Source organism: Paenibacillus sp. Y859 (genome assembly GCF_056786405.1).
In genome coordinates this window covers 1-54,795 of record NZ_JBXCIZ010000019.1, presented here as the reverse complement: position 1 = coordinate 54,795, position 54,795 = coordinate 1, and the positions used below count along the sequence as shown (strand labels likewise).

At 42.2% G+C, this 54,795-nt stretch carries 36 protein-coding genes, 5 tRNA genes, 1 rRNA gene and 4 pseudogenes; 10 read left to right on the top strand and 36 right to left on the bottom strand.

What is annotated here, in order from left to right:
* Positions 1–390 precede the first annotated feature (390 nt).
* The 11 genes from AC1TO8_RS22545 to AC1TO8_RS22495 form a co-directional block, all read right to left on the bottom strand.
* Positions 391–897, bottom strand: coding sequence for a tyrosine-type recombinase/integrase (locus tag AC1TO8_RS22545; RefSeq protein WP_482057837.1), 507 nt, complete (start codon positions 895–897; stop codon positions 391–393).
* A 67-nt stretch (positions 898–964) separates the two neighbouring features.
* Entirely contained in the window at positions 965–1,264 is a 300-nt protein-coding gene (locus tag AC1TO8_RS22540; protein ID WP_482057836.1) for a hypothetical protein, read from the bottom strand.
* Positions 1,265–1,542: 278 nt separating this feature from the next.
* Positions 1,543–1,893, bottom strand: coding sequence for a hypothetical protein (locus AC1TO8_RS22535; RefSeq protein ID WP_482057835.1), 351 nt, complete (start codon positions 1,891–1,893; stop codon positions 1,543–1,545).
* Between the two features lie 235 nt (positions 1,894–2,128).
* Positions 2,129–2,647, bottom strand: a complete 519-nt coding sequence (gene msrA, locus AC1TO8_RS22530) for a peptide-methionine (S)-S-oxide reductase MsrA (RefSeq protein ID WP_482057834.1) — start codon at positions 2,645–2,647, stop codon at positions 2,129–2,131.
* Between the two features lie 167 nt (positions 2,648–2,814).
* On the bottom strand, positions 2,815–5,985 hold the full coding sequence (locus AC1TO8_RS22525) for a GAP1-N2 domain-containing protein (protein WP_482057833.1): 3,171 nt from the start codon (positions 5,983–5,985) through the stop codon (positions 2,815–2,817).
* Entirely contained in the window at positions 5,985–7,244 is a 1,260-nt protein-coding gene (locus tag AC1TO8_RS22520) for a TRAFAC clade GTPase domain-containing protein (RefSeq protein ID WP_482057832.1), read from the bottom strand. Before AC1TO8_RS22520 ends, AC1TO8_RS22525 begins: the two co-directional genes overlap by 1 nt.
* Positions 7,245–7,971: 727 nt before the next feature.
* Entirely contained in the window at positions 7,972–8,607 is a 636-nt protein-coding gene (locus tag AC1TO8_RS22515) for a beta-mannanase (RefSeq protein ID WP_482057831.1), read from the bottom strand.
* 21 nt (positions 8,608–8,628) lie between these two features.
* Positions 8,629–9,906, bottom strand: coding sequence for a vWA domain-containing protein (locus tag AC1TO8_RS22510; RefSeq protein ID WP_482057830.1), 1,278 nt, complete (start codon positions 9,904–9,906; stop codon positions 8,629–8,631).
* Between the two features lie 180 nt (positions 9,907–10,086).
* Positions 10,087–12,498 carry a transcription initiation factor TFIID gene (locus AC1TO8_RS22505; RefSeq protein ID WP_482057829.1) on the bottom strand — a complete coding sequence of 804 codons (2,412 nt, stop codon included), beginning with the start codon at positions 12,496–12,498 and terminating at the stop codon, positions 10,087–10,089.
* Between the two features lie 2 nt (positions 12,499–12,500).
* Positions 12,501–15,890 (bottom strand): tubulin-like doman-containing protein, encoded by a 3,390-nt coding sequence (locus AC1TO8_RS22500; RefSeq protein WP_482057828.1) that lies wholly within the window; start codon positions 15,888–15,890, stop codon positions 12,501–12,503.
* Positions 15,891–16,128: 238 nt separating this feature from the next.
* Positions 16,129–17,922 (bottom strand): vWA domain-containing protein, encoded by a 1,794-nt coding sequence (locus AC1TO8_RS22495; protein WP_482057827.1) that lies wholly within the window; start codon positions 17,920–17,922, stop codon positions 16,129–16,131.
* A 395-nt stretch (positions 17,923–18,317) separates the two neighbouring features.
* Between AC1TO8_RS22495 and AC1TO8_RS22490 the strand changes: the two genes are divergently transcribed.
* Both AC1TO8_RS22490 and AC1TO8_RS22485 read left to right on the top strand, forming a co-directional pair.
* Positions 18,318–19,244, top strand: coding sequence for a hypothetical protein (locus AC1TO8_RS22490; RefSeq protein ID WP_482057826.1), 927 nt, complete (start codon positions 18,318–18,320; stop codon positions 19,242–19,244).
* A 24-nt stretch (positions 19,245–19,268) separates the two neighbouring features.
* Entirely contained in the window at positions 19,269–21,011 is a 1,743-nt protein-coding gene (locus AC1TO8_RS22485) for a hypothetical protein (RefSeq protein WP_482057825.1), read from the top strand.
* 102 nt (positions 21,012–21,113) lie between these two features.
* Here the strand turns inward: AC1TO8_RS22485 and AC1TO8_RS22480 are convergent, their stop codons facing one another.
* The 9 genes from AC1TO8_RS22480 to AC1TO8_RS22440 all read right to left on the bottom strand — a co-directional run bounded on the left by AC1TO8_RS22480 (position 21,114) and on the right by AC1TO8_RS22440 (position 33,995).
* Complete coding sequence (locus AC1TO8_RS22480) at positions 21,114–23,474, bottom strand: Ig-like domain-containing protein (protein ID WP_482057824.1); 2,361 nt, start codon at positions 23,472–23,474, stop codon at positions 21,114–21,116.
* A 267-nt stretch (positions 23,475–23,741) separates the two neighbouring features.
* Positions 23,742–24,905, bottom strand: a complete 1,164-nt coding sequence (gene mmsB, locus AC1TO8_RS22475) for a multiple monosaccharide ABC transporter permease (protein ID WP_482057823.1) — start codon at positions 24,903–24,905, stop codon at positions 23,742–23,744.
* A gap of 6 nt (positions 24,906–24,911) precedes the next feature.
* Positions 24,912–26,441 carry a multiple monosaccharide ABC transporter ATP-binding protein gene (gene mmsA / locus AC1TO8_RS22470; protein ID WP_482057822.1) on the bottom strand — a complete coding sequence of 510 codons (1,530 nt, stop codon included), beginning with the start codon at positions 26,439–26,441 and terminating at the stop codon, positions 24,912–24,914.
* A 107-nt stretch (positions 26,442–26,548) separates the two neighbouring features.
* Positions 26,549–27,637: a multiple monosaccharide ABC transporter substrate-binding protein gene (gene chvE, locus AC1TO8_RS22465; protein WP_482057821.1), complete on the bottom strand. Its 1,089-nt coding sequence runs from the start codon at positions 27,635–27,637 to the stop codon at positions 26,549–26,551.
* 178 nt (positions 27,638–27,815) lie between these two features.
* Entirely contained in the window at positions 27,816–29,033 is a 1,218-nt protein-coding gene (locus AC1TO8_RS22460; protein WP_482057820.1) for a response regulator transcription factor, read from the bottom strand.
* A gap of 29 nt (positions 29,034–29,062) precedes the next feature.
* Complete coding sequence (locus AC1TO8_RS22455; protein WP_482057819.1) at positions 29,063–30,934, bottom strand: cache domain-containing sensor histidine kinase; 1,872 nt, start codon at positions 30,932–30,934, stop codon at positions 29,063–29,065.
* A 24-nt stretch (positions 30,935–30,958) separates the two neighbouring features.
* A complete protein-coding gene (locus tag AC1TO8_RS22450) occupies positions 30,959–31,972 on the bottom strand; it encodes a substrate-binding domain-containing protein (RefSeq protein ID WP_482057818.1) in 1,014 nt (337 codons plus the stop codon).
* Positions 31,973–31,991: 19 nt separating this feature from the next.
* A complete protein-coding gene (locus tag AC1TO8_RS22445) occupies positions 31,992–33,170 on the bottom strand; it encodes an acyl-CoA dehydrogenase family protein (RefSeq protein WP_482057817.1) in 1,179 nt (392 codons plus the stop codon).
* Positions 33,171–33,185: 15 nt separating this feature from the next.
* A complete protein-coding gene (locus AC1TO8_RS22440) occupies positions 33,186–33,995 on the bottom strand; it encodes an HAD-IIA family hydrolase (protein WP_482057816.1) in 810 nt (269 codons plus the stop codon).
* 321 nt (positions 33,996–34,316) lie between these two features.
* Here AC1TO8_RS22440 and AC1TO8_RS22435 point away from each other — a divergent pair.
* Positions 34,317–34,967 (top strand): annotated as a pseudogene (locus AC1TO8_RS22435) (3-keto-alpha-glucoside-1,2-lyase-like domain-containing protein); the annotation flags it as partial.
* 84 nt (positions 34,968–35,051) lie between these two features.
* Positions 35,052–36,215 (top strand): annotated as a pseudogene (locus tag AC1TO8_RS22430) (right-handed parallel beta-helix repeat-containing protein); the annotation flags it as partial.
* Between the two features lie 165 nt (positions 36,216–36,380).
* Here the strand turns inward: AC1TO8_RS22430 and AC1TO8_RS22425 are convergent.
* Positions 36,381–37,004 carry a class I SAM-dependent methyltransferase gene (locus tag AC1TO8_RS22425; RefSeq protein ID WP_482057815.1) on the bottom strand — a complete coding sequence of 208 codons (624 nt, stop codon included), beginning with the start codon at positions 37,002–37,004 and terminating at the stop codon, positions 36,381–36,383.
* Positions 37,005–37,319: 315 nt separating this feature from the next.
* Here AC1TO8_RS22425 and AC1TO8_RS22420 point away from each other — a divergent pair, with 315 nt between their 5' ends.
* Entirely contained in the window at positions 37,320–38,135 is an 816-nt protein-coding gene (locus AC1TO8_RS22420; RefSeq protein ID WP_482057814.1) for a hypothetical protein, read from the top strand.
* Positions 38,136–38,202: 67 nt separating this feature from the next.
* On the opposite strand, the gene AC1TO8_RS22415 is transcribed toward AC1TO8_RS22420, so the two are convergent.
* On the bottom strand, positions 38,203–40,911 hold the full coding sequence (locus AC1TO8_RS22415; RefSeq protein ID WP_482057813.1) for a WD40/YVTN/BNR-like repeat-containing protein: 2,709 nt from the start codon (positions 40,909–40,911) through the stop codon (positions 38,203–38,205).
* Positions 40,912–41,387: 476 nt separating this feature from the next.
* On the opposite strand from AC1TO8_RS22415, the gene AC1TO8_RS22410 reads away from it, so the two are divergent.
* Positions 41,388–42,074, top strand: a complete 687-nt coding sequence (locus AC1TO8_RS22410) for a response regulator transcription factor (RefSeq protein WP_482057812.1) — start codon at positions 41,388–41,390, stop codon at positions 42,072–42,074.
* Positions 42,071–43,588, top strand: coding sequence for a sensor histidine kinase (locus AC1TO8_RS22405; protein WP_482057811.1), 1,518 nt, complete (start codon positions 42,071–42,073; stop codon positions 43,586–43,588). The genes AC1TO8_RS22410 and AC1TO8_RS22405 overlap by 4 nt, the downstream gene beginning before the upstream one ends.
* Before the next feature lie 188 nt (positions 43,589–43,776).
* Here AC1TO8_RS22405 and AC1TO8_RS22400 read toward each other — a convergent pair whose 3' ends face one another.
* The 7 genes and pseudogenes from AC1TO8_RS22400 to AC1TO8_RS22370 form a co-directional block, all read right to left on the bottom strand.
* Positions 43,777–46,092 (bottom strand): copper amine oxidase N-terminal domain-containing protein, encoded by a 2,316-nt coding sequence (locus AC1TO8_RS22400; RefSeq protein WP_482057810.1) that lies wholly within the window; start codon positions 46,090–46,092, stop codon positions 43,777–43,779.
* Positions 46,093–46,234: 142 nt separating this feature from the next.
* The gene (locus AC1TO8_RS22395; RefSeq protein ID WP_482057809.1) at positions 46,235–46,462 is read right to left on the bottom strand and encodes a DNA-binding protein; all 228 of its coding nucleotides are present in this window, start codon (positions 46,460–46,462) and stop codon (positions 46,235–46,237) included.
* Positions 46,463–46,675: 213 nt separating this feature from the next.
* Positions 46,676–46,969, bottom strand: coding sequence for a TFIIB-type zinc ribbon-containing protein (locus tag AC1TO8_RS22390; RefSeq protein ID WP_482057808.1), 294 nt, complete (start codon positions 46,967–46,969; stop codon positions 46,676–46,678).
* 72 nt (positions 46,970–47,041) lie between these two features.
* Positions 47,042–47,176 (bottom strand): lipocalin-like domain-containing protein, encoded by a 135-nt coding sequence (locus AC1TO8_RS22385; protein WP_482057807.1) that lies wholly within the window; start codon positions 47,174–47,176, stop codon positions 47,042–47,044.
* A gap of 46 nt (positions 47,177–47,222) precedes the next feature.
* Positions 47,223–48,620: pseudogene (locus tag AC1TO8_RS22380) on the bottom strand (RNA-guided endonuclease InsQ/TnpB family protein).
* 175 nt (positions 48,621–48,795) lie between these two features.
* Positions 48,796–49,176 (bottom strand): annotated as a pseudogene (locus AC1TO8_RS22375) (family 43 glycosylhydrolase); the annotation flags it as partial.
* A gap of 309 nt (positions 49,177–49,485) precedes the next feature.
* Positions 49,486–50,286, bottom strand: coding sequence for a YheC/YheD family protein (locus AC1TO8_RS22370; protein WP_482057806.1), 801 nt, complete (start codon positions 50,284–50,286; stop codon positions 49,486–49,488).
* A gap of 157 nt (positions 50,287–50,443) precedes the next feature.
* On the opposite strand from AC1TO8_RS22370, the gene AC1TO8_RS22365 reads away from it, so the two are divergent.
* From AC1TO8_RS22365 to AC1TO8_RS22355, 3 genes are read left to right on the top strand one after another with little or no spacing between them, the layout of a single operon-like run.
* Positions 50,444–51,685: a phenylacetate--CoA ligase family protein gene (locus AC1TO8_RS22365; RefSeq protein WP_482057805.1), complete on the top strand. Its 1,242-nt coding sequence runs from the start codon at positions 50,444–50,446 to the stop codon at positions 51,683–51,685.
* On the top strand, positions 51,685–52,668 hold the full coding sequence (sbnA, locus tag AC1TO8_RS22360; RefSeq protein ID WP_482057838.1) for a 2,3-diaminopropionate biosynthesis protein SbnA: 984 nt from the start codon (positions 51,685–51,687) through the stop codon (positions 52,666–52,668). The genes AC1TO8_RS22365 and sbnA overlap by 1 nt, the downstream gene beginning before the upstream one ends.
* A complete protein-coding gene (locus AC1TO8_RS22355; RefSeq protein ID WP_482057804.1) occupies positions 52,665–53,627 on the top strand; it encodes a 2,3-diaminopropionate biosynthesis protein SbnB in 963 nt (320 codons plus the stop codon). Before sbnA ends, AC1TO8_RS22355 begins: the two co-directional genes overlap by 4 nt.
* Positions 53,628–53,682: 55 nt before the next feature.
* Here the strand turns inward: AC1TO8_RS22355 and AC1TO8_RS22350 are convergent, their stop codons facing one another.
* From AC1TO8_RS22350 to rrf, 7 genes are all read right to left on the bottom strand, one after another.
* Positions 53,683–53,805, bottom strand: a complete 123-nt coding sequence (locus tag AC1TO8_RS22350) for a hypothetical protein (RefSeq protein WP_482057803.1) — start codon at positions 53,803–53,805, stop codon at positions 53,683–53,685.
* Between the two features lie 282 nt (positions 53,806–54,087).
* Positions 54,088–54,160, bottom strand: a tRNA-Lys gene (locus AC1TO8_RS22345).
* A gap of 30 nt (positions 54,161–54,190) precedes the next feature.
* Positions 54,191–54,263: transfer RNA gene (locus tag AC1TO8_RS22340), tRNA-Thr, on the bottom strand.
* 31 nt (positions 54,264–54,294) lie between these two features.
* A tRNA-Phe gene (locus AC1TO8_RS22335) sits at positions 54,295–54,370 on the bottom strand.
* A gap of 28 nt (positions 54,371–54,398) precedes the next feature.
* Positions 54,399–54,475, bottom strand: a tRNA-Met gene (locus AC1TO8_RS22330).
* Positions 54,476–54,494: 19 nt separating this feature from the next.
* Positions 54,495–54,569: transfer RNA gene (locus tag AC1TO8_RS22325), tRNA-Glu, on the bottom strand.
* Between the two features lie 118 nt (positions 54,570–54,687).
* Positions 54,688–54,795: ribosomal RNA gene (gene rrf, locus AC1TO8_RS22320) — 5S ribosomal RNA — on the bottom strand; the annotation flags it as partial.

Below are 54,795 nucleotides of genomic sequence, written 5' to 3'. Positions count from 1 at the left end.
TGAAAATGCAGCACATTCATAATTATGCTGAATATCCATCCTGTTCGAAGTTTTAATACAATATGAATTGGGCAGATCACTAACATCGATTGAATCTCTTTTTGGAAATTTATAATAGTGTGAAATTAGTACGAAAATAAATACTATGACTAGTAGCGAATTAATAATAATCCCCATTGTTCCTCCTGCGACTATGCTTTTCAATTTTTAAATAATAATGAAAGAAATGGCTGCCTTCCATAATTGGTTTTCAACTAAGCGGAATGGAATAAATAAAATCTTATTCGCATGAATGTCGTCTAACTGCTAATCTACGAACTCGTTTATCACCCTCTATATGGCTGGATAGACGAGTTCGTTTATAACCCCTCTCGAGGGTGATAGACGAAGCTAATCCTCAAGGTCAGTCATTCGATCCAGTGGACTCTGGATGCGACGAATATCTTTGATGCTGACATGGGTGTAGATCTCGGTTGTCTTGGAACTTTCGTGACCTAGTAGTTCTTGAATGTAACGAAGATCCGTACCGTTCTCCAATAAGTGTGTCGCAAAAGAGTGCCGAAGCGTGTGTACGGTGGCTGGCTTAGATATTCCTGCTTTACGTATAGCCCTCTCAAACACATGTTGCACAGATCGCTCCGTGAGATGATGATCAAGGCCCTTTCCTCCTGGGAACAAGTATTTAACTATAGGTTGTTTCTCCAAATATTTCTGTAGCAGGGTGTACGCTGCGATGGAGAGAACGGTGAATCGATCCTTCCCTCCCTTTCCCTGACGTATATGAATGGTTTTTCGCTCAGGATCGATATCCTGCTTGGTTAAACGTACAGCTTCACCTACCCGTATACCAGAGGAATAGATCAATGCTAGTATAGTACGGTGTTTAACATGTTGCACGGACTTTAGTATCCTAGCCACCTCACCTGCAGAAAGAACTACGGGAAGCTTTTTTTGTCGCTTTGGCCTAATCCATTGTCTCAAATTCAGCATCTCTTAACGGAATCGAGAGCGTTCGTAAGTAGCGTTCAGCATGACCCATATAAGCCTGCTGAGTCTTGATACTATACCCCTTCAACTTCAAGCAATCTCTCAGCTTTTGCAATGCTAACTTCTCATCACCCGTTTGAAGCTCTAATAGACCAGGAACACTTCTAATTGCCTTAATCCACTCTTCTTTATAAGGCGTCTTTACAACCACATCGCCATTCTCTGCACAATCTAGCATAATAAATTGACTTGATAAGTATACATTCGCTTTCACCATTCCATTCTCCTCCCAAAATATAGAATACACACCGACAAATTCAGACAAGAAGAAACGGTTTTACCGTCCTTTAAGGACGGTATCTGTCTCTACGAGATATATAAGAATAGAGTATTAAGTGAAGCTTATACCCTCTTATATTTCAAAAAAAGACAGACCGCTCATTAGAGCAATCTGTCTTCCGGTTCTTCCATAAGCTACTGAAATATTCCCCCTAATTGGTCACCAAGGGATAAATATATGAATCGGATGATGCGAAAAAAGAGTTAGGCGATTGATTAACGATAAAAATTACCAGTTTCCTCGATTATACTATTTGAATCCTTTAAGAATTCACGTTCATTGCTCTTTTCAATTATTTTAAGTTCTAAACCACCGAATTTTTTTGCGAGTTTGTTATACACAAGAGCAACTAACATACTTAATAATCCATACAAGAACAACAAGACAATTGGCATTATAATATACGGAACACCCAGAAAGAGTAATTCGGTTTGGCTTGCAAGAATTCCAATTATGGTCACAATTATACCTAAAACAACCATAATAGATAATGGAATAATCATAAGATAGATCGTAGCCTTAAAGATACTTTTCTTTTTAATTTCAAGTATTTCAATGTGTTTCATGTTTGAATTTCCCCTTATTCTTTATAGTCTTTGAAAGGATACAAGGTGTTTACACTATCATCTCCATTCTCTGCCCTATCCTTCTTAACATATTGAACTTGAGAGTATATATTCGCTAGTGACATTCCATTATCCTCCAAACCATACAATTTCATTCTTCAAATTTAGACAAAAAAAGACAGACTGCTCATTAGAGTAATCTGTCATCCTATACGTGCCTATCCAATTAACAACCCTAATTGTCCCAATGCCTCGCAATAAAGGGATCTCTCCCTGATTGCTCCCGATCTTCCTTATAATGCTTCGGATTCTTATGATGATAGTCTTGATGATACTCCTCTGCTTTGTAGAACGCCTCAGCTGGAATAATCTCAGTCACAATCAGTCCAGTAAATCTACCACTTCCAGCTACTTGCTCCTTAGAGATCAGTGCGGCAGCTTGTTGCGATTCATTATGATAAAAGATCGCCGTCCGATACTGTGGGCCTCTATCCTGAAACTGTCCGCCCGCATCCGTCGGATCGATTTGTGGCCAGTATAGTTCAAGCAACTTTTCATATGGAAATATAGTCGGGTCAAATGTAATCTGTACCGCTTCATAGTGACCTGTCGTTCCGGTTTTGATCTCTTCATAAGTCGGATTTTCCGTTGTTCCTCCGGTATAACCCGATACAATGCCATGAATCCCCGGTAATTCCTCAAAAGGTGTCACCATACACCAAAAGCACCCTCCAGCGAATGTTGCCTTCTCCATCTTCCTCATCCTCTCCTTTATTGTCGAATCTATGTGAGTCATTATTTCTTAGAGAGGTTGTTCAAGATCATGAAGTATACCGTGGAGCTTATTCGACATCGAATATTGAATTCAGCCGGTCCTTACGCACAATTCCACAATCTCTGCACTTAACCTGATATCGTCTTTTACAACTTAGGTTTCTCGCTCAATTCAAAAGTCTCTGTACCGACCTTAATGATGCTACCAACCAACATTTCTGTAGTAATTTTAGGTAGTTTCACAGTAACAGAGCTCTTGTAATCCGCCAGGTTTATAGGAGGGCTAGGCTTCTGCTCCTCAGTGCCTAATCCTGCTCCAGGTTCCCCTGCATCTCCCGGTTCAGTTCCTGCCCCTGCTGCATTTCCAGTTGCATTCCCCGTTCCAGCTCCAGCATCTGCTCCTGCAACACCCTCGCCTTTCCCTGCTGTTCCAGGTTCTTTGCCTTGATCTTCAGGTGTCGTCTTACCATCAAGTGTATCATCCTCAGGCTTACCCGCATTCTCAGAATCCTTACCTACAATGCCAGAATCCTTGCTTGCTTCCCCGGAATCCCCACTCATATTCTCAGAATCCTTACTTCCACTAGCATCCTTGCTAGCCGTATCCGTTCCTGCAGAAGGCACATCGCTAGTATTCGTCTTATCCTTATTCTCAGCATCAGCATTAGCATCTGGCTCAACCACAGCTTCACACTTCACATCAGGTTTCAACTCAGACAGGGTCTTGGGGTCTGTTCCATCTGCTAATTCCAGCGTCATACTACTCGCATCAAAAGCTTCACAAGTACCAGCATCTTTAAACAGAAAGACTAGCTGTGCTTCTGCAGCTTCACCATCTACAGCTTCCGCTTGTTCCGCATATACGACTACATCCGGAGTAACCTCGAGCGCAGGGTCCGCCGTTGCTGGTGGTGTTGGCGTTTGGACAAACTCTGGTTTCTTATCAAAGATACCCGTAGCTTTGAGCCCATAGAATCCGCCAATCAGAACAATGAGCAGCACTCCCACAAACATCGAAAGGATGGCCAATTGTCTACGATTACGACGCAGAAATTTAACGAATGGCGTAGATAACTCTATCTCCACTTTCGCATAGACGGGTTTAAGTTTCGGACTCGGTGATGCGAAGTATTTCTTCACCAAATCTTTCTTCTTAAATGCGTCTCGATCCATATTTTTAAAATAAGAAACGATCGCTGTAGCATACGCCGGAATAAGCCCCCGCTCTCCCACGAACATTCGCTGAGATGCAGACCATTGAATGAATTGATAGACAACTTCCTGCTCCTTACCATGTCTTCGTATGAAATTCAGTAGCCCCGAATAATTGACACCAGCTTGTCCACCTTGATAGAAAGCTAACGCCAATCTACCAAATTGCTCTGGCACCAGCTGATCCTGCAACCACTGACAACCCAACTGCTGTACACGATCTAGCTCCATCGGGCTCAAACCATCGAATAGACTCTGATCCGGTTGATCCTCATTAAACCAAGCATACAGAGCCAACATCACCGCTGCCTGTGAGCGAATTCGAGTATCGAACTTAGCTGCCCACGTCTTCACTTCACTTCGTTCTTTCAGAAATTTAATTTTCAAAAGCTGATCTTGCGCTAATCTATCCAAGTCTAGTTCTGTTAACAAAAATAGATTCGCCGCATAAGCGAGCTGGTCCATTAATGTAAAGTCAGCTATTACCGTATCTTGTCCTTGCTTCTCCCAATCCTTCTCAAGCTTACGCTGTTGCTCCAATAGTGCATTCACAGCAGTTACAGGTTCTGACTCCTTACGGAGCTTCGCGAACAACTGCGACTTCGCCTGTTCAACGAAATACACATCTCGAGTCACGATAGGATGATGCTTACCCCATATCCCAACCAATTGCATAACGTCCTTGGCTTTCGGCGCTAGAGTGAACTTCTCCAGAATATACGGTTCGAACAATGCTTTAGAGAGGCCACTACTCAATACCATATCGAAGAATGCTTTACTAAGCTCAGGACTACTCTCGATCACCTTATAAAAAGAAGTAACAACCTCTTTACGCTTCTTAGATGAAGCATGACTAATAGCAACCATAAGATATTTAACGATTTTACCCTCATTGTTCTTACCACAAATACGATAGTAGTCCTTGAAAGCTTCCACGATCGCTAGATCCGGCACCTGTCCTTGCTTAATGAGATCGAATTCCTGGTCAAACCGAGCGAGAAAAATATCATTCAACCGTACTTTGCTCAACATCGCACCTGGCAGTGATAAGTAATCCAACAAACCACGTAGTAGCGTGCTTTTACTGTCTTCAAACAGGGCATCATTGCCTTCCTCTATCTGAAAAAATACCGCCAGCTCATGGTAGCTTGAAATAGACGTCTTCCGTATATGATCCATATCCGCTAACATCACTTCAGCGAACTGGTAGAAGTCCTCTGCATGCTCTGGACGATCCAGATTACTCCATGCGAAATCGAAATAGGACTGTTTCGAGAGATCCACATCTACATTCGTAACCCGCTTGGCTACTAGATCAAAGGTAAAGTCCTTCTCAATATTCCGATCCCCTGGGCGCAGACTACCTCTCTCTACGAACATGACATGAATCCCTTTTTTACTCTGTGGCTCTTTCGAATACGTCAAGAATCCAAGTGATTTGCGAAAAGCATACGGCAAACTACCATACAGCACTTCAATTAGTTGCTTAGCAACTATTGATATCTGTTCAGCAGGTACATCTAGAGAAATATACACCTTTTTCTTGCTCGTCACTGCCGTCATCACGGCAAATAACAGTTGCTTGAACATCTTCTCATCCATATTCAGACTTGCTAGGAAAGTAGCCGTAGCCGTTCTACTAGAATTGCCCTCAACACCCACAGGTAACGAATTTAGTTCTGGTAGATCCAAACCCTGTTCAATGTCATAAGTAGCGACGAAATCTGCATGAAGCCATGAAGCATAATTCGCAACAACCTCTTCTGAACGCTCGCTAGGAATGACATAATTATGTGTGAAAAAGGCACTACGAAGGCCCGTGAAATCTGCCGATTGATATACACTACGTCCAATAATCGTCTGATCGTTATCCGTATGATAGAGATGCAGCGCTTCGGGATACATCGCCGTATCCTTCTCCCCACGTGCGGACAATTCAGCTGGGGCATCGTAGAAACAGAAGGGATGGAGCGTTTTTTTGATAAAAGAGTGATCTAGCCCCTTCGATCTTGCGATCGTATCAAACCCTTCCGTTGATCGAAAAATCCCGCGCCGTTCGCGTGTGTATAGCTGTTGCTGAATAAGTTGGGGAGTTGTGTTCTCCACTATTCCTCTCTCCCCTCAATGTACATTAATTGATAAAGTAACCAAATGAACGGTTCATCCACCCGAATCGGACTAGCGACACCTTGAAGTTTCTGATTAACCGGATTGCTGCCCAGTGCTGACACCGCGAAATAAGCTGTATTCGAGAAATACACATCCATCGTTCCCTTGAACGGTCGATCCACCTTCTCAATAAAGCGGCGAATTTCCCCGTCGATGTTCTCGAATTCCGTCAAGTTAAGCGTATTACGATGCACCATATTGTTAAAAACATTACTATTCGACTTAATATACTCGCCATCTTCATCCTTCAACGAATGGAGCATATCACTCTTTGTCAGAACTACCGCTGTCGGAATATCTGTTTTGCCCTTCTCTTCATAAGCAATAAAATCACCGAACATTGTCAAGACAACATCGCGTGGTTCATCATATTGTGACACCCATCCACCTTCGGAATCGCCAAATTTAATACGAATCTTCTCACGAATCGAGCGAATCTGCAGTGGATCAACCATGAATAGAATACCTGATGAATTCTTAATATGCTGACCATGAAGGCCTAGATAATCCTGATCCACCATACCTTCACCCGCTACATCAAAGAACACGAGCGTAAGTGGCGGCTTCGATTCATCTTTAAATACAAATTGAAAAATAAACGGTTCTTGCATTTTCTCCTTCTGTGTCGAAGCTAGCAAATCTCCCCGTTCAAATAGCGGTTCTTCGTATAATGTGCGGAACTTTCGACTAATCTCCGCATTCAGCGGCATACAAGCGGCATCGAAATTGTCCGCTGTCGTATTTTGTAGCGTATGGATGAGAGATGTCATATACACAGACTTCCCTACTTGAGATGCACCAACGATCGAAATAATATTGCTCGGCACTTTACCTGAAGTAACCGGCAACTCATTATGACATTTCGGGCACAGTCTTCTACGGGTAAGTACACCATAGCGATCATTCAGTCCGATGAGCACATTGTCTGAATAGATCTGATGTTCTTCTGGTATATCATGAGGATGGATAATGGCTTCTATATCATCAACGGAATCTAGCCCGAAGCGCTCACGGTATCTATTCAGCTCATCATCTTCACCCAATGCGTAGTTCTCATCATCATCACGATGGTGGGCCGCTCGAAACACGACCTCAGCAGGCGTGAATTTCTCGAAACAAAACGGACATACAATATCATAGAATAAAGGCTTGGGTGCTGCCTGTGGTTTCTTTTTGAACATATCGAAAATGGCCATAGTATCCTCCTTAAATATTACAGTTCTATCTATTAGCCTAGGGTGACCGCTACGGTGACAGATTGTTCTTCCGATCGCTGTTGACATCAGATTTCCTGAATATATACCCCTTTCAGAGGTAGAAATCTGATGTCAAAGGCGAACGCTGACGCTTCTACAGTACAATTCTGTCCCCTTCGCTAGGTTCATCCATTACCTTCAGCTAGCACTTAGACAGTTAACTCGTCTCGTAAGCATAATCTAGGTGTAGGGTGATCCGCTACGTTCCTACTCTAGTCTTTATTCTCAGCAAACACTCTTTCTCAAAACCTACGTCGTCAATATCTAAACAGAAACGGCTACGCCGTCCTTTTACAAAAAGGTTCCTACGGTAAATGGCTGGGGAAGCGGAAGAGAACCTAGGCTTGCTATCCAAGGCGGTATTCCTTGTTTAGTTGTAAAAAGCACATCTAAATTCCTGCCTATCCATCCATTGGCTATTTTAAATGCAGAACATACATCTAATTACTCTCAAACCTCTACTTTTCGCCGTTTCCCCATTTTTAGATGTAGCTTCTGCAGCTATTTCACTCTATCACGCCTTTACCCACTAATTAACTGCAGTTTCTGCAACTACGAGAGCAGACGGTGGGATGGCTCACATTTGAGATGAGATACGCTACTACTACTTCGGAATTATATACGTTCTTAAAAAGTTAAAAAATCAGATCCCCCCGGGGCGATCAGCTTACTCCGGCATTAGCTCGTATAGTTGGCCGTATTTGGGGCCGTCGGTAAAGAATAGTCGGATGTAGTCGTTCTTGCCTACCTCTATCTCTGGCAGGACGTTTCTACCTGGGTTGAAATGCTGTACGAATGGATAGACCGTACCATCTGATTTGTTGGATGGGTAGCTTCCCTGTTTCTTAACGTAGCATATAACGTCTTTGGAAATGGGGACTTCTGTTGTTACCCTCATTTGGATCGTTTTATATTTTTGAAATAAACGTTGTTTCTGCTTGATGGAGTATATGATCCGTGCTCTGCCCGTGCTGACTACCTTGCGGTTCTGTCCATCCTCTTGGAGAATGAGAACCGACTCATCGTTATGTAGCCAACAAGCAAACACCGTATACTCCCATCCACCAATACCCTGAGTTCGTTCATGATACCCATTGTTAGCTTTATACTCATCTCGCGTGTAAAGCTTCAGGCTATTTATTGCTGGCTGCTCGAGTACCTCTTGATCTGATGCTGCTCGGTGTATGTAGACCGCTTGAATACCCTCTGGCCACATCCAACGTAGGGTACAATGATCTTCATCTACTTGATGCACCAACTCACGAATGACTGGAGTCGATGAGTCCGCATGATAATATTGCAACTCTTACACACCTCCGTAAGACTAGAATCCCTTACTACTGTTCTTGTTCCGATTATTAGAACCATCTGTGATGACACCTGCATGCCCTGGTCTTTGTCTACCTTCTTGCAATAGACCATTCTCCTTAATCGGCACGATCCATGTGAAGAGTGCCATAACACCTGCCAAGATAAGACAAGCCAACAGTCGGATCATACTATCTTCCGGCGATTGTCCTGACAATCCTAATTCCAGCACGAACCCCGCGATCAATCCTCCAACACTACCTCCAATGCCGAAACTCTTGGCAAGATGACGGTTATCGAATATGAGGCCAAGTGATAATCCTATCGCTGTTCCTATCAGAATAAATGAAATAATGCGTAACGCCATATAATAACTGCTATCTTGCGTCGGACCTGTTCGCTCTGTCAGCAGTGTGCGATCACCGATTCTGTCATAGATATGTCGGAATACGAAAGAAAGATCATCTACATTATCTACGTCGGTATACTGTCCATTCGTTCGATTCGCAATCTGCTGTAGCAATACAGAGCCCTGTGAATTGCTCACACTCATACCGACCGTATTAATAACAATCTCTTGCTGTTCATAATCAGCTAACGCCGTATTCATATCCATCTCACTGAATCCGTCGGATAGTAGAATAACCATCGTCCCTCGTTTAGCTTGCGTCTGATCCTTAATATGTTCCATCGCTTCCTGGAGTGCCAAAGCAATTTCTGTTCCACCATCGGTAGCCGTAAGTTGATCTATCTTAGCATACACCTCTTGTTTCACCGCCGCGTCTTTCACTGAGACAAAAGGTTGAATCAGTCTAGCTTCATGAGTGAATTCAATTACGGCTACGCGCTTATCATTATCCATGATGCCAATCAGGCTCTTAGCAGCTTCGTAGCGTCCATCATTCGGATCCGTCTCGAGCATACTACCCGAATTGTCGATCACGAGCACGATATCTTTAACTGGCTTCACGCGTCCTATATTCAGTCCGTATACGAATTCAAGTAGTAGGCCCAATGTGAATAGCATAATTAGCGTAGCAGGCACAAGTAACTTCCATGAAGAACCTACATACCGTTGTCTCCAAGAAGGGCCGCTCAAGCGAGGATTAATCATCTCCGCAATAAGGCAGAACAGACCGATAAAGAAGGCTAGTATCCCACAATATAAACCTACAATGACAATCCTCGGTAGTTCTCCCTCTAAGTTGCCCAATATAATTTCTCCGGCTACAAAACCAACTGCGCCACCGATCAGGCTAAATAATAGCATAAGCATACTTATCTTTCGTTGCATCTTTACAAGCACCCTTTCCACAATGGGAATTCACATCACATATAGAGGTAGTCAAGTAGAAACGGCTTCGCCGTCCTTTTTCAAGGACGGAACCCGTTTCAGCGGAAATATAAGGATTAGAGTATCAAGTGAAACCTATACTCCCTTATATTTTCAAAAAGTCATCTTTTGATCTCAAACTTATTGAAGTTCTGGAAGCACGCTAGGATCTAGACCATGGAACTCGTACCCATTCTTCAGATAGGCTTCATAGTACATTTTACCATTGCGATAATACATTAAATCTTCGATGTGGAAACCACCCATTAAGTTCAACTTCTCCACACCGCTGCTCCGATTCTCATGAACATAACCCAATTTGTAGATCCGTGATGTCTCATCAGCACTAAGGGAATAGCGAATAAATTCACTATTTGAATCCCCGAAGAAGTACTTCTCCTCGTAACGATGCTCCTGCGTATAATCCAACAATCGTACATTGATTGCCGCATGATCTTCCAATGTATGATACAACTTTTTGAACAAATCGTCCTTAGTTAATACTTGTTTATTACTATAATCGATAGTCACATTTGCACGATGTAGTATTTCTTCTTCAAACGTCTGTGCAAATGGCTCTGCTGTGAGTATGTTATTGCGACAGATATGAATAAGTTTCGCTACCAATTGATCCATTCCAGCCTCTAAGAGCTCTGTCACATCACCTAAATAACGATCTTCGAAAAAGACTGCCGTACCCCGCTTCGCCTCAATATCACGCACAACGTCTTCAGTCACTATTTCATAATATTCTAGAATATTCTGTCCAATATAATCGTCTGCTGTCCGAATACTATCCAATGCCGCTACACGTAGAGTTCCCTCTAACCGATCCATCTGCTCCACTTGTCGTTTATAATGCTGATGTATTCGACTCAATTCATCCTCAACCCGCTGATGAAGCATCAGTTCTGATTCAAGCTGCAAAATATGACGTTTTCTCCGATACACTGTATCTACCAAATATCGAATAAAACTGCGTAAATTATGCTTATCCATCATAGGCAGACGCGAGAAGGATTGTTCATCCACAATACTTTGGTAACATTGCTCAAGCTCGGATTTAGCTGATTCTAGTTCCCTCGCCGTTTCCCGAATCGTGCCACGTATATCTTCTAGCAAACTTCCTGATTGGCCTAACTCATCGCTCCACGCTGCTATTTGGTAGAATCCAATCTGCGGGTTAGCAAGCATTTGCTTCTTAACCGCTTGAGATATCTCATCGCCTATGTGAATATGATCTAAGCGTGCTTGAATTTCCTTAACGTAATTATCTCGGAAATAAGTCTCGCATCCCTCACCATAAAGCGCATGCTCTGCTTCCCGAAGTGATAACCGTTTCAATGAATGATAACTCATCTTATGCATCATAATGCCTGTCATCTCATCCAGCTTATCCTCATCCGGCATCGTTGATTTCACCCGATTGGATATAGCCTGTGTATCGATACCGAAGAAAGCTAGCTTCTCTTTGCTATTCCACTGTACGCCATTCTTCATACGGATAACCATCTGATTATAGAAGTGGTATAGAACCGTTAACGCAATCGACTCATTGGGGCGTTTTACTTTCGAGAAGCCCGCAGATACGAAGCCTTCCCGACCTGAATCCGATTTAATATTACTTTTAAAAGACATATTGTTATAGTTATGGTTACTCGATTGATGCTCCGCATCCTTCTGCTTGCGGTTCTTCAACAGATTGACGTGACAGATAATCTCGTAGTTATCCTGCATATCATCGAACGAAGAAATCCCTCGTTCATTCTTGTCAGAAAGTAAATACACAAGCTCAAATAGTGGAGCCGGTGAATGTGTCACAGGAATAGATAAGCCATCCTCTGTTACATGAAGATTCGCCGAGAAAGTATAATCACTCTGCTGCATATACTCAAGCTCACGAAGAAAAGCTACACCTACAGAATGGCTATATCCGAAGGATTCAACCTCCTTCTCACTAATCAACCCATATAAATCCATCTGTACAGACTTGAAGGACTGACTGAAGATGGATTTAGATAAGAGTGATAATTCTGGTAAGAACACATTAAGCGGGTCATCGACACGCGTAATGAAAGAAAGATGGATCCGATCGAATGAAGAATATATTCGACCGAAATCCGATATGTTATAGCTTACCTTTCTCAGAGTACGATTCAGCTCAATTAAATGCTGCTCATTCTCGTAGAAGCTTGTATACAAATCTTTACGCAAGCTTGTGGTACCACTTGATGTTGATTCTGCAGGACCAGGTAGTTCGTACCGTAGAAGTCGAGGATGAGTAGTCTTGTGCTCGACGTTAGCTCCTGTGCTCGATTCCGATTCCGAGCTGGCTCGGGCTTGGGATGCGATATGGATGTACATAACACCTGCGCTGTTATCCCATTTCTTATCATGAATTTCCATGATCGGTTCAATCGCCTCGGACACCTTATCCCCAATGAATACAAACACCGCTGGATAATGAATACTGCTCTGATCATCATCTTGTCCGTTCATCTTCTCTTCGGCGATCGCATACTCCGTAGCGAATTTCTCTAGCATTTCCTTCATGATTATTTCAACTTTCTACGAATATCGTTTAATTTAGACAGCATCTGCTTGTAGAATTGATACATTTCTTCTCCATTCGCCAGTTCAATCTTCTCATATTCCAATTGATCACGGCCGTTAAGAAACAGTTCATACAGCTCATCTAATTTCGTTATCAGTAATGAGATATCTTCGGATGCGGTCAGGTCCGTACCACGACGAGTTGCTTTACGTAGCAATGTGCTCTTGCTCTTCTCATCCAATCTACGGAAATGTTCGAACACTTCCGATTCAACATACTTCTGACTCTTCATCAGATTAGCAAAAGGCTCCCATGCTTCTTCCTCTGGGTCACGGTCATAGACATAAAGCGCACCTTTCTTCGTGATCGTGTTCGTGTATAGTGCTTCAATGAATTGATCGATCCATTTCTCGTCATCCTGATGTTGGCTCATCAATTGTTCCAGTTCAGTAGCCTTTGTACTAATCATCTCGTACTTAGCTAATTCCTCCCGAACACGTTGAATCAGTTCAGGTGAACGAATCAAGTTTTCATTCGCCATATCTTCAGAAATACTACCAAAGATATCTTTACTAGATACCTTCTCAAGACCATGTGCGAGCAGATGTCTCAACTCGTTCAATACACGCTTCACTTCCCCAAGATTCGGTTTAGCTGAATCTAACTGCATATCGTATCCGCGAAGGTATTCTGACAAATCGAACGGCTTCGTCATCACCACAGCAAATCGATTGCTTGTGTTCTGATTGATGTCCTTCTCCACGATAACCTTCAGCGTGAGTGCCTTCACAAATTCAGCCCGCACACGAGCGTTATAGGACTGAACACGCGTATTCATATAAGTATCTCCCCAGGACTTCTCTGGAATTGGCGAAGGGAGGTACGTCCAGTTCTCACTTTCCGTCTGCACCAAGTGGCGCCCAATGCCCTCTTTATCCAGAATCGTTCGTTCATAGCTTTCCTCATACACTTTGAGAGGTGTATATACGAATAAGGGTACCCCGTTCTTCGTGTTCAACCAGAAAATCCGATTCTTCACTTGACTCTCTTTGACCGTGAAATGAGATCTCCCCACGGAATTATTCTGATAATTACGGATTCCTTTAAGAATGCTCGGAGCCCCAACAGGGACGGACACAAATCCCCATGAAGGGAAATACAAGTTACCTGAGCTATTACTCAAATGGAATACAGGCACCGCTTCCTCATCCAGCTTACTTGCAATATTGCGCTCAACAAGCTTCTCAATAGACTCATCATTACCGAATTTCATAACTAAGAAGTCTTCCATCGATTGTGTAATCAAATCACCAAATTTATCCCCTAAGAAATCCGAAATAGAGCTAACGATATCCACTTCTTGCTCTCTAATCCATTGATTTGAACGATTTAAAAGCTCCAGCGTGAAGTCACGAATAAGATCATCCACATCTTTACTCTCCATCATTTTACCAATGACCTTAGCAATGTCTGGCACACTCACAAGGTTCCAATAATACGTCTTGTTCCCCTTATGATCGGCCTGCTCATCACCATGAATCAGAATTTCCCCATTCTTAGCAAAAATAGCATTCAATGCGTTCAATATTTCTGTATATACGTTATAAATGCGCGTATTCTCGCTATTCAACAATTCGTATAGATCTTCATAGAACTCAATCATCTGCTCTGTACGCTCTATATCCGCTTTAAGCCAGTATTCATTAATTTTAGCTTCGATATAAATATTCTTCTTCTTATCTCTGGAGACGAATGCACTCTTGGCATCCCCAAGTCTCTCGTTGGCTTGCTCGCTTGCTGCCTCAATATCCCTCGGAATGCGATGTAGGTTCTCACGTAGTGTCTCAATATACGAAAGCAACATTTTGAGTAGACTGAAGCCTTTCTCCGTATAAATCAACCGTGACACATAGAATGGCCCTTGTTCCGGATGTAAGAAAATACGACGGATCTGATCGGTGAACTGTCCTACGATCTCTCCTGGCAACTGCTTCTTAGCCTTAATATACTCTTCTCGAGCACGAGCCAAGAAATTCTGTTCCAGCTCCGTATCCATATTGATAACCTGATTCTTCACAACATTGCTGTAGCTCAGACGCTCACTGTTCTCAAACCCTGGAAGCGGCTCAGGCACACGAGATTCAAAAGTCTTCATCATCGTTTCCAGATCAATACCCAGCTTACGAGCGAATGTCTCTACATCGTCCTGACTTGGTGCCTTCTCGAACATCTTATCCATCTTGCCAAATAACCGAAATGCCAAGTACGTCGTCATCTCTTCAATCGGTAACACGGCGGATGATGCACCAATAATATTATATTCATAATTCGCTGGGTACATTTTATTCATCTGGGCAATGTTCGTACGAATATTACTGATATAGTCATGAATGGCGAATTCTTCACCTGATGCTTTCTCTTCACTTGCCATAAAGTTCGTAATGTTCTCAGCCGTCACATTCATACAGTAGTCATAAGCATTCTCAAGCAGCTTACCTTCGGTATTCGTTGCTGAGATCAGATGACATAGATTGAACGGCGGTAGTGGCGAATTAACCGTCAGAATATTCCCATAACGCTGCTGGAATCGTTCACCGCGACTGTCCACATTCATCCAATAATCAAGTTCTTTGAGTGCGGCATACCCATTCTTTTTAATATATTCACGGGTGTGTTCACTCAAGCTCTTATTGGATAAGTTGATATCTGGAGTAAACAAATAACCGAGTGTATTCACACGGTCAATCCCTGCTGAACCATGATCGCGTTCAATAATGCCTCGTACGATATAGGCGATATCCAAGAAGCATCCACTTCCCGTACCCCCTGATAATCCCGTAAGCATGAACACCATAAGCTTCTTATTCGTTCCGACTGATAGTGTCTTGATCTTCTTATCGATCGCTTGCACGACTTGATTGATCTTGGTGAATAACAGTAATCTACCCGCTTGACGAACACCTGCAGCGCCGTTCATACCATCCGTAATACTCATCTCAGGGGATAACCAATCGGTAATATACGGTTCAAGCACACTGCGATTCTGTAACAACCCACCGATCTCCGCATTGGAGAGGAGCACGAACTCATTGATCGGATCAAGCCCGATTCCTTTATATTTCTTACCACGATCCTGTTCATTCGTCTCAAAAGCTAGAAACTCTACATTGTCCGGCTTATCGCGCTTTCTCTTAGAAGATGGATCTTCCGGCAACTTAAATCTGCGATTAATTTGGTATTTCAGGCGCAGTAATGCATCAATACCGGTACCCCCAAGTCCAATAATAAGGATGGGATTATCAATCGTATCGACACGAATCTTATCGCTGACAATCCCTCCACCTAACGAAACATCCAATTGCTGAATATGTTCTCTAACTACTGGTTTCATTCATTTTCCTCCTGAAAGCTTTACGAAGTACAGTTGACTTCATAAGCATTAATTCTATTGGAGAGTCGCTACGGTGCTGGATTGTCCTTCCGATCGCTGTTGCCCTCTGATTTCTTGATTATATACCGCTTATAGCGGTAGAAATCAAAGGGCAAAGGCGAACGCATCCGCTTCTTCAGGACAATTCCATCCCCTTCGCTATACCTCCGATGACATTAATTCAGTTCATAAATTTACACTACACTAGGTACTCGATCATAATGGTCTTATCTACGCTTTGTAAGGAAAGGCTGATTCGATCGCCGTCTTTAATGTCTAGTCCTTTGCTGGCATCCATTACACGACCTGACTTCTCGATGTTCATGGTTGAACCATTCTTCAACAACAACCAGTCATTCTTACTCGGTTCGAAGATGATCTTATCCGTTTCCTTCAGTTCAGGTGCAAGCTGTAGCAACTGATGCAGATTCACTTTCCCTTTAAATCCATTCAATTTCTTATATTGTGGATACGTCTTCTCTCCAGTATTCTCATCACGAATTTCAATAACCATCTGTCCAACAAATCCACGGTTTGCCTTCTTCACAGCAGCTAGAATAAAGTAAGCTGCCGCAAGGATTGCAGCGAGTGCTATGACACCACCTACGACCGCTAGGATCGGAAATGGCTTCTCATCTTTGCCCGCTTCCGGTGTTGGTGTTGCTGCTGGCTTACTTGGAGTGGCTCCACTAGGCTTGGCACTAATCTTCACAACAGGCGTTTCGCGATAAAGGCTCTTATCCTCTGCGATAACCATCATTTCATAATCATGCTGATCCGCTACCTGATACGTCCCCTCAAAGCCATCACCTGTATTAGACATCTCAATCTCTTTCGTATCTCCACTATCGATGTCCTTAACAACTAGCTTAGCATTCATATTCTGATAAAGTGTGCTATTTTGTAACTTTTGCCCATTACTTGTTAAATAAGAGATGATATCGATCTTATCACCCTTCTTATACGTAGTGCTTGCAAGAGGATCCATCCCAAGCTCAACATCGTAGTTGAATACTAGATTAATATCGATCTTATCCTTGGCCACACCTTTCACTTGAAGCTTCCAATCGCCATTCATTGGGGTTAGTAACTTCAATAAAGAGTAGCTTTTGGACTTAGAATATAAAATATCATTCGCTGGAATCGTCTTGCTTGCTCCTGTAGGATCCGTTATTTTGACCTCTACCGGTAGAGCTGACATGATAGAAATATTAGCTTCTAATACATTATTATTCGGCACATTAATTATGACATCTTGAAAGCTTCCATTCCCTGTCATAGACTGTACGGGGACAATCTTTAATTTCAAATGACTCGCGAATATTTCACTTAATATTTGCGGTAGATCATCAGCCGTATTGGTAGAGAATGGCTTACCACCGGTTTTGTTGGATATGTCAGCTAAAGCTTCCTTGTTCAGCTTGCCATCGGCGTTAAGCCCAATCGTATATACTGGAATGCCATTCTTATTCGCATCAGCAATCGCTTGTTCTAATTCCTGTGCAGACTGTTGCTCCGTTCGACTCTTAGCCTTATCGAAATCGTTATTACCATCAGCCAGTAGTACAATCATCGGTTCATGAGTGGGATCTGCCCCCTGCAGCAATATTTTTACGGCCTCCTTAATACCTACAGCGACGTCGGTGTAAGGACCTCGATCTAACTCGTCAATGAACTGCTTCAAATCTTCCTTATCAGCGGCTGACTTAATCTCGAGCAATGCCTTCTCTCGTTGTATTTTATTCGTATACGAAATAATTCCAACTTTATCTCCCTGAACGGATAGCATATCAATAAACATCTTCATAGCTTCATTACCTATTTTATCTGGGTCACTCTTCTTCATCGAGTTACTTGCGTCTACAACGAGCATAGCGTCAATCTGTGAAGACGATTGGGCCGCTGAAGCTTCCTGTATACTAACTGAATACGGAAGCAGTAATAACGATAAGACAATCATTATACGGAGTGAGAGTTGTTTTTTACGAAACATAGTTATACCCCTTTATTATGAGATCATTGTGAGAACTGACTTCTCATCTATTTTAACTCTAGGTGATAAATCTTAAATAGCTGTTAAGAAACCCTTAAGTTTCGCTAAAAAAGTTATCTGTTACCATAATATCATGCTTCTTGACAGAGTACTTCCTATCATTACCATGACATTATGATATAATTAAACCCACCAAAGTTCAATCAATATAGGCTAAATGCCTCAGATCCACATATGAAAGGAATCCAATATGATTGTATACGTTTGTTTAAGTGTTTTGATTCTTTATGTTGCTACTAAATCAGTTATTTACTTTAAACACCGTAAATACACGCCTTCTTACGACGAAATCGACCAAAGGCTACTTTCCCTAATCAATCATAAGGGGGAGCATCATGACTAAGAAGAGACCTGTTACTTTAAGACCCTATATACAGACGCGTTACGCCTATGAAAAGTTGAGAATATGCACCCATTGCCATCATTTCACTGCACTATGGGAAGAACAATGTAGTGTGTGTGGCAAAGCTAAACTGATATCCGTTACTCAAAAGGCTACATCCATTGTAAAAAAGAAGATGCGAAATGAACAACTGATTGCGCTCCTCATTGGTTTAACTGGCATCTTCTTCAGCCAGAACTTTGGGCAAATGATTCTATGTGCTGGGGCCGTTATCCTATTGATCGCTCTGCTGTGGATCATACAGAAGAAGATGCTTCCTAGTGAAGTCCCTTTCGCACTAGACAAATTATTCGAACGAGAGCAGCTTCACATTCTTGAAGATATGAAGAGCAATCGTAAGACAGCCGTTGCCGCGTTGAAAGATGATGAACTACTGACTTATGAACTGTTACGGGAGATCAGTACCCTCGTTCACAACGATAAAATCCGTCTACAGCAAGTTGTATTACTTCAATCTTTCATCCTTCGAAAAGATATGGATTTAGCGGTTGAACCTTTACTGATAGATGAATTCGATAGCGATCTAGCCGCCTATATCGGTGAAATTGCCAAAATAAAAAGAGAGCTGATCAAAAACCGCTCAATCCGGTATATTCTTGCCTACGAGCCATATATACTTAAAATGGAGCATGGCCTGGAAATTCTAACGAATGTCGTTGGAGCAGCCGTTCGATTGAAGAAATATGTTGAGACTTACCCTGAATTCGTTCAACGTTATGCTCGTAGACTTTCCAAAGACCGGTTCTTACGCTTATACCGGTTGATTCGCCAATATCCTGACCACCCATGGGGCCATTTAGCGACTGAGGTGGCGAGTATCCGAAGTGAGTTATATGAATGGGATCCTGACTTCCAATAATACAGTTAAAGAGGCTATAAGACTATGACGAAGATACGGGCGTTAACCCTGCAAAAACTATTAATATGTTGTTGTATAGGTATGATGGTTCTCATTGGTATGAAATTTCATTACATTCAGCAGAAGATATCTGCAGTCACCGAGGCAGATCGACTGTACGCACTTAAAGATCTCATCGCCGCGGAGGATTGGTATCATAAAGCACACCAGAACAAGTCGATTAAGTATAAGGAAGCAGATATTTCTTCGCGTTTGGTTGAGCTAGCCCCGATCAGTGAAATTAATTCTAAACTGAGCGAGATTGATAAGAATGCTAAACGTGCTAGCGATGATGAAGATTTCGAGATACTGATGACGGTATATAAAGACTTAGAAGCATTTCGGGGAATATATATGAAGGAAGGCAACATTTATCAACCCTATTATCGCCAACTTTCTGCTAAATATGACGTTTCTAATGATTTCTCAGCCTATTTCCAACATTTCAAGACCGTCTTCTATCAACAACTGGAGCACAATCTTGATACCAAGAAGTATAGTAATGAATCCTTCAAATGGAATCTCTTGACCATCCCTGATGCGTTCTTTGGTGATTCAGATCAGAAGAAGACGCAACTTTACGATAAATTCAAAGGTTATGATCATCGTAAAATGGCCCAAATAGCCGCGAGTGGTGAGTACCAGACTCTTTTAGATGAATCATTAGCTATGTTGAAGCTTTATGATGCCCATGAAATTCAAGCAGACTGGATTACGGATCAATCTGACGCTTTAGCGAGGACATTCTTAGAGAATGATCTTGCGAATGAAAGTTATGCTATATTTGCAACTCATGCAAAGAGCTATAACATCTTCGTCCAAGCCGCTAACTTTAAATCTTCCGTGGATTCATACATTACGAAACAAATGAGTACATGGATGAAAGAGGCCAAACGCAACGTATCCAAGAATGAATTTGAGAAAGCCATTGCCATATACGAAGGTCTTGCCGACTACAAAGATACTGCCCTTGAGATAAAAGATGCACAACTAGCATGGAATATCCATGATCCGATCCGCATCCTACAGAGTAGCGACCCAACAGGCATATTCACCTCTATAAGTAGCGGAAGCAAACGTTTTGGTGCTTTAGCATATGTACTTGCGCTGGATGAACAACATACCATTTACTTCGCAAGATTGAATAAGGATGATACTGTTCAGGTATTATCAAATAGCAACTTCCAATATGAGGGGAATATCCAGGACATCTTCATCGAAGACTCGCTCAGTACGAAGGATTTCCCAGTCATTCTTATTCAAGGGGAATCCACTTTAAGGAATGCGTTATTTACCGCCATTGAAATACAGACAAATGAAATGGTTACATTGTTCCAGATCGATGCAGATGGTTATGAAGTCGATAGCAATGGCCAGCTTCTTGTTGATAATCCAAATACAGTAGATGGTGCTAGCCAAGTAGCTATATACCAACGCTCTGGAGATACCTATTCCTTCATTGGCGTTCAGCAAGATTACATTGATATATCAGTGGACGGGCTCGTTTCATATATGCATGAAAAGGTGAAATTCAGTACGACGATTATCGAACCTGGATATGGTGAAGCCTATGCGATCATGGACGATAGCTACGTAAAGCTTACTGGAAATTATGACTTTTATGGAGGTTCCATTACCGTAATAGGTATATTCCGTAAGTATGTGGATATCTATATTCAGGATGAGTTAACGTTCATACCGGTATTCGAAGTGGAGAATGTGGAATAAGAGATAGTGTAGCAAGGGGAACTTATACTTTCTTATATTTCAAAAAAAGAGTGGGTCCTCTGTATTGTACAGAGGACCCACTCTTTTACTGTTTATTTAAAACTATTCTACAGTGATAACTACCTTTGTGCTCTTACCGCCGTATTTAACGGTGATCGTTGCTTTACCTTTTCCATTAGCTTTGATTTTGCCATCTTTAACAGTTACCGCTAAAATCTTCGATGAAGTCCATAACGCTTCTTTAGATACATTAACATCGATTCCGTCAGTAAAGGTTGCTGTCGCAATGATATCAGCCTGCTGTCCAACTGTCATTTTCAGACTCACTTTATCTGTCTGTAAATACTTCAACATGTCGACTTCCACTGGAATACTTATAGATTTACCTGCATATTTAGCTGTAACCTTTGTTTTGCCATATGCTACGGCAGTTACTTTCCCTTTGTTCACTGTCGCCATTTTATAATTGCCCGTTTTCCATTCTGCCAAATCCGTTACATCCTTGGTTGAACCATCACTGAATGTCACGATAATGTTGACTTGTTGTACTTTAGAACTAGCACTAACTGTTTTTAATGATACAGATTGATGTGACGCTTCGATACTTTGAACCATATCTACTTCTACTGAAACAGTCACTTTCTGACCACCATATTCAGCTGTAATTGTAGCTTTACCCTTTGTATAACCTGTTACTTTACCATCTTTCACAGCAGCTACAGAAGTACTACTTGACTTCCAAGTCACATCTTCTCCTGTAAATACTTCATCATTACCGGATGAATCCTTCGCCGTAAGCTCGATATTTTTACTCTCACCAGCACTCAATACGATAAGATGAGTATCTGCCTCAAGGTCTTTGACCAAGCCTACGTTTACTTTCATGATGTACTTCGTCTGTTCATACAGTGCTGTAATCGTAGCCGTTCCTGTTGCAACACCAGTAATCAGTCCGTCGCTATCTACTTCAGCAATTTTCTCATCACTCGTGCTCCATTCTGCTTCACTTGTTAGAACAATATTTTTAAGAGGATCCTTCGTATCATACACAGCGATAAGGCTAGCTTGATAAGGACTGTCTTTCTTAATATCAATCGTTTTAGCATCTAACGATATTGAAACAGGAATATCAACGCTGACCTTCGTCGTAACTGTGATTCCGCCATAAGTGGCACTAACTGTCGCTTCACCTTTTTTATACGCTGTAAGCTTACCGTTGGATACAAATACGACAGCCGCATCACTCGAACTCCATACAGCCTTGTCCGCTACATCCGTCTTACCAGTTATATCAGCGTAAGCAGCATGTAGTTCTAGCGTCTTAGTCTCTCCAACGCTCATTCCTACTTTATCCTCAAGGTCAAGATGACGTGGAACGTCAACATCAACCTGTACCGTCACACTCTTATCCCCATATTTCCCAGTAATCGTCGCTGACCCAACACCCTCAGCGTAAACTTTCCCTTTGTTAACATAAGCAACGGACGCATTGCTAGTAGTCCATGTCGCTAGATTAGTAACATCAAGATCTGGACTATCCGGATATACAGCTGTTAAAGTAAGCTGTTGTGAAGCAATCCCCCCAGTAACAAGACTCAGATATACATTCTGTGTATCAACTTCCAATTTACGAGTCTTGTCAACTTCAACCTCAAGGCTTATTGTCTCTGCGCCATAACTAGCTGTGATTGTTGCCGTTCCTGCTCCATAAGCAGTAATCTTACCTTTAATCACATCTGCGACGGTCTTGTTGCTTGTTGTCCATTTCGCATCTTCAGCCACATCTCTTTGGGACCCATCAGGATACGTAGCTGTTAATGTAACGGTCTTTGAATCCTTTGGATCTGTGAGCAACAAAGATACCTGCTCTACATCCAGGTCTAGTCGTTTCACGTTCTCCACCGTTACTTCTAATGTAACAGTCTGGTTTCCAAAGGAAGCTGTGATCGTAGCTATTCCTGCGCTTTGAGCCTTAACGTTACCATTTACAACAGTTGCAATATCATTATTACTAGAGGACCAAATCGCTTTATCCGTAACGACCTCGGATCCAACATAGTCAACATAAGTCGCCTCTAGTTCAATTTGTTTACTATCATCCTTACGAAGCTCAAGACTTTGTACGCTCTTCGTTAGAGATTTCACCTTTTTGCTGACAGTCACTTCAATGCTGTCAGTTTCCTCCACACCGTACTTTCCAATTATGGTGGTAGTACCTTCCTTTTTAGCCGTCACCGTACCATTAGATATCGTTGCAACGGTATCATCGTTACTAACCCAGTTCGTGATGATGACATTCTTCTTCGTACCATCATCGTAAATAGCCGTTGTAGTTAGTGTCTCTTTCCCACCAATTTCAAGAAATACTTCATTCTTGGAAACTTCAAGTCCAATCAAGTTCGGCGTTGTAGCTGCCCAAGATGTCCCCGCACTAGCCAAGCTTATAATTAGGATTAATGACATGATTAAGGTTTTTTTGAATCTAATATACAATGTTAATTCCCTCCAGTTCTCTTTTTCAAATCTTATTAGTTACTTTAACTATCGGCAAATGAAGACAAAAACATTAGAAATTCGAGCATTTACTTAAAAAAAATTATAATAATCACCCTCGCCCTATAACGTTAGACGAGATGTGCCACCATACTAAGAAAGGCTCCTCCCATGATCATCACTGGAAAGAGCCTTTACTACCGTTTACTTTATTTCAACTATAGAATACATGATCGATTATGACGTTTTCGACTTATTATAAATATCGAATCCTACAGCGAACAACAACACTAGACCCTTAATTCCTTGCTGCCAGTCCACCCCAAGACCAACCAAAGACATACCATTATTCATGACACCCATAACAAGGCCGCCGATGATGGCGCCGACAACAGTACCAATTCCTCCTGAAGCGGAAGCCCCACCGATGAAGCAGGCAGCGATGGCGTCGAGTTCGAAGTTCACACCCGCTTTGGGGGTTGCCGAATTCAGACGTGCTGCAAATAACAATCCAGATAACGCAGCCATGACACCCATATTAACGAATACCCAGAATGTTACACGTTTGGTTTTGACACCAGATAGGTTTGCCGCCTTCTCATTACCACCCAAAGCATAAATTCGGCGACCCATTGTCATCCGATTCATGACGAAGGAGTAAATAATGATGAGTACTAACAAGATTACGAGAATATTTGGAATTCCATTATATTGAGCCAGTACGTAGGTGAATAAATTTATTAATATGACAAGAACTCCAACCTTAGCACTGGATAACCACACAGATGCTTGATCGAAAGCGTACCTTGTCTGAACTTTACGATTCTTATACTCCTGGTATATAACCAGAATCGACAGAATAACTCCAACAACGATAGTAAGCAGATTGATTGTACTTCCATGAAAGAAATCGGGAACGAATCCGGAGCTGATCTTTTGGAATGACTTCGGAAAAGGGGCAATCGACTGCCCGTTCAGTACGATCATCGTTAGCCCACGGAACAATAGCATCCCTGCCAAAGTCACGATGAACGCTGGTATTTTGACATAAGCTACCCAGAAACCTTGCCACGCACCCACAAGTGCACCCATCAACAGAGATAGAATGACTGCAAGAACTGGGTTCATCTGCATATTTACCATCATAATAGCTGATAGTGCACCAATAAAAGCGGCTACCGATCCGACAGAAAGATCAATATGTCCCGTAATAATGACCAATACCATCCCTATGGCCAATACTAGAATGTAACTGTTCTGAAGAATCAAGTTCGTGACGTTAAGCGGCTTAAGCAATATACCATCTGTCATGATCTGAAAGAAAATAGATATAAAGACAAGTGCAATAATCATGCCGTATTGGCGAATGTTTTTCTTGAAAAGTTTACTAATGGCTTCCATGCGATATTACCCCCTGCTTCGTGTCATGTACTTCATTAATGTCTCTTGTGTCGCATCCTGGCGTGCCACTTCTCCGCTAATTCGACCTTCATTCATAATGTAGATCCTGTCGCACATCCCGAGAATTTCCGGTAGCTCGGAGGAGATAACCAGTATGCCTTTACCTTCAGACGCCAATTGATTAATGATAGAGTAAATTTCGTATTTGGCACCTACGTCAATTCCTCGGGTAGGTTCATCTAGAATAAGAATATCCGGTTTTGTATCAATCCATTTACTGAGTACGACCTTCTGCTGATTACCCCCACTAAGATTACCTGTCTTTTGCAGAATGCTCGGTGTCTTGATGTTCAACTTCTTACGGTATTCTTCTGCGATAAGTACCTCTTCGTTCTCGTTAATGACGCCACGCCGTGATATCTTCTTCAGATTACTGAGTGAAATGTTACGTTTAATATCGTCAATTAGGATGAGTCCATAGTGCTTCCGGTCTTCAGTAACATAGGCCAACCCATTCTCCATAGCCTTATTAATATCTGTCAGATGAACTTCCTTACCGTGGATGAATACTTGACCACTAATACGTTTACCGTAAGATCTGCCGAATACACTCATAGCAAACTCCGTTCGTCCCGCTCCCATCAGACCCGCAATTCCGACGACTTCACCCTTGCGGATATGCATATTAATGTTATCAAGCATCTTACGGCCCGATTGTGTCGAATGGTATACTTCCCAGCTACGAACTTCAAAGATCGTCTCCCCAATGTCTGGCGTACGCTCTGGATAACGATGCGTCATATCTCGACCGACCATACCCTTAATAATGACATCTTCAGTAACTTGATCCTTCTTCATATCCAGTGTCTCAATCGTCAACCCATCACGCAATATCGTTACAGAATCCGCTATCTTCTCGATTTCGTTCAATTTATGCGAAATGATAATGGAGGTGATCCCTTGTTTCTTGAGCTGAAGAATTAGCTCCAACAGATTCTCACTATCATCCTCATTAAGCGCCGCAGTGGGTTCGTCGAGGATGAGCAGCTTCACTTCCTTGGAGAGTGCCTTAGCGATCTCTACCAATTGCTGTTTACCGACACCGATCGAGTTTACCTTAGTAAATGGCGATTCCTTAAGGCCGACGGTTTCTAGCAGACCTATCGTCTTCACCGTCGTTTCGTTCCAGTTGATTACCCCATGCTTGGCCTGTTCGTTGCCTAGGAAGATGTTCTCCGAAATCGACAAATACGGAATCAACGCTAGTTCCTGATGGATGATAACAATCCCCAGATTCTCGCTATCCTTAGTATCTTTGAACTTGCAAACCTGTCCTTTGAATAAAATATCTCCCTCATAGGTGCCATGAGGATACACACCACTGAGTACTTTCATCAGCGTAGACTTGCCAGCGCCATTCTCTCCACATAAAGCGTGAATTTCGCCTTCCTTTACCTTCAAGTTAACATCTCCAAGTGCTTTGACACCGGGAAACGATTTGGTTATTCCCTTCATCTCCAGAATGTAATCCGTCAATGCTTCTCACCTAGCTTTCCTTGTGACTGTCATACGGGTAGAGGGAAGCAGCCTCTGAAGGCTGCCACCACCACTTACATATCATTCGTATATCTACCAAAAGTCGATTAGTTGCCCAGTTGCTCTTTCGTATAGTAGCCACCATTTACAAGAACCTCTTCTATATTACTTGCATCAACAGAGATCGGATCAAGCAAGTAGGAGGGTACAATCTTCACACCGTTATCATACGTTGTTGTATCATTTACTTCTGCCTCTGTACCTTTGAGAACACTTTCAGTCATCTCAACCGCTTTCTTAGCCAACTCACGTGTATCTTTAAATACCGTTTGTGTCTGTTCTCCAGCAAGAATTGATTTAACGGAAGCTAGCTCAGCATCTTGACCCGTTACTATCGGAAGCTTCTTAGCTCCTGTACCGTAACCAATCCCTTTAAGTGAAGAGAGTACACCAATACTTATGCCGTCATAAGGAGACAGTACAGCATCTAAATTATCGGAAGCGTAGTTCGCACTTAACAAGTTATCCATACGCGCTTGAGCTGCTGCTCCATCCCAACGGAGTGTAGCTACCTGAGCCATCGTCGACTGTTTACTACGAACAACAAGCTTACCGGAATCAATATAGGGCTGCAGAATGGACATCGCTCCATCAAAGAAGAAGTAAGCATTGTTATCGTCCGGTGAGCCCCCGAACAACTCAATGTTGAAAGGTCCCTTACCTTCTTTGAGTCCAAGATTCTCTTCAATATATGAACCTTCAAGTACGCCAACTTTGAAGTTATCGAAAGTAGCGTAATAATCTACATATTCACTTTTCTTGATTAAGCGATCATACGCAATGACCTTGACGTTGGCATCATGCGCCTTCTGCAGCACATTAGTCAGTGACTCACCATCAACTGAAGCGATAACAATCGCGTTTACACCTTTCGTGATCATGTTCTCAATTTGTGAGATTTGATTCTCGACGACATCTTCAGCGTATTGCAGATCTGTTGCATATCCCAACTTCTCGAACTCTTTCACCATGTTATTTCCGTCATTTACCCAGCGCTCTGAAGATTTCGTGGGCATGGAAATACCGATCTTACCGTTAGTTTCTTTAGAACTGCCACTTGAACCACTTCCATTACCACAAGCGGATATCATAAGTACGAACGCCATCATCAACATGATCCATGAATATTTCTTCATCCCTGCATTCCCCCTGAACGATTGTTATATTCTGTTGTCATTACGAAATATCTGCTTCATCTGACAGTTTGAGTATAGCAAGGTGAAGATCGACCCGTATTTACAATAAAACTACTCTTTTTATAAAAAACGAACCTATGTTTACGCTTTCATAAATAGGTAAAGAAAAAAGACCCTTCTAAGATGAAGAATCTTCTTCCGGAATCACACCTTTACGGAATTGTAGGGGAGATACTCCGGTTTGTTTCTTAAAGGCAGTACTGAAATAATGCTGTGTCTCGTAGCCTGTCCGCCCCGCTACCTCATGCACACTCATATCCGTAGAATTCAACATCTGTGCCGCTTTCCGAATTCGGATCTGTGTCAGGTAAGCACCAAAGGAAGTACCCAGTTCCTGCTTGAACAGCCTACTAAGATAGACCGGAGATGCTTGCAACATGCCCGCCATAGATTCTAACGTCAAGCCGTATTCGCTGTAATTCTCCAGCATATATTGCTTAGCTCTTCGAACGACCGGGGTTAGCGGTACTTCTTTGGATAAGGTGATTCTACATCTACGATAAGTCGTGGACAACTCCGTAAGGTCCTCATTTACAGGTTCTATACCGACTTCTACGGCAATTTTCAGATTAGTGCGCACTTCCTGTTCTACCCGTGCTAACATCGCCTCGGCGGCACCCTCCCACAGAAGAATAATGATAAGACCTGTTGAATCACGGAAAATAACATGGGAATAGTCGTTCAACAACTCCATCGTGATATTCTCAATTGCAAACAGAAACAACTGCCGTTCATTCTCCTTCATCCCAGAGTTCTGTACTTCCCATCTCCAGCGGATAATGCCTAATAGTTCAGGTCGAACTTGCGGTAATTTCAAAAAATGGAGTTGCTCCTTAATTTCCTGCTGACTCAGGTTGCCATCAAGCCATTCCTGGCAAAAACGTTCGCGTAACAGCGGAAAGTTCTTCAAGATTTGCTTAGATGCCTGCACCAGATGCTGGCTCTGCTGCTTCTCTTGATTTAGTTCATCCCGAAGTCTGCGCATGACCTGCATCAACTGCTTCGGATCGGCAGGCTTCAGAATATAGTCATTCACCTGCAATCGAATAGATTCCTGCGCATACGTGAACTCATCATGGCCTGTAATGACTACAATTTTGCAGCAGGGGAGCTGCTCTCTTAATCTCTTCATCATCTCAATTCCATGCATAATGGGCATATTAAGATCAACTAGTGCGATATGCACGGAATGTAGAAGCGCTTGTTCCAACGCCTCCTCACCATCCTCGGCTTCTGCAACAATCTGCAGCCCAAGCCCCTCCCAATCAACAGATTGCTTAATCCCCTCACGGATAATAGACTCATCATCTGCAATCATGACCTTCCAGTTATTCATATCATTGCTCCTCCGTATGACCAAGCTCTCTAACCATTCTTATATATATTGTAACCATCCCGGACGATGGGATAGCGAACAATGACAGTTGTCCCCAATCCTAGTTCACTCTCGATACTTATCCCATATTCTTTACCATAGTTAAGACGTATCCTCGCCTGAACGTTAACAATCCCGTATCCACTACTGGAACTATTCGATTTAGGGTTGTCCAGTTCATTAGACTGATTGTCTATACCTCCAATATCAAGACTGTGTCTAAGCATCGTAAGCCGCTCCGGCGACATACCTGCTCCATTATCACGTACCGTCAAGTACAGGTCGCCTTCTCGTTCCGCTACTTCAATTGCGATATGTCCCGGACCCCGACGTTCCTTAATACCATGATAAATAGCATTTTCCACGATCGGCTGTAACAGTAGCTTCAATACATGTAGCTCCTCAAGCTCATTATCGACATCAATGCTATAGGTCAGCTTACTACTGTAGCGAACATGCTGAATTCTTAAGTAGCTGACAATATGCTCGAGTTCATCAGCCAGTGGAATAATGTCACTTCCTTTGCTCAGACCCAGACGGAAGAGTCGAGATAAAGATTGGACAACTTCAGCGATATCTTCTGCACCCTTGTTACGAGCCATCCAATGAATGGTGTCTAGTGTATTGTATAGAAAATGCGGCTTGATCTGCGCCTGCAAACTACGTAATTCCGCCTCACGTTTCTGCCGCTCCTGAAGTTCTGTCAAAGACAGCAGTCGACTAATCTGAGCCAGCATCGTATTAAAACTTCTACCCAGCATCCCGATCTCATCTGAACGTTTTCCCCAGTAACGTATCGTTAAATCGCCAGATTGCGCTTTATTCATAAAGGACATCAACTGCGCTATAGGACGAGATATGGAAGTTGCCAAATAAAATGAGGCTGTCATACCCAACATACAGACTACGAACACAAAAACGACAACATTAAAGGTAATCTCTCGAACACTATAAGCAGATTCCTCCATCGGAAATACGCCCACAGTCGTCCAAGTCGTAAACGGGGAAGACCTGTATATCAGCTGCAAATGACGTCCGTCAACCTTTTCCGAGGTGATTCCTGAAGTCTCAGTGAATAGTTCTGTTGGAATATTCTTCATAAAAGGATGCAAAGGTGCGTAGATTATATCTCCGCTACTATCGACCACTGTTAGATATCCTGTCTTCCCAAGCGTAACATCACGAGCCGTCTCAGCAATAACTCGAAGCTTCAAATCCACTAGAACAACACCTTCGACGACCTGAGTCTCTGGATCAATAATGGCTCGGACAGCCGAGACGACCTCACTCTCCTTGTAATCCACATGAGACATGACAGCACGTCCATAGGGTTGACCGATAATTTTGAATATCCCTTTGTTATCCACGGCTTCCTTATACCAATCTTCATCCGTTAGAAGAGTGTCTGAACGGGTATACATCTCATTACTAATGAATTCTCCGTCACTGTTTACAACCATAATTCCAGCAATTTCGGAGCTAAGTGTCGTAAAACCTTGCAGAAACTTACGGATATTATATTCGGTAGATTCACCATTCACTGTGGCGCTACGCTCTACAGAAGTCCCACCCATCTTGCCCTTCAAAAAGGTCTGCACACCCGGGTCAAACGAAATGAGATAAGTAATCTTTTGCAGATTCTCTACATCATTCTCCAAAGCTATATTCACTTTCCCAATCAACTGCATTGTATTCTCATTACTCTGATTTTCTACAATCCGATCAACCGTCCAACCGATCAGAAGCCCTAAGCCGATGGCAGGCAGAATACTAATCAATAGAAAATGTATGATCAACTTATATCGTATGGGTATATTATTCAGTTTCAACTTATCCATCGTCAATCTGCGGCTACCCCTCATTGTTCTCCTCCTGTGAAGCAGCACTTACTTGGCATAATAATTGTCAACATTAGCCTTTGTCACCACATCAATCCCGGTATCCATCGAATCAGGAACAGGCACAGGCTTATTATTCATATATACGGAAGCATCAGCAGTAAGATCGCGGTGAAGCTGATATAGCTCCATCAATGACCAGTACCCCATATTCCATGTCCCTTGCGCCATCGTCGCAGAGATCGTGCCATCCTTTACAAGGTCAAGGGTACCCTTATCCGTATCAAAGCTAATAATCCGGGGCGGAGTTCCGCTTCCTTTATGTGCTTCTACCGCTTCAGCTACACCGATGCCACCATTTGATTCTGTAGCAAAGATACCCGTTAGATTCGGATATTGGAATAATATTTCCTCAACTGCCTGTCTCGATGAGATTTGGTTACCGCGGCCATCTTTCACAGCAACAACCTTCATATTAGGATAATCATTTGTGATCGTATCACAGAATCCATCTGTTCGTTCCTGATGGTTATGCTGATCGGGCGTTGTAACAATGGCGACTTCTCCACTAGCTCCAGTCATTTCCGCCATCGTACGTGCAGCTTCGATCCCTGCATTGTAATTATTCGTTCCCAGAAAGGAATATGCCTTACTGCCCGGAGCTCCAGAATCAAACAATACAACCGGTATTCCACTTTCAACTGCTGTGTTGATCGTAGCTGTAAGCAACTCGGAGTTCACAGCTGAGATAGCAATGCCCGCTGGTTTCTTCGCAATGACCTGTTCCAGTACTGTTACTTGTTCATTCGCGTCATGTTGTGTTGAACCACGATATTCGACAGAAACATTCAACTCTTCTGCCCGATCTTCGAAGCCTTTAAGCACACTCTTCCAATAATCAATGCCAATCTGAAATGTGACCATAACGTACGTATCCTCTATATTACCGCGTAGACCAACTGAATCCCATGGATCAACTGATTGAGTCTGCTGCTTATAATTCAATACATAGACTATGAAGACTCCGATAAGTAACATATACACAAGCCATAGCTTCTTCATATTGAAACCCCTTTCAAGGTTATTCTTGAAGTGCTCGCTTACCCAAGACCTGTAAGACAATATCATCCATCGGTGGGTTATGTAGTCCAGCACGAACATCACGATACATTCTTTCCAGTGGTAGATTCCTTGAAAGGCTACTTGCTCCAACAATTCGCATCGCTTTATCTACGATACGAATCGCATGGTTGGTTACGATATATTTAGCGAGACCCAAATCTGGCTTAAGCGCTACACGTCCCCCTGGGTCTCGATCCCAACGATCAGCTACAGAATATAGTAGTGTACGTGCCGTAATGAGATCAGCCTCCATCTCCCCAATCTGTTGCTGAATACGTGGTAGCTCTGCAATCGGTCCTGGTAGACTATTCGGCTTATAGTTATTGGCAAAGTTCACTGCGAAATGACGAGCTGCATAAGCAATACCGATATAACAGGCTGGAATATGCAGAAGCGATCCCTCGCCATCCTCCTTCATTTGTCGTTTCTTCTCTTTCACGGACAAGCTGATCACTTCTTCATCAGGGACGAATACATGATCTAGAATAACGTCATGACTTCCTGTAGCACGCATGCCTAGTGTATCCCAAGTCTCTTCCAAGCTAAATCCGGGTCCCTTCCTAACAAAAAACTCGCCTACCTCATCGCTACCTTCAATTCCTGCTGAGATCGTAAAGTGTTCAACAATCGGGCTGAGCGTGCTAAAAGTTTTGCGTCCACTAATAGACCAACCCCCAGCTACCTTCACTGCTGTAGTCTGGGGCTTACCTCCTCGAGTAGGACTTCCCGTCGCCTGTTCACTAGCAAAATGATTAATAACAGCACCATCTTGAACCACTTCTCCACTGAAACGTGCGAACAGTTGTTCAGACCAACGATTCGTATAGCGAAGGCTCAGTATAAGCGCCATATGCCAACCAACAGCTAAAGCAGTTGATCCATCCCCACGAGCAATTCTTTCTTGCGCTAACAACATTTCATAGAGAGAGAGTTCCTCCCCACCATATTTCTTCGGTACCGTTAGTTTTAAATACCCCGCATCACGTAAATCTGTGAAATTATCAAAGGGAAATGAGCCTTCCTTATCATGTTTGGATGCACGTTCTGCGAATTTGATAGCTAGTCGATCTGCAAGTAAGGCTATTTCAGTCTCTCGTTCGTTTCGTATACAATAATCGGATAACTGCTGTTGTGTCATTGATAGGTGACCCCCTCATATATTTGGACTAGTAGACTCATTTTCTAAAATATCTATCACATCACCTAGTGAATTCCAGATCATATCCGGCGTCACACTACTGGCTTCTGCTTCTGCTCTATTCACGGAACCTGTTAATACGAGTGCAGTCATCATTCCCGCATTCTTGCCGAGCCCTATATCAGATACTAGGCTATCTCCAATCATCATACAGCGTTCAGCGGGTAGCCCAATCGCCTCAAGTGCCGCTTCAGCCATTAGAGTTGAAGGCTTACCAATAACAACCTCTACCTTCTGATCTGTCGAAGCCTCTATCGCTCCGATCATTCCCGCTACATCAATTGAATCTCCTTCATCACCTGGAAATGTCTTATCCGCATTCGTCGCGATAATCCGCGCCCCATGACGTACAGCTCGAAAGGCCTCATTCAATTCCTTATACGTAACGGTCTCATGTAATGTAATCACTAGCCAATCTGCTGATTCCGGCTTCTCTGCTAGCTTAATTCCAGCCAACTCCAATTCATCTCGTAGTCCTTGTTCTCCTAGAACCCATGCCTGACAACCTTCATCATGGTTTCTTAAGTAGTTCGCTGTCACAGTAGATGTTAACAGAATCTCTTCCTCTTGAACCTTAATTCCCATTCCTAGCAATTTATCATGGCACATCTTTCTCGATATATTGCCACGATTACTTAAGAACACTATTCTTTTGCCCTTAGATTTCAAATAAGCAATCGTATCCAATGCTCCATCAATAGCCTGTTTGCCTTTGTATACTGTTCCATCTAGATCTATCACGTACCCATCAATATTCTCTAACATATTGTTATCCACCTCAGTTTCCAATCTTCGTATCTACTATTATATATCATTCTAATTTCTCCGTTCACTTTTTGAAGTTTTGAAAAGTTCATTTGATTAAGTTTGACCCTTTTTACTCATTTATTGGATTTTAAATACATTAAAATTTAATATATGTAAAAATGATTATTGTTGTAATTCCTTTATTTCACTAAGATTACCTTAACATCCATCTCTCATCATGATTTGTTCTCGTACAAGCCAACTGGTGGAATGACATGTCATCAAGGAGGTGAATGAGTTTCATTCAGATCGGGAAATCACAACCATGCTCTAAGCATAATGAAGATCAGTCCGAACAATAAGGAGGAGATCATTATGAAACCGAATACCCCCAAGAAAAACTATAAAGTTAGGCTGAAAACGACCCTTTTAACTCTTTGCCTATCCCTTACTATTCCTTTATTCACGTTAGGTACTATAGCCGCCGCTACATCTTTTAGCGATAACTTCAACGACGGTGATGCTAATGACTGGGCTCCAACGACTGGCAGTTGGTCAGTTATACAAGATAGTGGCTCTTATGTCTATTCTCAATCAAGTACAAGTGAAGGACGGACATCAGTAGGAAGCCAATCTTGGAGCGACTTCACTGTAGAAGCAGATGTTAAGATAGATAATTTCAACGGCACTAATCGTACCTATGTAGCAGGACGTTATAAGGATGGTAATAATTATTACGCAGCATCCCTTTATAATAAAAGTGGCGGTCAACTCGAAATCCGTAAAAAGGTAGGGGGGTCATCATCAACCCTTATCTCCAAGGCATATACGTTATCTACCGGTGTGTGGTATAACGTGAAGCTCGAATTGGTAGGAGATACTATTCATATGTATGTAAATGATCAACTCCAATTGACGGCAACCGACTCAAGCCTATCCTCTGGTGCTATAGGATTCGTATCTGCCAAGACAGTTGCAAATTTCGATAATGTCATGGTAACAGACGGAGGAATAACTCCACCCGTAGATCCAAATCCTAATCCTGAGCCAGACCCTGATCCAAATCCTCAACCGGCAGAGGGTGATCTGTATGTTGCACCCAATGGCTCAGCAAGTAACCCCGGCACCATCTCAAGTCCAACCACATTGAATTCTGCTATTGCCCAAATTGCAGCAGGAAAAACGATATATATGCGTGGAGGAACATATAACTTATCATCCACGGTTACGATAGAAAGAGGTAACAACGGGACCTCCAATGCCAATAAAAAGCTTGTTGCCTACGGAAGCGAAGTACCCGTTCTTGATTTCTCTTCACAAGCCTTTGCTTCAACGAATAGAGGACTACAGCTGTTCGGACATTATTGGACGGTTAAAGGGCTCGAGGTAATGGGCGCTGGAGACAATGGTATATTCGTTGGTGGCAACAACAATAGAATCGAGAATGTAGAGACACATCATAATCGGGATACAGGAGTGCAAATCGGACGGTATGCTTCCACAGCCGGATACAGTGAGTGGCCAACTAATAACCTCGTTCTCAACTCTTATTCTCATAATAATTACGATCCCGATAATGGGGAGGATGCAGATGGTTTCGCAGCCAAACTAACTGTAGGACCAGGTAACGTATTCGACGGTTGTATCGCCGCTTATAACGTTGACGATGGTTGGGATTTATACTCCAAGACCGAGACCGGCGCCATTGGGATTGTCACTATCCGAAATAGTATTGCTCATCATAATGGGCAGACTTCCAACGGAACTTCAACGTCAAATAGTGACGGTAACGGATTTAAGCTTGGCGGAGAGAAAATTGCGGTTAATCATATTGTAGAGAACAGCATCGCATACCAGAACAAAAAACACGGATTCACTTACAATAGCAATCCTGGTTCGATTCAAATGAATAATAACAGTTCCTGGAGTAACGGCCAAAGCAACTTTGCCTTTGACCTTGGAACCCATTTATTTACCAACAACTTATCCTTCGCGGGTTCTTCGAGCGACAAGACTAGTGGGACTGATGTGCAGAACACCAATGTATGGTGGAAAAACAACAAGAGTGTAAACGCCAAGGGGCTTCTCGCAAGCTCAGCAGACTTTGTCAGCCTAACTCCTACAGTCACGCGGAATGCAGATGGTTCTCCGAACCTTGGCAATTTCCTAAGTCTCGTTAGCGGTAGTGACTTAAAAGGAGCGGGTACTCCAAATGGTACAAACATTGGGGCAAGATAGTGGCTCATAACCGTTAGTATAGAAGAAATATAGCGCCGCATGATCGGAGATTCTTCGATCATGCGGCGCTATATTGTTCATATGAGAGGGAATGTCTGCTCTTCCACAGACGGATAGCTTCTTAATTTTATGATGTACGTTGCTTAAGAAGTAACCCCCACTTCATTATCTCACTCTTTCCATGCTGATCTTTCGGTACATCCCATTAAATAATACGGAGCAATCTTCCATAATATTTATGTGTTTGTTGAATGGTTCAATGATCGTTTCAAAATTCCGTCCAATATCAGTTCCTAATAAAGAAATCAGTGGACGAACTAATTTTTTCCCAAAGGAAAGTCGCTTATCTCTAGGTGCAAATTTATCAAAAATAAGAATACTCCCTTGTTCCTTGGTCACACGTATTATTTCTTTCATGCATTGGTTCGCATCAGGTACAACGGAAAGAATGAGATTGGCGACGACGAGATCAAATGATTGATCAGGGAATTGTAACTGCTGAGCATCCATTTCATAAAGGTTGACATGCATTTGATCATTTATTTTCCCCTTGACTTGAGAAAGCATAGAAGATGATATATCAATCGCTGTTATTTGAATGTCGTGCTCAGTAAAAAAACACAAGTCGGCTCCCGTTCCCACTCCAACAAATAGAACTTGCTGTCCATTGCGTAAGGATAGATCCTGAAACACCCTTCTTCTCGCATTCAAAAAAAGTCCTGAGTTAAAAAACCTATCGTACACTGGGGCTCCAAGTTTATAGATCATTTTGTTCCATTTATTATTCATCACTGCACCTCAACATTCAAATGGCTGTTTGATTGTTTATCATTATAAATGAAAATCCAGTATTAAACAATTATATAATCGTAACCCTATACCCCATATGTCGCTTTATTTCTCAGAAATTCTAGCTACTGACGCCTAGCAAATTCTCGAAATAAGCTGAAAAGTTGGGTTGACTCCTCATTAGATATCATGTATATTTATGGGAATTAGTTCGTATTTTTAATTCGGAAACAGGAAGCACCTGTAAGAATGGCCTATTCACGCCCTTCTTGCAGGTGCTTTTTGTTTATCCATTTATTTCAGGAGGTTATAACGATGAATATGATTAAGAGACTAGCCGTATTATTCCTTACCCTTATCTTGGTTACCCTTCTTCCCACGTCGGTATTGGCTGCACCTTTCGAATTAACACCTTCCGCAAAAACCAATTTCGATAAAATGACTGCAGCCACTAATTCAACAACCGCCACAATGATGAACAATCGTTATTCCAATGTTCTAAAGCTACAACAGCAGGGTCAGGATTGGGACAAGAAGATCAAAGATCTCCACTACACGAATGAAGAAGCATTAATCTTATTAAAGAAGCAAATACAACTTATTGATTCCAATAAACTCGCTACATTGCAAACACAACTTACACAAACAAGAGATCGATATAAACCGCTATTTAGTATGCAGGAGTCCCTCAATTTACAGAAGGCTGCGGCAAAGAAGCTAAGTAATAAAGGCCTCTACAAACTTCTTCTATCCCAAAGTGAAAACATGAAGATAGCCGTTCAGTTAGCACGCTCAGATATACGAAACAAAGAAAGTCTACTCACAAAAGCCAAAAGTAATACTGCGGCAACAAAAAAGAAACTTCGTGGAATGCTTGACGGTATCGCTCCGCTCAAAGTACAGATCAAAGCAGCCAAAAATGCAGCCAGCACTTCTCAAAAGAAATTTACTACTGAAACTACAACCTTCAAGCAAACGATTAAGATTGGGAGTGTAAACCCCACTTTGAAATCCCTTGAAGCCTTAAACACACATGCTCAGAAGGTCATAGAACATAAACAAAAAGTATTGTCCCTCGAACAACAAATTAGCGAGATTATAAAGAAGGTGAAGGCTCAAACACCTTCCTAAATTCACACTGAAAACCCCTAGTTGGCGTTTTAGCGCTCATAGGGGTCTTTAGTGTCTACCTTATATATTATTTATGCTTATCTTTGTGACCACCGTGATCCTTATTGCCTTTATGATCTTTATTGTTTCTATGGTCCTTATCTGGCTTGCTATCCTGTTTAGAATTATACTCTACGATAAACGTCTTCGTTGTTGTATTTCCTTCAAGGTCCGTAGCTTCAATGACAAACGTATTCCTATCTTTAACAAGCGTAAACTTCTCATTAAACTTTCCATTATTAACCTTTGATATAATTGCCTTGTCATTGTATTTGATAGAAATAATGGCGTTCTTCACTTGCTCATTAATGGTACCGGAAAGAACATAGTTTTTATTATTTACCGCTTTGTTACTACTCGTAATATTTATTACAGGGCCGTTTGTATCCTTCTGACTCTGTAGTTCCCCAATAACAACTCCGAGACCATTCGTCCCTACATATACACGACCATATACTCTTTGATCTCCGGTAATCGTTGAGTTAGCAGCACCAAACTGGTTCTTATCGTCATTAATTCTTATCCATGTCACGCCCACATCATCCGAACGATACACACCATATTTATTGTTAATCTTAGCATATGAATACAGAGACATATATTTCTTACCTGGTGCAGATTTACCAAATCCGATAGTGGCCGCCTCTTGAACGTTTCTCAATTTCGTAAACGTCTTGCCAGAGTCAGTAGAATGCCAAAGACCAAAGGTATTCTCAGGATGTGAGTTATCTGCAGCTGCTCCGATCCAGATATCTCCTTCAACACCATGCATAGCTTTAAAATTACTAGTTAACGTTGTTGGCAGACCTTTAGCCTGAGATGCGTTAAATGTTACTCCACCATCTGTGCTGATATAAAATGTACCATTGGAGAATCCGTAAAACTTATTAGGATCCACACGGTCAGAAGACACTCTAGACTTGTCAGGGATTCCCCTTGAGGTCTTCCATGTTGCACCCAGATCCGTTGAATAGCTTACAGGTCTTGATAATGTATTGGAGGAACTAGATGGGCTCCATACGATAGTCCTACCGTCAGATCCAACTGCCACATGCCCTCCTTGAGTTGTATCTCCTTCTAGCGGTGCCCATGCGTTGCTCGCTGGCCTCCAAGTGACCCCATTATCTGTGGATACACCCATTCTCGCAGCTCTACCATCTGCATTCCCAACACGTACAACAATGTTAGGATTGTATTCTGCATAATCTAGATCCGTACTCGTACCAATAGTTGGATTCGTAATCATCGACGGTGCCTTGGTTAAATCTGCATGGCGGAATCCGCCGATATCTCCCATAGAACTAAGGAGAGAGGCTCCTGTTGGTGGACTAATTAAGCCTAGAATGGCCGTTTCTTCAATCCCATTTGCCTGCACCGAAATGTTAACCTTCTGTCCTTTATCTAGCGCTGTCATATTACTTGATCCAAATAATGTCGCTCCCGTTCCATACAAAACACGATCGGAGTTGAAAGGATCAATCTCAAGGTCACCGATCATCCATCCTAATTTCGGATTTTGTTCAGGGAGACTTTTCTTCTCACCCCAATCAAGCCAGGGTGCCAAAGAGTAATCTAAGGTATATTGATTATCGCGGACTGGATCCTTCGAGTAATCCAGTGTCCAAAGCGACTTCCATGTAGTACCGCCATCTGTACTGCGATAAATAATCTCGTCCGGCCACCATTTATTCATTGTGGCAACCATAATAGTTTCCGGATTCCGTGCATCAACGGCTAATCCACCATACGCATTATCAGTATTTCCTGTAGGACTAATATTCGTCCACACACCCGATATTGAGTTGAATTTCCATAGGGATCCTTTTCCTCCGTTATACGGGCCTACTTCTTCCGTGTAACTAACGAATAGCTGACCTTTTGAAGATAATACACCGTGGTGCGGTAAGTATCCTTGCCTTGGTTGACCAGGAACGGCTTCCCACGTCTGACCACCATCTCTACTTCTATAAATACTTTGGTTCGTATCTGCAACACCTACATAAATGGTTTGTGTCGTCTTTCCACGGGACCCCGTGGTAGGGTCAAATGTAACCCAGACTACGCCAAGCTCATCATTGTAATAATCCTTCACGTTTCCGACTGAAGGGAAGCTCCTAACCTGATTCCATGTTTTACCGTAGTCTGTACTTTTCCATAGGCCATTTCCACTACGTGTACCTAAATATATAATTTTATTATTGTTCGGATCAATCGCAAGTCGCTCACCCATCGAACGGCCAGGCATATTACCACCCAGTTTAAAAGGTAACTCCGTTCTTTCGAAAGTATCTCCTTTATCTGTCGAGCGTAATAGAACGCCGTTCATAGTGGTCCAATCGTTAGTATATGTACCTGAAGCAATGTATAGACGATTCGTATCCACTGGATCCGTCGCCATACTCTCAACACCCAACATATTCCACTCATCAAAACTTACGAAGTTCATTAATTGGGTCCAGGATTTAGTAGTAGCGTTCCAGCGATAAGCACCACCCATATCTGTCCGAGCGTATACGAGGTCCTTCTCCTTTTGATTATAAATAATTCCTGGTATAAAACCTCCCCCCACTACCTTTGCTCTCCCCCATTCATAGGACTCGACATTCGTGAAGGCTTTCTTCGAATTATCATTGCTCGAATTCCCCTTGTTAGACGCATCTGCGTCGTTGTTGCCAACTCCTACAAAAGGAATAACCAACGTGGCAACTAGACATAAACTTAGTATCTTTTTGAACATCCTCTAACCTCCTGATTTAGTCTTATTATTCACTAATTCTGTAGGATAGCATTGCAATGTTTCAGAGAAAACACTTTTGTGAAAATATCGACATCTCTGTATAACATTACGCTTCATATGTATTGAAGATTATAGCAACATGTACTTCGGTTAACAACGATACATTGACCTATGAAATAAGTCATAGATCATCATCGATTTATAATGTAATTATATGATTTTAATTGGGATAAAAGTATTATAATGCAATAATACATATTGCATTATGATACTCGTCCATAAACATGAAGTTACCATTACTTTCAATGTACCTAGCACACTTGAAATCATCATGACAATCAATGGATCATTATCTGAAAGATGCAGCCTCATGCTATGATTAAGCTAGATTTCAGTATCCATTCAGCGTAATTTCAGCATGAAAGTGGATAATAAGATGAGCAGATGGATCTGCCACAGGGAAGGTGAATGAATGAATGAATACAGTTAAAGGTATACGAATCATGCTTGTTGATGACGAACCTCATATATTACAATTTCTAGAAATCGGTTTGGTCAACGAAGGTTATGAAGTAAAAACGGCTTCAGACGGAATGAGTGCGGTCACTTTGGCACATGACTTCCAGCCCCATGTTGTCATTCTTGATGTTATGATGCCTGGTATTGACGGATTCGAAGCCTGTCGAATGATTAAGAAGATTGGATATACTGTAGCTATTATTATGTTAACTGCTAAAGACGACATAGATGATCGGGTCAAGGGACTCACTCTTGGAGCGGATGATTACATGGTGAAGCCATTCAGTTTCGATGAGCTATTAGCCCGAATTCAAGCACGACTACGCAATCAATTTCCGAGCTTATTAGGAGAAGTCATTCTAGGTCCCTTCCAAGTCGATGATCGAAGAAAAGAAATTATTTATGATCAAAAAATATTGGAGCTGTCACCCACAGAATATGAGCTTCTGAAATTTATGGTCATTAATCATGGCATCGTACTCAGTAAGGCTAAAATTCTTGACGCTGTATGGAGTTATGACTTTGGAGGAGAGGACAACATTGTTGAAGTGTATATTCGTTCTCTGCGTGAAAAGTTGAATGATAAGGAGCATCGGCTCATCCGTACCTTTAGAGGTGCCGGATACCGAATTGATCTGCCATGATTAGGGCATGGTTTGTCCGATTGAAAATGATACTCGCCCCTCAATCTCTTCGATTCCAGCTTCTAACCCGCTCATTATTAATTATGGCTATCCTTCTGCTATTGGTGGGATTATTACAGTTTATTGTGATGAAGAATTTCATCTATCGGAAACAAGCAGAAACGATGGAAGCACAAATGCAATCGATGCCACGGGAATTTTTTATGCAGGCGGATTCTGGCGCTCTCCCAAACCTTAGGAACCCAATTAATGCCCGCCTCATCGATCGTCCAGGTGGAGATGCATTCCTCTTCATGCCGGATATATCACTAGCTTGGATAAGTTCTGCTGGAGTCTATACTGATATTTCCGGAAGTAATAACAATAACATCTCACCCATTCTCCCAACAGAAGAATATGAGTCTTTCCTAAAGGGATCCAATCCTAATAGGGACACTACCTACAAGATTGTCCAGAATCAGAACGGTATCGAACAATTAGTTGTATTCAGATCTATAGGACCACCTAACGATTCATACGGCATTCTTCAAATGGGTACGAATACCGCACCCTTACAAGAACAGGTGCTACAGCAGTTACTCATATTTATCAGCTTATCCGCCATTGCCTTAGTCGCTGGAGCTGCCCTTTACTTGCCTGTTCTTCTTCGCACATTGGTTCCTTTATCCAATATCGTCAAGGCGGTTGAAGTAACCGACGTGGGCAATTTGGCTGAACGATTTCCCGTTCATCAAGGTCAAGAGGAAGTTGAACGATTGTCGATTTCTTTTAATGGGATGCTAGAACGGTTGGAAATTTCATTCGAAGCAGAGAAAGAGGCACGCGAACAAATGAGACGTTTCATTGCAGATGCTTCACATGAACTGAGAACACCTCTGACTTCAATACATGGCTTCTTGGAAGTGCTGCTCCGCGGTGCAGCTGCAAATCCTGAACAGCTTAAGAGTGCTTTGAACAGCATGCATGGAGAGTCCAGACGAGTGAATAAATTAGTTGAGGATCTGTTGTTATTAGCTAAGATAGACCGCTCGCCTCAGCTTCAGTTAACAGTGATAGCCTTGGATGAACTCATTCGAGAAATGGAGCCACAACTTGAGATTCTCGCAGGCGACCGTAGTATTAACATCCATTTAACAGACGAAGTTCAAGGGATATACGATTCGGATAAAATAAAACAGGTTATCTTGAATTTATTCCAAAATGCTGTTCAGCATACAGATTCACAGACCGGAAATATTATGATCACTCTTGTCACTGTAGGCAACAAGGCGCAACTTGCGATCAAAGACAACGGTCCCGGTATTCATGAGAATCATCTTACACATTTATTCGAGCGCTTCTATCGTAGTGACTCATCCCGAACTCGTAAATATGGTGGAGCAGGTCTAGGACTATCCATTACAAAGTCCATTGTCGAGGCTCATGGCGGAATCATCCGTGTTGATAGCATACTCGGACAAGGAGCAGCATTCATCGTTGAAGTGCCCATTACCACTCGACGTGTTATGACATAACTAAAGGTCTGTTTGATGCTAGCGATACTTTCTGTAACTGCTCCACGTACGATCTATATTAAGATGGTTTACATTTGTTATATATCATCTCAAATGGATGTTACTTCGCTAGATCAAAAAACAAGCCTTGGAATATGATCCAAGGCTTGTTTGGTGTAATTGTTCAGTTGAAATGATTCTACAGATAGTTATGGAAATGTAATCTTTCGGTTCGATCCTGCTAGAGCATTAACAGTTGCTCTTACACCATCTGCTTTTGATAGTATAAATACATTGTATCCAACCGAATCTGGTTTAAGCTCATTTCCAGTAACATCGGTAAATCCGGATCCAATACTTATTATTATATTTGGATTATTCCCCACTGGGATCGTCTCATAAACTGCGGCAGAGACACTACTCGCAAGATTGAATGAATTCACCTGACCTACTGGTACCATCATCACGACGTAATCAGAGATTCCGTTTTGATTTATTGGCTTAGTAAAACTAACTGTCCAACTTGAACCATCCGCGTTCGGCGCTGCTTCAATATTAGTCACAGGAGCTACCGCTACTGGTAGAGCACCAACGAGGGTAATCTCATTCGAATAGGATGCTAGTGCATTCGTACCTGCATAACTTCCACTACCTACAGACAAGACGAATACACGATAATTCGTACCATTCCTAATTGTTGTACCATCTACGTCTCTTGCACTAGATGATAGAACTTGGCTTATACTGCTTCCTGTTTTAGAAACATAAGTATAATTAGAGCTGGATACCGCATTGGCTGATGACAGATTAAAGTTACCCGCATTGCCCGATTTCACAACCATAATACGATAATGGCTAATATTATATTCATCATAGGCTCGATTAAATGACACACGTAAGTCACTACCATTACCATTGTCACTTACATCCGTTGCACTAATGTTGGTTACTTGACTAACATTATTATTATTATTCCACAATGTCAATTCATTCGAATAAGAAGATAACGCATTCGTATTGGCATAATTGCCTGTGCCTACGGACAAGACGAATACGCGATAATTCGTACCATTCCTAATTGTTGTACCATCTACATCTCTTGCACTAGATGATAGAACTTGGCTTATGCTGCTACCCGTTTTGGAAACATACGTATAATTAGAGCTGGATACCGCATTGGCTGATGATAGATTGAAGTTACCCGCATTGCCCGACTTCACAACCATAATACGATAATGACTAATATTAGATTCATTATTTACTCGATTAAACGTAACCCGTAAATCACGGCCGTCACCATAATCGCTGACGTCTGTTACACCAATATTCGTAACAGCATTTACATCCGTATTAACAGCTAAAGTAATCGTTGATGAATAAGATGACAACGCATTATTCCCTACAGAACTCCCCGTTCCAACGGATAAGACAAATACTCGATAGCTAACGCCATTCCTAATCGTTACACCATCAACATCTCTTGCATTGGATGCTAGAACTTGACTTATATTAGTTCCTTTCTTAGTGATTGTCGTATAGTTAGAGCTTGATACTGCATTAGCTTTAGTAACGTTAAAGCTGCTAGCATTATTCGATTTAACTACAAATATGCGGTATGAACCTAATTTCGATTCATCGGCCACTTTATTGAAACTGACCAACATATCGCGTCCATCGCCATAGTTACTCACATCACTAGCTACCATATTAGTTACGGCTGCCACCGAGGAACTATTAGAAATATTCACTGTTGAGGATGCATTAGAAAGCACACTTGGAATGGATCCCTTACCCACAGTCAACACATACACAACGTAAGATTGATTGACTCTAATCAATTCTCCACTCACATCTTTAGCTTGGGAGGATAACGTTACCGTTAGATCTTTACCTTGAACTGGGACCGATGTATAATTTCTATTCACTAAGGCTGTTGCAACATTAAAAGTTGATGACAATCCCGATTTGATGACAAAAACACGATATTCACTCACACTAGATTCCATCGTTGCCTTAGGAAAACTTACCTGCAAGTCACGACCATCTCCCGAATGACCGATAACTTTCGCATTGATATAGGATACAGGATTGACCTTCGTGGTTGTTGTAATCGTTACCTTTTTTGTCGAAGAATTCCAATCTACCACTTCACCGAGTGCTTCACTAACAAAACGAACTGGAACCAATACTCTTCCTTTTATAATCTGAGCAGTTACATCCAAATTTACCGTTGTATTATTGATCGTCGCCGTCTTGGAACCTAATTTTAAGACAATCGTCTTGCCATCTCTAGTCGCTGTTACGACCTTCGTCTTCTGATTCCAATCTACATTCGCGTCAAGTGCTTCAAAGATTGCCCGCAAAGGTAATAGCGCACGACCGGATACCAGAATTGGATCCTGATCCGTAGTTAGCTTAACCCCATTAATAAACACACCAATTGGAGTAGCTGCTTGCACTTGCGTCTGAAACAATACTGATATTACCAGAATACTGGAGACAATGACTGACATAAACTTCTTCATACAAGTAAACCTCCCTTAATTACATTTCATCTTAATATCTAAGACGTTATAACTCAATCAAAAGTTTCTCCATTGTGATAAAAAAGACAAAAGACACCTCAGCCGGTGTCTTAGCCTGTCCTACTATTCAGGAGTGTGCTTGTTAAGCCTTCTCTAATATTTGCTCAATTTCACTTTTGAGCAATAGATATCTATGGGTACTTCTCATAATCGGAACTTTATTTAGTTTGTTCTTCTCTACATATACTTTCATTTGATCCTTCGTGAGACCTAAACGGTTCCCTGCTTCGGTAACAGTTAACACCGCTTCATTACTGGTGGCATTAAATGTTTTTTTCACTTTTTGATTCCAATCTTCAAATTCTTGCATATTCTATCATCAACCTTTCTTATTCCTCAATCGATGATCTACACTGGACTGATATATTCATTATACCATGATCTGTCACTCTTGTGTGCGCTTAAGTGATTCCTTTTGCTTTATTACGTACATTCTAGCGCATATTCTACCCAAAAAGTGATCATTATACAATAAGACCCTCAATCGCAAGGATTGAGGGTCTCGTCGTTCTACGAGTATATGTTAGAATAAATCACTTAACATATCAAGAACTGAGTTTTTCTTCTTTTTGTGTTTATAATTTCTATCATCTGAAGAGTTTCTACTATCATCTCTTCTATGGTCTTCATATCTTTCATTATTATCATCACGGTGCCATTCATTGTATTCTTGGCGCACTTCACGTACACCCGACATGAGTTTGTCTAATTCTCCACGGTCCAACCAGACGCCTTTACAATCTGGACAAACATCTATATGGACACCATTCTTATCTACTTCTCTCATCCTTACATCATGACATACTGGGCATTTCATTCGCAGTCCCCTCCTAACATATTAGTATGTCTACTAATACGGAAGTCAATACATCAGGTTTCATTTTACACTTCAATCCAACATCTGGCTTCCCCAGACGGTCACTCCAGTTTTGGACATTGCGCTAAATGTTAGAACTTGCTTCTCCGCAGCCGAGTCCCATTCACTTGAAAATACACCCTCATGAATACTCCCGCCACTTACCAACGCTGTCGCTTCGGCTGAAGTGGGGGTTTCTGATGTATCATCCCATTTATTTCAGGATTCTTAACACCAGTGGAGTTGACACGTTGATGGTCTGGTTACCATCCAACCCCTCTATCCCATTCGCTCCTTTGGCGGATACGTTTGGGAATACTTTTCGCATAATATTGGCTGCGCCGTTAACATCGGCATGAATCAAGCCCTTCGTATTCTTATACAGACCGCGGTACATCCGTTTGCCTGAGAAGATCCATGTCCCCTCTTCACCATAACTCGGCAATGGGTCTTGATCCAGGAAGCTGGCTTTCGAGGTATACGCTTCTTCGGTCAAGATAACGACGATTCCCTGTTCTGCTGCCTTATACTTCATCATCCGGATGAGCATCTGGTGGGGAATATGAGTGAAGGACTGATTGTTTTTCCGTCCTATCCCGGGCGCTTGCTTTCATCCATCGTTATGCCCTATGACGATCGTACCGATGTTTTGCTCCACTGCCAATTTGACGATACGATGACTTGCTTTGTGGAACAAGTCTTTAATCCTACGGTGGCGCTTCAGATGGAGCCGTTCTAATCGTTTGGACGTATACGCTCCTTCGAGAGGTTCCTTGCCCTGGCGAAGAATACCGATATAGTGCGCTTTCATCTTGTTGTAATACTGATTGATCGATTTAACAATCTTGCCCTTCACGATGATCGGTTTCGCTCCAGTCGTCGTGACGATGGTTGCAAGATTGACTACGCCAAGATCAATCGCCAGCATGTGTTCTTGTATCGCTTCCTTCTGTTCGAGCGGACAAGCGAAGATCAATTCGATCACGTATTGTCCATGTCTTGGGACGACACGTACTTGCATCAGTTGTCCGTCAGTACAGCCCAGCTTGCCTATATTCAGTTGCAGCTTGGTCTTTGGAAACTTGAGAAATTTCCGTTCTTTGATCACACAATCTTGATTGGAAAATATGACTTCCTTCACTCTGTTCCGAGCGTACCCCGGAATATGGGGCTTGCCGTTGTACTTCTCAGGATGTTGGCGGTAGTCCTTGATGCTGGCAAAGAAGGCTTTCCAATTGTGGAACACTACTTTCATGATTCCCTGACTGCACTGCGTCGGGAGCGCCCGATAGTCGATTTGATTCATCACCTTGAACAAAGCGTCCAAGAAGTTGTAATGAACAAAGGGAGTTTCTTGCGACGGTAGCTTGAACGGATGAGAACGGTTCTTTTCACTTCGTCGTTCGTTCATGACGTCAATATGTGATGCCAGTGTGTCCATAACTTGCTGTTGCAACGGCTGAAGCGGCTCATTCTTCCCAAAGGCGGTAACGATCTGCCGGATGTAAAAGTTGGTCGTATTATACAGGTGCTTGGCATCTTCACATGCTTGATCGAGGTACGAAAATAAGCGATGGCTTGGCTTAATCCACACTTGATGGGTTCTGTACATTGTATTTGAATCTGACAAAACTTCACCCCCTTCCAGTCGCGTAATGCGAATATACGTTCTATTCCTATTATACCTTTTAAGATTTAGGAAGGGAAGAACATCTTGTCGGATTATTCAGGAGGTCGCCGATTCACCTCGCCACTTGTAGAAGTGGGAGTCCTCTCGGCGAAAACTGATAGATAGTTCCATCCTCACTAGGTTCACCCCACATGCCGGATTTCAGAATGATTCCTTGATCTTTATATGGTCCTTCCACTTGATCAGCTACTGCCACCCCCATGGCTGATCTCGGAGAATCCCCTTTGCATGCATTGTAGTACATATAAAACTTACCATCCGCTAGCTGGATAACGTCCGTCGCCCATAGGGTATCCGACTCTGCCCAAGCTAATACTTCTTTCAACTCATCCTTCACATTCGGAATCATTATATTCGTATTCTTAACTCCAGAATCAACGAGTTCCCAGTTCATTAAATCCTTCGTCTTAGCCGCTGCTAGATGTGAACCAAATACGTAGAACATGTCATCCACTTTTATAATGGAGGGATCATGTACACATGATTAATGTTGTTGGCTTTGTCCGATTATATCGATTACTCATACTTTTCAGTTCTCCTCCCCTAATGTCGAAAATAGGCGCTAATAGAATATTCTCTGGAAGTACCCACTAAAAAGGTGTTGTTATTCTTATAAACGCGCATTACGTTAACATTACAATTAATATGTAAGTGTATTTATTAACAATGGCATTATGCGCTCTCAAAAATCAATCATCAATTAACAAGTGGAAAAACAGCAACATATGCAAAGTTGCTGTCTTTCAGCTTGAAACTCATTCTATCTAAACTTTGCTCATTCTTATATTTATCTTTTAGTAATAGACATAGCCCTTCTAGCCTTCGTGCAGTTTAAATCATACACCCTGCCATAAGCTTTAGCGTATCTAACAATAGACTCTATCATCGCTGAGTCAGATAGCTTAGTGAACGGGCACGGATCAGGTTTCGTATTCACCTCTAGGATCCAGATTTTCAAATGATGGTCAATGGCTATATCTAATCCAATCTCATTCATTGCGGGATAAGAATCATTGAATTGTTTGGCAGTCATCAACCCAATACTAGTCATTTCATTGATCAGTTGTTTCGCCTTCTTTGGTTCCGTTACTTTCGACAGCAATTCATCTGCGGCATAGATTGTTCCACCTTGGCTTCCATTAGTGACCACTCTCTTGGGATGAGCAAGTCGTACAGCTATACCTGTACAATTCCACTTCCCCTTCTGATTCCTTTGTATCATAACTCGAAAATCAAAGGGTCTCTTACGATACTTCAGCATCTTAATACCTCGTTGTACAAGATAGGGCTCGTTCCCTATTCGACGTTGAATGGATATATACATTTGTTGAAATGTACGGAAGGAAGATTCTCGAATGCCATCTTGATAACGATACGTAGATCCACTCTGTTCAATTCTGATGACCCCAATACCACGCGAACCACAGACGGGCTTGATATATACCATTTGGTACCATTTCAGCATTTGAGAAAGCCTACTGATCGTTAATCCCATAGTTTGAGGAATATAAGGAGTCAATTTAGGGTTTTGCAGCAGGACTCTTGTCTTAATCAGCTTACTAGACACATATTTGCTTGTTCCATTCATGAGGAGACTCCCCTTCATAATAAACAATCCTTACTACTAACTTATGGATATCAGATTACATAAGTGAAGAATACGCTCCATATTTATTTGCATTCATACGAACCTGCATAGGCTAATCTACATAAGGTAAAGCATCAAGACTAGCGGAGGATAAATAATGCTTATTACTCAGGAATTAGAACAATATATTCAGCGTACTGTCAATCGATTTCCGTGGTATAAGTCTCTAGGATCCCCTCATAACCGTTATACAACTGCGCACAGTCTAGAAGACCTTCCTCTTTTGACATCCACTGTACTAGAGAAATATTACTACATTCCAGACTCTCCTTTGGAACAATACATGAACCATCATTGCTATCGAACTTCAGGAACCAGCAGTAAGCTTAGAAAAAATATATATTATTCGAATCATGATGAAGATGAATATATTCGGATTAAAGCCCGCGTAATGAACACTATTCTAAACGGTTATTCGGCCACTAGAGTATTAATCGACATGGGCACAGGACATGCGGCAGCCACTGCCAAAGTACTATTCGCTCAGCTTGGATTGGAAGTCGAAACAGTATCTTTTCAGCTTCCAATTCAACAACATTTAGAGAGACTTACTGTCTTTAGACCCGACGTGCTATACACTATGCCTTCCATTCTTGAGCGTATCCTATTGTCATCTAATGATCCAACAGCATATGGCATTCGCAAGATTATTCTTGTTGGTGAAGTAGCATCTCCTACCTGGCAACAGCAAGTAGCAGACCTAATGGAGCTATATCCAAATGATATAACAGATACCTACGGATCCATTGAGATTGGAACTATTGCTCGTTACGACCATACCGTCGATCGTTATATCATCGTTGAAGGAATTATCGCTGAAGGTCTAACTGCTCAAGGGGTGGGGCAGGTTACAGACGTATTAGCAGAGAATGAATCCGTGCTCGTGCTCACTTCTACGGTCAGAGAACTATTTCCCGCACTCCGATTCGTCACATATGATGTTGTGCGCGATTTCCAATCCGAGATGGTTAACGGACAGATGAGACAGAGCTTTCAAAGTATCACTCGCAGAATTGGCAATGAACTTAAACATGGAGAGAAGATCAGTCTGTATGACATTGAAGTTGCCGTAATTCGACATGTTCATGATGCATGTATTCGGGTCACTTCGACGAATAATGAACTAACCGTACAAATCATTAACAACTCAGGTTCTTTGGATATGTTCGTGCTTGAAGCGATCCAGCAGGAAATTTTACAGCAGATTCCCGAGATCCGAATCATGATCCAAAATGGACTGTTGCAGGAAATCCGAGTGATTCAAGGCCTCTTCGACGATTCCCAGCACAGAAATACAATTAAATTAAAAAGAATTCACAATCAGGAGGACGTATTGTGATGAACATTGATGAAGGATTATTTAGTACCATTGGATGTACACCATTAATCCCACTTCGGAGGTTGTTCGAACAAGTACCCTTCAACGTATTCGGCAAGCTTGAAATGATGAATCCGGGGGGAAGCATTAAAGACAGATCGGCTCTGAATATGATTCGTGAAGCGATAAGACGTGGCGATCTCCGTGAGAACTCTGTAGTTATCGAATCAAGTTCAGGCAACCTTGGTATAAGTCTTGCTCTTATTTGTCGTTATTTGGGTCTGAGATTTATCTGTGTCGTAGATCCTCGAACAACGCAAGCGCACAAAGCGATCATTCGTAGCTTCGGTGGGGAAATTAATCTCGTTACTGAAAAGGATGAATTAACAGGGGAGTTTCTACCAGCACGTATACGGCGGGTTAACGAACTTCTTCATCATATCCCGAATAGCTATTGGACTAATCAATATGGGAACCCGGACAACTATCTTGCGCACGAACTTACGACGATGCCAGAAATTGCGAACATGCTAGGCAAAGTAGACTATCTATTCTGCGGGGTTAGCTCATGCGGTACGATTCGGGGCTGTATGGAATATATCCGTAAAAATAACTTACACACGAAGATTGTAGCTGTTGATGCAAAAGGTAGCGTTATATTTGGAGGGAAGAAAGGTTCGAGGCAATTCCCTGGACTTGGCGCAGGCATCGTCCCAGCCCTCTATCATCCAGATGTCGCAGACATCGTCATTCATGTGACCGACATGGAATGCGTTCTAGGTTGTCGCGATCTTATTCATCATGAATCCATCATGGCTGGCGCCTCGTCAGGAGGGGTCATCGCTGCAATTCAGAGAATGGTAGCATCGATTCCTGAAGGTTCCATATGTGTGGCCATTCTACCTGACCGAGGTGATCGTTATACGGATACCATTTATGACGATGCCTGGGTCGAACGCGAATTAGGAATAAGATATATCAATCCTCGGGATCATCAGTCATGAAATATTTAAATGACGATCATATTAAGACCATCGGCATAGATTGGACTAAGCTTATTGAGGTTATCGAGAGTACTGTTTCCACAATAGATAGAGGAGAATATGAACAACCATTAAAGCCTTACTTACGATTTCGTGACCCATCACAACGAATTATTGCCATGCCCGCCTTCGTTGGAGGTAAGACCGAGATGTGCGGAATCAAATGGATTGCAAGCTATCCTGATAATATACGAAAAGGTCTACCTCGTGCTCACAGTACTATGATCCTGAATGATCCCAGCAATGGAAAACCGCTAGCTTTCATCGAAAGTGGCCTGCTCAGCGGTTTGCGGACAGCAGCCGTTAGCGGACTCGTTCTCAAGCATTATACTTCTGTTCATAAGCTCAAATTTATAAGATTGGGCATTGTAGGCTGGGGTCCCATTGGACGTCTCCATGCATCGATGTGCGCAAGTGAACTCGAAAATAATCTTGCTCAGATCTCACTTTACGACATCAAGGGTATCGACCTGACAACTATCGATCCTGTATATCATCCTATAACCAAAATAACGGACAATTGGCAAGAAGTCTACCGTCATTCGGATATATTCACCACCTGTACGGTGTCTGCACAACGCTATATTGACGAATCACCTCCGACTGGAACGCTACTGCTTAACGTTTCTCTTCGAGATTATTTATCCAACAGCGTCAAAGACATTCGAGCTATTCTTGTAGATGATTGGGATGAGGTATGCCGAGAGAATACAGATATCGAGCGGCTTCACCGGGAACATGGGTTGACACAAGATGCAACGTTCAACCTGTCGGATATAGTATGTAGGAATAGCTTCGCTGATGTTGATCGGAATGATACGGTCTTCTTTAATCCCATGGGACTCGCTGCCTTTGATGTAGCCATAGCTACTTACTATTTAAGGGAAGCCGATCGTTTAGGTGTTGGTATTTCCCTCTAGTGAATATCTACTGTTAACAACTATCCAAACTCGTTTGCAGTTCTTGTCATCGCCTTCACCATTCACAAATAGGTACATTAAATACATCTAAATTCAACCCAATTCCTCTAAAGCTAACTTTAGTTGCATGGAGTACATCTAGATTACTGGAATCCTCACTTTTTACCGTTATCGCCATTTTTAACTGTAGTTTTGATAGCTAATTCCCCCGTCCCCTACTTTTCCTTCTATATTAAATGTAGTTTTTGCATCTATTCTAGTCTCACCTTCACTACCTTTATCTCGAAGCATTGTTCGTCACTATAACATCGACACTCTCTGCAAAAACAGATAGACTTTTAATTATCATAAAGGTTAGAGTAGACACTCCCCCAGAAAACATATAAATTCTTATATATTAAAAAAAGACCCTAGTTAAGGGTCTTTACATTCGAAACAATAAAAAAACTGATTGAAATAATGGGTCATGAAGGGCTTGAACCTTCGACACCCTGATTAAGAGTCAGGTGCTCTACCAGCTGAGCTAATGGCCCGTACACAAATGCCAAGGGATATTAATAAGGTGCCGTCGAGAGGACTTGAACCCCCAACCTACTGATTACAAGTCAGTTGCTCTACCAGTTGAGCTACAACGGCGCACCAATAAAACATATTCATACAATAAAGATGGTGGCTCGGAACGGAATCGAACCGCCGACACAAGGATTTTCAGTCCTTTGCTCTACCGACTGAGCTACCGAGCCATATGTAAGATTAACTTCAATTAATAATTGGTTGCGGGGGCAGGATTTGAACCTGCGGCCTTCGGGTTATGAGCCCGACGAGCTACCGAGCTGCTCCACCCCGCGTCATTAAAAAATATTAAGTTGGTGACCCGTAGGGGACTCGAACCCCTGTTACCTCCGTGAAAGGGAGGTGTCTTAACCACTTGACCAACGGGCCGTAAAAACTCGAACCTGTAATAACTAAAACAGTCGAACGCTCAACTAACTAAGCTAATGAGCGCTATTAGCGTCTATGTTAATCAGGCAAAAAAAACCACAAATCATGTGGTTCTTATGCTTGGCGACGTCCTACTCTCCCAGGACCCTGCGGTCCAAGTACCATCGGCGCTGGAGGGCTTAACGGTCGTGTTCGGGATGGGTACGTGTGGAACCCCTCCGCTATC

Coding starts and splice junctions, on each gene's coding strand:
- AC1TO8_RS22355 (WP_482057804.1), top strand. CDS start 52,665: ATGAAATATTTAAATGACGATCATATTAAGACCATCGGCATAGATTGG.
- AC1TO8_RS22445 (WP_482057817.1), bottom strand. CDS start 33,170: ATGACACAACAGCAGTTATCCGATTATTGTATACGAAACGAACGAGAG.
- AC1TO8_RS22420 (WP_482057814.1), top strand. CDS start 37,320: ATGAATATGATTAAGAGACTAGCCGTATTATTCCTTACCCTTATCTTG.
- sbnA (WP_482057838.1), top strand. CDS start 51,685: ATGAACATTGATGAAGGATTATTTAGTACCATTGGATGTACACCATTA.
- AC1TO8_RS22395 (WP_482057809.1), bottom strand. CDS start 46,462: ATGCAAGAATTTGAAGATTGGAATCAAAAAGTGAAAAAAACATTTAAT.
- AC1TO8_RS22510 (WP_482057830.1), bottom strand. CDS start 9,906: ATGCAACGAAAGATAAGTATGCTTATGCTATTATTTAGCCTGATCGGT.
- AC1TO8_RS22415 (WP_482057813.1), bottom strand. CDS start 40,911: ATGTTCAAAAAGATACTAAGTTTATGTCTAGTTGCCACGTTGGTTATT.
- msrA (WP_482057834.1), bottom strand. CDS start 2,647: ATGGAGAAGGCAACATTCGCTGGAGGGTGCTTTTGGTGTATGGTGACA.
- mmsB (WP_482057823.1), bottom strand. CDS start 24,905: ATGGAAGCCATTAGTAAACTTTTCAAGAAAAACATTCGCCAATACGGC.
- AC1TO8_RS22410 (WP_482057812.1), top strand. CDS start 41,388: ATGAATACAGTTAAAGGTATACGAATCATGCTTGTTGATGACGAACCT.
- AC1TO8_RS22440 (WP_482057816.1), bottom strand. CDS start 33,995: ATGTTAGAGAATATTGATGGGTACGTGATAGATCTAGATGGAACAGTA.
- AC1TO8_RS22370 (WP_482057806.1), bottom strand. CDS start 50,286: ATGAATGGAACAAGCAAATATGTGTCTAGTAAGCTGATTAAGACAAGA.
- AC1TO8_RS22460 (WP_482057820.1), bottom strand. CDS start 29,033: ATGAATAACTGGAAGGTCATGATTGCAGATGATGAGTCTATTATCCGT.
- AC1TO8_RS22490 (WP_482057826.1), top strand. CDS start 18,318: ATGACTAAGAAGAGACCTGTTACTTTAAGACCCTATATACAGACGCGT.
- AC1TO8_RS22520 (WP_482057832.1), bottom strand. CDS start 7,244: ATGGCCATTTTCGATATGTTCAAAAAGAAACCACAGGCAGCACCCAAG.
- AC1TO8_RS22500 (WP_482057828.1), bottom strand. CDS start 15,890: ATGAAACCAGTAGTTAGAGAACATATTCAGCAATTGGATGTTTCGTTA.
- AC1TO8_RS22485 (WP_482057825.1), top strand. CDS start 19,269: ATGACGAAGATACGGGCGTTAACCCTGCAAAAACTATTAATATGTTGT.
- AC1TO8_RS22480 (WP_482057824.1), bottom strand. CDS start 23,474: ATGTCATTAATCCTAATTATAAGCTTGGCTAGTGCGGGGACATCTTGG.
- AC1TO8_RS22455 (WP_482057819.1), bottom strand. CDS start 30,934: ATGAGGGGTAGCCGCAGATTGACGATGGATAAGTTGAAACTGAATAAT.
- AC1TO8_RS22425 (WP_482057815.1), bottom strand. CDS start 37,004: ATGAATAATAAATGGAACAAAATGATCTATAAACTTGGAGCCCCAGTG.
- chvE (WP_482057821.1), bottom strand. CDS start 27,637: ATGAAGAAATATTCATGGATCATGTTGATGATGGCGTTCGTACTTATG.
- AC1TO8_RS22390 (WP_482057808.1), bottom strand. CDS start 46,969: ATGAAATGCCCAGTATGTCATGATGTAAGGATGAGAGAAGTAGATAAG.
- AC1TO8_RS22405 (WP_482057811.1), top strand. CDS start 42,071: ATGATTAGGGCATGGTTTGTCCGATTGAAAATGATACTCGCCCCTCAA.
- AC1TO8_RS22535 (WP_482057835.1), bottom strand. CDS start 1,893: ATGAAACACATTGAAATACTTGAAATTAAAAAGAAAAGTATCTTTAAG.
- AC1TO8_RS22495 (WP_482057827.1), bottom strand. CDS start 17,922: ATGTTTCGTAAAAAACAACTCTCACTCCGTATAATGATTGTCTTATCG.
- AC1TO8_RS22505 (WP_482057829.1), bottom strand. CDS start 12,498: ATGAAGGAAATGCTAGAGAAATTCGCTACGGAGTATGCGATCGCCGAA.
- AC1TO8_RS22450 (WP_482057818.1), bottom strand. CDS start 31,972: ATGAAGAAGCTATGGCTTGTGTATATGTTACTTATCGGAGTCTTCATA.
- AC1TO8_RS22365 (WP_482057805.1), top strand. CDS start 50,444: ATGCTTATTACTCAGGAATTAGAACAATATATTCAGCGTACTGTCAAT.
- AC1TO8_RS22350 (WP_482057803.1), bottom strand. CDS start 53,805: ATGGCGATAACGGTAAAAAGTGAGGATTCCAGTAATCTAGATGTACTC.
- AC1TO8_RS22400 (WP_482057810.1), bottom strand. CDS start 46,092: ATGAAGAAGTTTATGTCAGTCATTGTCTCCAGTATTCTGGTAATATCA.
- AC1TO8_RS22540 (WP_482057836.1), bottom strand. CDS start 1,264: ATGGTGAAAGCGAATGTATACTTATCAAGTCAATTTATTATGCTAGAT.